Here is a 57323-nt window from a genome sequence, read left to right as displayed (position 1 = left end):
AGGGCCGGCTGCAAACGCAGCCGGCCCTTTTGATTTGGTATAAAAGCGAAAAACTCTGTCACCTTCATAACCTGCTTGGGTAAGCCAGGCGAAAGTACAGAGTTTTTTTCAGTATCGCTTACAAAGCAGCCAGGCTACTTTGCGTTGTGTTCAGCTTTCACGTTGATGTTATGCTCGGCAATATAAGTCAGCTTCTCATCAGCTTTCTTTTCTTCACTTAGAATCATCTGAAGCTGGTCCAGCACCTCCTGCATACCTAGCTGCTTCGCATAGGTACAAACGGTGCCATAGCCCGCAATCTCGTAATGCTCCACACGCTGGGCCATTGCAATTAGTGCAGCGTCCATAACGTTCTTATCCGCACGAGTGCTGATCATCTCTTCGCTTTCTTTGATGATTCCCTCCATTGCCTTACACTTCTCGCCTGTTGCCTTTTCATCCAACATACCGAATACTTTGTCAAGGCGCTCAATTTGCGTTTCTGTTTCACGCATGTGGTCCTGAAGCGCCCGCTTCAGCTCACCTGATGATGCAGCGTCTACCATTTTAGGCATTGCCTTCATGATCTGATGCTCTGCATTATACAAGTCTTTAAGTTCGTGGATAAATAGGTCTTTTAAATTATTAAGTTTCATAGCTTGGAAAGGTTACGCGTTTAAAATGTAATCATTATTTACTTGTGGCTATCTATACGACAGGGTTATCGGCGGGTTTAATAAAATATTAATTTAATTAGGTGAATATACTCTATTTTTCAGTGTAGTGCTACAGTATATAATATATAACATATTATATTAACTTGCTCTGTTGCTACTATAGTAGTATCTTCACATAGTTTCATTGCCAAACTGGAGTTGCTTCAGCTTATTATTGAAACGATTTCAAATAAAATTTGTAGTCCTATTAAGACTCTGTAACGATTGCCCCTCAATGGTGGTAAACGTTTTACGTAATAATATTTCTTAAAGCACCTGAAAAAGAATAGACCAAAAGTGAACACACCAAAAGGAAAACTGATAGCAGTTGGAGGAAATGAGGACAAAGGCACTTATCCAAACCCTAAATCTAAAAAGAAATATTACCTGGACTTTTTCGAACTAGGTATTTTAAAACGATTCTTACAGGAGATACCTAACAAAAGCCCCCATATAGAGGTGATTACCTCCGCCTCCATGATTCCATTTGAGGTAGGTGAAAGATATGCAAGTGCTTTTGGAATTTTAGGCTGTGAGTGTGCTAACATGATGCACATTAGAGAAGAAGAGGATGCGCATCTACCTGAATACATCGAAAGAATAAGAAAAGCAGATGGTGTGATGTTCAGTGGCGGGGACCAGTCCAGGATCACACGCATGTTCAGAGATACAGAGATACTTGACATACTGAAGCACCGGTACCAGAACGAAGAATTCGTGATTGCCGGAACCAGCGCAGGTGCAATGGCCATGTCTAAAACGATGATCAAAGGCGGCTCAGCACCTGAGTCCCTCCTGCGTGGTTCTGTAAAAATCGGGGAAGGGCTGAATTTTATTGATGAAGTTATTATTGACACCCACTTTGTTACCCGCGGCCGTTTTGGAAGGCTGATGGAAGCTGTCGTGACTCACCCTAAAACGGTAGGGATTGGCCTAGGCGAAGATACGGGCATTCTTATAACAGAAGGCCATATAGTAGAAACGATAGGTTCTAATCTGGTCGTAATTGCAGACAGCCACGAAGTAGGCTATACCAACATAGATGAAGTAGAGAAAGGAAGACCAGTAGCTATTGAGCATCTTGTTATGCATGTACTGGCAAAGGGTAACATCTATGACATTGAGGAGCGCCTTTTCTTTAAAGACGAGCAGGCGCTGAAGCAGGCCCGGCTTCAGGAAAGGTAAAAGGCGCTAATTCGCCTTGTTCCATTCCTTATATATTCCTACAAAAGGTTGCTCACCATTTTTCATACATGCCCGGTACATTCCTTCAGAATTAAAAGGAAGCGCTATGTCTCCTGCTGTGTTCACAGCTATTAAACCACCTTCTCCTCCGAAGGCAACTAATTTCTGCATCACAACCTCATCACATGCTTCCTGTAGACTGTAGCCTTTGTACTCGATCAGACAGGAGACATCATAAGCTACCACGGCACGCATAAAGTACTCTCCATGGCCCGTACAGCTCACAGCACAAGTTTTGTTGTTAGCATAGTTACCTGAGCCAATGATAGGAGTATCTCCTATCCTGTTGTAGCGCTTGTTTGTCATTCCTCCTGTAGAGGTGGCAGCGGCCAGGTTCCCGTCTTTATCCAGAGCAACAGCGCCTACGGTTCCGAACTTCTCGTCCACATTTTCTGTGTGGTCCAGCATAAAGATGTTTGAGTCACGTACTTCTGCCCATTGATTATACCGGAAGGCATCAAAAAAATACTTCTCCGGGGCAAACTCCAGCCCATGGTTTATAGCAAACTCTTCCGCTCCATATCCGCTGAGCATCACGTGGTCAGATAATTCCATTACCGCCCGGGCTAACTTAACAGGATTTTTGATGCTGCGCACACCTGCAGCGGCTCCTGCCCCTAAGGTTTTACCACACATGATGGAGGCATCCATTTCATGCTTCCCCTCCTTTGTGAAAACGGAACCTTTCCCGGCATTAAACAAGGGTGTATCCTCCAGGTATAGCACGGCTACCTCCACGGCATCTACTGCAGTCCCTCCTTTCTCTAAAACACGGTACCCCGCCTCTACAGCCTCTTCCAAAGCCGCACGATAAGCACGGTCCTGCTCCGTTGTAAGAGAATCTCTGGTAATGGTACCAGCCCCGCCGTGTATAGCTATCGATATATTTTTCATGTCTTTAGGTGCTTGCTTGAATCTTTAGAATTGTCTACGCCTTAGCTTAAACAGCTGTTTTTATTTAATGCAGAACCTGTGTTTTTTGTACGAATTAGTAGCTTTAAAAGGACCTAAATCAGATTTAAAATAGTTATCTTTGTTCTTATCGTTATAACTAAATAGTAAAAGAAGAATTATGTCGTTTGATATCCAAGGAAAGCTTTACGAGGTATTTGAAGAGCAGCAAATCAGTGATAAATTTAAGAAGCGTGAATTTGTCCTGGAGATTCCTGATGGCTCCTATACCCAGTATGTGAAGTTTCAGTTAACGCAGGACAAATGTAGCCTGCTGGACTCCTATAAAAACGGTGACGAAGTAAAAGTTACTTTTAACTTAACTGGTAAACCGTTTACCAAAAACGGACAAACTATGTATTTTACGAACCTGCAGGCCTGGAGAATGGAACCAGCGACGGCTAACAACTTTGGTGGTCCGGCAGACGCTCCCCAGCAGCAGGATGCGCCATCTTTCTACAGCAGCGATGCAGATAACGATTTGCCTTTCTAAGCAATCAAATAGTCTATCATAGTAAAAGCGAGCCTGTGCTCGCTTTTTTTATGCCCGTCCTACAGGTCCGGGCATATCTTTGTGCCTCATCCTGGCGTAATGATGACTATCAGCACCCTAACTTGTCAGAGCTTATTGCCACCCACATGCACTACGAACAATACAACCCACTCGAAGAGCTGCAACGCATGATCCTCAGAGGCGAAAATGATACCGTCGATTTTAAACAACGGGTAACACAGCCGCAGAAAATTGCCAGAACGTTAGTTTCATTTGCCAACACCCGTGGCGGCGTATTACTTGTTGGGGTAAAAGACAGTGGCTATATCTGTGGTGTTGACCCTGAAGAAGAAAAGCATACCTTAAACCTGGCAGCAGAACATTACTGTAGCCCTCCCGTGACAATACATTATGATGAAGTGGAAAGCGACCATCGTACCGTATTACTTGTAACAGTACCTGAAAGCAAGTTAAAGCCACATTTTGCAAAGGTGAAGGAGGATGACTGGCGTGGCTATGTGCGTGTGAAAGACACTACCGTACAGACAAGTAAAATGGTGAACAAGGTATTGGAGCAGGAGCCTGAACATTTTGAGCAAATACCACTGGACAAACATGAAAACGCAGTACTTGATTTCCTAAAAGACCATCCCAGAATCACCTTAAAGCAGTATATGAAGCTTGCTAACCTCTCCCATCGCAGGGCTTACCGCACATTGGTAAAGTTAGTCATCCATGGGTACATACGCCTTCACGATAAAGAGAAAGAAGAGTACTATACGCTTAGCTGATTTTTAAGCAATTCACTTTTTGCCGACCAGGTTTCCGCCGGAGTACAATTCGGTATGGCTAAAATTTCCTTTCTCATCATAAACCTCCCACTCACCTGTCCAATAATAGCGGTCTATGGTGTAGGTACGCGCCATCACAGCCTTCCCTTTTCTGGCTAACGCACCGTTCTCGTGGTACTTCTCAACCTTAATCATTTCAGACTTTCGGCTGTACTTTTCTTTCATATAAAGAGTCCCATCAGGATAATAATACTTCCAGGTACCCACCTCTCTCCCATGCCTGAACCTGCCGTTTCTAATCAGCACATCATCTTTTCCAAAGTATACCTTCCAGCGGCCATGGTATTTCCCCTCTTTGTCAAAACGGTTGATCTTAAAGAAAAGAAACCCTTTCTTTTTTTGCGCAATGGAGAACAGCGGGAGGATTAAAAAGAAGGAAAAAAGCAAATAACGTTTCATAGTTTTGTTTTGGGTCGGTAGAGTCTGATCTGTTGTATCGGAAGCTAATATAAAAAATATTTCCCATACAACTAAGTTTTTAGTTATATATTTTTTATCCTTAATGTTTTACTAATCAAGGCTCTACTAAATTGATTTAAATTGATATGTTAATTTTTTCATGTCCTGAACTGGATAGGACCATGAAATTAATGGCCGCAGCCGGGATTTTAACGTAAAATCATGTAGACACTCCTGTAAAACAGGAACTCTTAAGCACCCATAATCCTGTAAACAAACGGTTTCACCCTAAACCCAAAGCCTATGGCCACCCTATCCCCTAAAGCCAAAGCATCAGACATGGCAAAGCCATCAAAAAACGGCAGCCAACCCAAAACTTCTAAAGCACCCAAAAAGAAAAACCAGGACACCAACCAGAAAAAGATCTTTGTACTGGACACTTCTGTTATTCTTTACGACCACAGCGCCATCCAAAACTTTCAGGAACACGATGTTGCCATACCTATCACCGTGCTGGAGGAGTTGGATAATTTTAAAAAAGGTAACGACATCAAAAACTTTGAGGCGCGGGAGTTCATACGCTTTATAGATAAACTATCAGCAGAGCATAAACTGCAGGACTGGCTGCCTTTGAACGGTAAGAACAAAGGCTACTTCCGGGTACTGATGAATGATTCTACAGAAATGCTCGATGCTGTTCAGATATTTGGTGACAAAAACGATCACAGGATTCTAAACTCAGCACTTAAGCTACAACAGGAGAAGCCTGATCACAAGATAGTCTTAGTTACAAAGGACATAAACCTTCGCCTGAAAGCACGGGCCCTGAACCTCGTTGCAGAAGATTATGAAACTGGAAAAATTCAGGATGTGGCGGGACTTTATACAGGCAACGACACCATAGAAGATGTAGCACCTAATATCATTAACGAACTTTACGAGAAAAGCCAGTGTGATGTAGGCCAGGTATTAAAGGCTCCACCTGCAGATAACCATTTCTATATCCTCAAAAGTTTTAAAAGCTCCATCCTTTCCTTTTACAACACCGCTGAGAAGCAGTTAGAACGTGTAGACAAGCTTACTGCTTTCGGAATCAAACCACGTAACGCAGAACAGGCTTTTGCTTTACACGCGCTCTTAAACCCACAGATAAAGTTAGTTTCTGTGCAAGGTGTGGCCGGTACAGGAAAGACGTTGTTAGCTCTGGCCTCTGCCATTGAGCAGCGAAGAGAATACAAACAGATTTACCTGGCACGCCCTGTTGTGCCACTGAGCAACAAAGATATCGGGTATTTGCCAGGAGATATCAAGTCAAAGCTGAACCCATACATGGAGCCGCTCTGGGATAACCTGAAGTACATACAGAATCAGTTCTCAGAAACCAGCAAGGAATACCAGAAACTTAGAGACATGGTAGATCTGGAGAAGCTGGTAATTACACCCCTTGCCTATATCCGCGGAAGGAGTTTGTCTAACATTTTCTTTATTGTAGATGAGGCGCAAAATCTGACCCCACACGAAGTAAAGACAATTATTTCACGGGCCGGCGAAAACACAAAGATTGTTTTCACAGGTGATATTTACCAGATTGATACACCATACCTGGACTCGCAGAGTAACGGCCTGTCCTACTTAATTGACCGGGCTAGGAATCATCCACTTTACGCGCACATCACGCTACTAAAAGGAGAGCGCTCTGAATTAGCGAACCTTGCAAATGAGTTGCTATAGCAATACCTAACCAGCATTTGAATACTTTCTTAACAGGCAGGCATACTGCTGGCGATGGTTGTAAAGTAGATATACATGAAGGCCGAAAACCAGCAGTCCTGCCACTATATTTCTTTGATCTGCAAAAAGATGAAAGAGGAGAATGTTAGTTGTGATTGGCACCAAAAGCAGGCAGGAAATCACTTCCCATCGTTTTACTAAAATGAGCAGGCCGCAAAATATTTCCACCACAGCTATTGTTTGGATCATATAGCCACTGGAAATAATAGCTGCCATTAAGGCTGCACCTGAAGGATCTTGCTCAGGTACGGGAATAAACAGGAACAATTTATTCAGACCAAAGACAAACATGGTCAAGCCAAATAAAAACCTGGCGCTTGGATAGAGAAGCTTTTTCATAGTAGCACTCATTGAACATTCGTTTAATAAAAAGACAAAAAAAATTAACTGTACCTCGTCAGCAAAGCTTGCTGAGCAAGTTCAAACTCAAAGCTGTTGTCAAATAAATAATGAAAGACTACACCTTCTAAAGAAGCATTCAGCAAAACTGCTTCAGCACGGGCCTTATCCCCCAAAGATGATCGGAGCCGAGCCTCCAGGCGATCTAACACCTGCTTTTGTACCCTGTTGATTCTTTCACCGAGAATAGCCAAAGTAGATTGCTGCATCCTGATAAGATAGATCAACCTCCACAGCTGCTTTTTCTCCTGCATAATACGGAAGTTGTGGAGCAGATAAGTCTTTACCTGACCATCGTCCGGAAGATCACGAAAGGTTGCCTGTACATCCTTCAACCCCTCTTCAAACACCCGTACCAGTAATTCTTCTTTATTTTTAAAATAGTTGTAAAGAAGCCCGGGAGAAACACCAGCCTCTTTAGCGATCATGCGTACAGAACTACTTTCATAACCAAACTGGCTAAAAATCTTTACTGCAGCCTCAAAAATACGCTCTTCAGCTAAATCTCTTGCCTCTTGCCTCTGTGACATAAACTCATTAAACAGTTGTTCAAATATATAAAAAAAGTTTAAATGATATTGCCTTTTATTTTTGATTAGTGTGATTAAATAAATTGAATCTACTTCAGGTTGAGGTAAGGTGAGTTTCAAAAAATTAACACTACAAGTATAAGAACAGAAAGCGTTCTGTTCCTTACGCTTCAAAGAGCCTGGGCTAACTTTCTCCGGCCAGGTTTCTTAGGGTTTGACTCTTCAAAGGTAGATTTCAGTCTTAGCAGCCCCTCTTCCAGTTCATTTTCTTTTTTATACTTCAGCCACAGGCCTTTTAGCCTTTCGAAAGGATTATCTTCGATGCGTGCCTTTTGGCTCCAGTAAATAACTGTGTTTCCTTCCGCTGCAGTTAAAAGAAAAGCTCCTTCAATCGTTAACGCATTGCTGGTATCTCTTTCCGTATAAATTATCTTTTCATTTGCGGTGGCTTCCACCAGTTCGACCTCCCCGTTACCTACTCCGTCACCGCTCCATTGCATCTTGGCACCTACACCAGACATAGGCCCACTGAATAACCTGATCATGGTTGGGTCTACTGACTTGTTCACAGGACTCCACTTTTCCCACTCAGTCGGGTTACTTAGCAACGAATATACCTGCGCTGGCTTTGCGTCTAGCACAACAGACCGTTCCAACAGCAAGTGAGTTGGTAACAGAAAGGAAATGCCAAGTGTAACCACAATCACAACAGCAACAGACAACAGCACTTTCATTAACAGGCGCATATCTTTAAAATAAGCTTTAAAATCAGGCTTGTATTATTAGCAGGATAAAGTGCACCAATTTAAAGGACCTTTGGGTTATGAAACAAGAGGTTGAAGCTATTTATTTTTGATAGTATTTTTGCTTCCAGAACAGCATTATAACAAAAGACAGCCTAGTAGCCGAATTTACCGTAGAGTTAGATATTGAGACTAAAATATATAAATGACATGATAAACGATTGGATACATAAAGGACTTCTGTTCTCACAAAATCCTTTTTTTAAAAAATTTATGGGAAAAGCAGGTGGCCTGCTCACAAAGCCTGTAAAACTGGGTCTACTACTTACTACAGCCTACAGCAAATTAGTAGATGCTGAAAGTAAAGAAAGTGGCTTTCAGCAGTTGAAAGGTGCTGGCTTAACGTTGATCCGGCTTATAAAAGCTTACATCAATGGTGATTATCGTAATGTTTCCAGAAAATCGCTGATTGTTGGTGTGGCTGTAATTTTATACCTGGTAACACCATTGGATATTATACCTGATTTTATTCCAGGTATAGGTCTGTTAGACGATTTAAGCCTGATGGCCTGGTTCATCAACTCTTTCCAAACAGAAATAAGCAAATTTAAAAATTGGGAAGCTGACCAGCACTTTGACCATTACCGCATCGGGTCTTTTTAATTTACGAATGATTTAAAAATAAACCCGGAAAGGATTTTTAGGCTGCTTCTAAAATTAGGGGCAGCCTAATTTTTAACCTTAGTTTCACCTCCCTATCCTGGCCCTGTTATTGCTTTGTCTTAAGCAAAATTGCGTAACTTCAGGCGCTAATTAATCTTTCAATTAACTAATCCATGATCAGCAAACGCATAATTTCCTTTTTTGCGGCTGCATGCATTAGCTTAGGTATCACTACTGCCCGTCCTGATGAGGGAATGTGGTTGCCTATGCTTTTAAAGCAGCTTAATGAGTCGGAGATGCAGCAAAAGGGCATGAAGCTCACTGCCGAAGACATTTATAGTATAAACCAGTCCAGCCTTAAGGACGCCATCGTATCGTTTGGGGGCTTCTGCACCGGCGAAATGATCTCACCGGAAGGTCTGTTGCTAACAAACCACCACTGCGGCTATGGGCAGATACAGCAGCACAGTACTGTGGAGAATGATTACCTGACCAACGGCTTCTGGGCTATGAACCGGGATCAGGAGAAGCCAAACCCGGGTCTTACTGCCACTTTCATTGTTCGCATGGAAGATGTTACCAGCCAGATTATGAATGGTACAGCTAGTGCTAAAACGGAGGCTGAACGTGAAGCGATTATTCAGCGCAACATGGCAAAGGTTCGTAAAGAGGCAACAGCCAACACACATTACGATGCGGTTATCAAGCCGTATTTCTATGGAAACGAATACTATATGTACATTACAGAAACGTTCCGTGATGTGCGATTGGTAGGTGCTCCGCCGTCATCAATTGGTAAATTCGGTGGTGACACAGATAACTGGATGTGGCCACGCCACACCGGTGACTTCTCCTTGTTCCGTGTTTATGCCGGACCAAACAATGAGCCAGCTGATTACTCGCCGGACAATAAGCCTTACAAGCCAAAACACCACCTGACTATTTCTTTGAAAGGAGCACAGGAAGGTGATTTCACCATGGTTTTTGGTTTCCCTGGCCGTACCAACGAGTACCTGACATCACAGGCTGTACAGGAAATTTACGAGGTATCAAACCCTGCCAAGATCAACATCCGCGAAACAAAGCTGAACATCCTGGACAAGGATATGAAAGCTTCTGATGCGGTGCGTATTCAGTATGCAGCCAAGTATGCCAGCATTGCCAATTACTGGAAGAAATGGATCGGCGAGAACCGTGGAATCCGCAAGGCCAATGCCATTGAAGAAAAGCAGAAACTGGAGAAGCAGTTTGCCTCCTGGGTAGCCGCTGACCCTGCCCGAAAGGCAAAGTATGGCACTGTACTGGCTGACTTCGAGAAGAACTACAAGGCGCTGGATGGCATCACCATCTCCCGCGACTACATTACCGAAGCAGCCTATGGCGTGGAGATCGTGAAGTTTGCGAACACGTTTACTAAACTTCAGGAAATGCTGGAGGCAAAAGCGCCTAAGAATGAAATTGATGCGCAGATAGCGCGGCTGGAAAAAACTATACCTTCTTTTTACAAAGATTATAATGCACCAAGTGATAAGAAAGTATTCGCAGCTCTCCTGAGCCTGTACTACAATAACATCGACGTTAAGTTGCACCCGGAGGTATTTAAAATGGTCCGCAGCAAGTATAAAGGAGACTTTAACAAGTATGCGGATGAGTTATTCAGCAAATCTGTGTTCACATCGGAGGCTGGTGTAACCAAAGCACTGGCAGATATCAAAGGTGGTAAGAAAGATGTTCTTAAGGATGACCCTGCTTTACAATTAGCTGCCAGCATCTCTGATTACTACAGGGTAAACGTAATGCCGACTTACAATGAGGTTAATGATAACCTTAACCTGCTGTACAGAACTTATGTGGCAGGTCTGCGTGAGATGCAGAGCGATAAGAAGTTCTACCCGGATGCTAACTCAACACTGCGTGTAGCTTATGGTAAAGTAGAGCCTTATGAGCCGGTAGACGGTGTGCAGTATAAACACTATACTACTTTAGAAGGTATCATCGAAAAAGCTGAATCTGGTGCGGCCGAAGATTATGCTATTCCTGCCCGACTGAAGGAACTGTATGAGAATAAGGACTATGGCCGCTACGGTGTGAACGGTGAACTGCCGGTGGCATTTATCGCCTCCAACCATACAACAGGTGGTAACTCCGGCTCCCCGGTTATCAATGCCAACGGGCAGCTGATTGGCACTAACTTCGACCGTAACTGGGAAGGCACCATGAGCGACATCGTTTACAACCCCGACCAGGTGCGTAACATTGCCGTGGATGTGCGTTACATGCTGTTCATAGTTGATAAGTTTGCGGGAGCAGGTCACCTGGTAGAGGAAATGACACTTGTTACTGACAACACTTCCGGCTTACCACAGGTTGATGCACGCCTTAAAAAAGCGGATGTATCTAACAAAGAAGGTAAAAAGCAGAAAAATAGAAAGAAAGACAAAACCACAGCTGTAGCTAACTAAGCGAAGGTTATACCCTTTCGTAAAACAAACACCCCACCTCACTTTAGGTGGGGTGTTTGTTTTTATAGTATATTCATGAGCAAGCAAACTGTTTGAATTGCAGGATCGAACTTACAGGTTTATTTTTAAAGCTACAGTGTGTAACAAAGTTTGTAATTTCGGACTTGGCTTAGCCTGGAAATGTATAGTAGAGGCCTCTTGTACAAATAATGAATCTAATGATCTTAAAGAAGATAGAAAAGCACTCTTTGATACTCCAAAGGAGGATAGGACAAGAAAAAGAGTTAAAGAATATGTCCAGCTACAAAAATCCGCTTTTAAAGGTGGTAGTTGATTCATTTCTTAAAGTCAAAGAATCCAGGTTTTCTAGAGCGGATGAAAAAGCCTTTAAGGCATGTGAGGCTTATCGGAATAAATTACTTCAGGATGATACTCTGATTACTTACGAAATTTTTGGGCTGGATAAAACGGCTCTTGTCAAAGACATCTGTAAACATGCCGCTTCTAGCGAAAAGTGGTGCCAATTCTTGTATTTTATCGCTAAAGAAACAGATGAACCTGCCATTTTGGAAATAGGAACGAACCTTGGTGTTTCCGGATCCTATACGCTGGAAGCAATCAAAGATAAAACAGGCAGCAAGTTTATTACCATGGAGGGTCTTCCTCAACTTTGTGAAATTTCATCAAAGCAATTTTCCTCTATTGTTTCCCCTGATAAATTCGAAGTGTTGCAAGGCCTGTATGATTTTACATTTCCGATTCTTTTAAAGAAAGATATTAAATTCAACCTGTTGTTCATTGATGGTAACCATCAAAAAGATCCAACATTGGAATACTTTGAAGAGTTGAAGAAAAAAGTAGCATCATCAGCAATCTTCATCTTTGATGATATCAACTGGAGCGAGGGCATGAAAGAAGCCTGGGATATTATCAAAAAGGACAATAACGTAAACTATTCCATTGATCTATATGAACAAGGGATTGTGATAATAGACAAAGAAGATCCGGTGAAGAATATCAACTTCCAACTACACCTTGCTTATTAATAGGCTATAAACTTTATGAAAAAAACCTCTCTCCTACTTAAGAGCATTTTACTCTCCTCTCTGCTTGCCACTGGGCAGTTTGCAGGTGCTCAATCCTATAAAAAGGTACACAAAGATGCTATTGTAGTTGACACGCACAATGATGTACTTATATCTATCATGGAGGGAATGGACATAAGTAAAGACCTTAGGGGAAAGACTCATTCGGATTTGGCACGCTTCAAACAGGGTGGCGTAGACGCACAGTTCTTTTCTGTCTGGAGTGACGAGACAGGCGATTACGCTTTTGCAGTGAAACAAATCGATACCCTGAAAGCTGTGGTAGCACGAAACGAGAAACAGATGATGCTGGCTACGACCTATGAGGAGATACTGGAAGCGGTAAAACAGAAAAAACTGGCTGTGCTTATGGGTGTGGAAGGAGGACATATGATCGACAGTGATCTCGATAAGCTGGATAACCTGTACAAGAAGGGAGTACGCTACATGACGCTCACCTGGAACAATTCTACTCCCTGGGCATCATCGGCAGCCGACGAAGCAGGAGGTACTGTTCCAAACCCGCAGGAAGGCCTGAACGATTTTGGGAAACAGGTAGTGAAACGAATGAATGCGTTGGGCATGATGGTTGACCTGAGCCATGTGGGTGAGAAAACTTTCTGGGACGCCATGGCTACTACAAGCAAACCTGTTCTTGTATCGCACAGCAATGTGTACAAACTTGCTCCTGTGCCACGTAATTTAAAAGACGAACAGATAAAAGCAGTAGCAGAAAACGGAGGTGTTATCCAGCTTAACTTCTACTCCGGCTTCCTTGATCTCTCATTTAGCAAGCGTCAGGAACAGTTCATGACAAAGCATAAGCCAGAGATTGACTCCTTAAGAGCAGAAGGCTGGTCAGGCGCTAGAATTACAGAAAGAATGAAGACCCGATATCCAAAAGAAGTTCAGGACCTGCGCCCTCCCCTTTCTGTACTACTGAACCACCTTGATTATATAGTAAATCTGGTGGGAGTTGAGCATGTAGGGTTAGGATCGGATTTCGATGGGGTTACATCCCTTCCACAGCAAATAGATGGAGTAGAAGATTTTCCGGTTATAACAAAGGAGCTCCTGGCACGTGGCTACAGCAAAGAAGATGTTAAAAAAATTCTGGGGGAAAATACGCTACGTGTATTCAAAGCGAACACAACAAAAGAAGGGTACAAAGACTAGAAATAAACAGTGGGCTCACCCGGATATGTTACTCCAGGTGAGCCCACTGCAGTATTAATGCTCATGGCCTTCGCCATGTACTTCCTTGCCTTCAGGCGTTACGAGATACCACTCAGCGCCGAAACCCATAACATCCTGCCCTGTTGTCTGGCCTGCACCCGCATCCTTCACATAGTAGTAGAGCGGCCATCCATTATATGTAACCTGCATGCCGCCATCTTTACGTTGGATAGTTCCAATCATGGAGGCATCCACACCTTCACCTGCAGCCGGATTGCCTTGTGCCATATAAGGAGGCCAGGCCTGTGCGCAGGCATCATAACAGTTACTGTTCATGGCTGAGTCTGCCTTGAACATATACAGGCTTCTACCACTCGCATCAGTGAGATATGTACCGAGCCCTTCTGCCGTTCTTGTTTCCAGGCGTGCAGAGGTAGTAGCCTGGTCCATCCCAGAATCATTTACCATTTCTGTACTCTCTGTGGTTTCCACACCCTCTACTGTGCTGGCATCAGTACTCTCTCCCCCGGCACAAGCGGAAAGTACACTGCAGAAAAGTACTCCATAGAAAATTCTCTTACTGGAGCTTAGAAGCATCATTCCCAATTTATGTGTAGTTGCTTTCATAGTTATACATTTAGGTTATTGAACAATCTCTATAGAGTATACTTCAACAAAGCCTTTGTTGTTTACTATCAATCAGTTACACCAATAAATTTTTACTGTTGCCCTTTGCCCCTCATTTGCTTCTCCATTGCATCCCACATTTCCTGCGGAATCTGATCAAAGCTGTTAAACTCTCCGGCCCCGTGCAGCCACTCTCCACCATCTATGGTCACTACCTCTCCGTTTACAAAGGAAGCATAATCTGAGACCAGATAGGCAGCAAGGTTCGCAAGCTCCTGGTGTTCTCCGAAGCGACCTACGGGAATACGTTTGATGGGGTCCAGTTTATCTGCAAGTTGCTTCGGGAATAAACGAGTCCAGGCTCCCTCTGTTGGAAAAGGGCCCGGCGCGATAGCATTGGAACGGATGCCATATTTTGCCCACTCCGATGCAAGTGAGCGTGTCATGGCTAACACACCTGCCTTGGCACAGGCCGAAGGCACTACATAACCGGAACCAGTCCAGGCATAAGTAGTAACAATATTCAAGATGGTTCCTTCCTGCTTCTGCTCGATCCAGTGCTTTCCTAAGGCAAGCGTGCAGTTGTAGCTCCCCTTTAAAACTATGTCGGTTATTACATCAAAGGCCTTATGACTTAAACGCTCAGTAGGACTGACAAAATTGCCTGCCGCATTGTTTACCAGCACGTCCACCCGACCCAGGCGCTTTAAAGTAGTCTCCAGCATGGCCTCTATTTCATTGTACTTCCGTACATCACAGGCGATGGGTAACACCGTGCCTCCTGTTTCTTCTTCCAGCTCTTTTGCCGCCTGCTCCAGCACATCCATTTTCCGGCTACAGATCACGGCATTGGCACCGAGCTCAAGGAAATATTTTACCATGGAACGGCCTAATCCCGTACCACCACCAGTTACAATTATAACTTTATCTTTAAGAGCTCCCTCTTTTAACATTGGTTCTGCTTTGATCATACGTATAGTAGTTTGTGATTAGGTGAGGCTTAACTTTACGGCCCCCTAATAATAAAGATAAGTATATAGATGATTTATATATAATATGGAGAGCACCTTTTACAAAAATATTACTTGAAGCCATGAACACCGAAGAAATAAAAAAAGAGCTGATGCAGGCCAGTGAAGGTTTGCAGATGCTGAGTGAGACAGATGAAACGTTTGAGTTTTATTATCACGAGAAACCGGATAAGCCTTTTGATGAGGAGACGGTAGTGGAATGGGATGGTAAACCCGGCGGCACAAAGGTGCAGGTACTAACGCTGGAAGAGTTCTTCCGCAACATGACCAATCCACATCCTGATGCAGACCAGGTACAAAAGCAAAATGCTGCACGCTTCAAACAACTACAGGCAAAACTAAAGGAGCTTTTGAAGGACGTAAAGGCTTATAAGGTAAGTGACATGACAATGCCTGTATATCTTATCGGTCAAACGGAGAACGGAGACTATGCAGGTCTTAAAACACTTGTTGTGGAAACATGAAAAAAGCGGACCTTAAAACAGGTCCGCCTTTCCAAATCAGCTAAACTTTGTATTAATTGGTTGGTCCGCTATCAACACGCGCCTCAATAACGCTCTGCACTGATGAGGAGACGTTAGAAAGAATATTGTAACCGGTCTTCGCCTCTATGGCATCCACAGTAGTGCGGTATGTACCCCAGCTGCTGCTGATAGAAGTAGAGTTTGGTGTGTCCACAGCAATTACCCTGGTGCTGCTGGTAACGCGGCTAGCATCGCCTGTGCCAACAGGAAGTACCACAATTACCTTCCAGATACGGTTCGGAACAGTTACCTTACCTCCTGCAAGCGTAGTTTTATATCCTGCTGAGCCAGTGCCACCAGTTCCATAACTACCCATGATCACATACAATTCATTGCCCTGGCTCACCAGCGTGCGGCAGTAGTTCTCCAGGTTTGCCCATGTCTGCTGGTTGTTGTTTGGTGCCTGCGGGATCATATTCGACATCAGGAAGGTAGCAGAGTTATCTGTTACAGTTAAGGTACGGTCTGCTGAGGGGCAATTGTGACCACGGTCAAAGCCGCTTCCTGTATAGTCACTGGGAGTTACTTTATAAAAATTGCTTGGTAAGGAATTATCAGCCCGGAAATCATCCTGGCGGGGAGTGCTTCCAAGCCAGGCGCTGCTCAGGTGCCAGCTTACCCAGTTTGGGGTGCCCCGGTAACTGTTGTACGACATGGAAAACTGTGCTTTGTTGACTAGATAATTAGCGTAGCTCGTACCAGCGCCACTAGGGTTACCCAACGCCATGTTGCCATCTTTTGTAGCCGTTGCGTTAGCAACCTCAGTAATGCTTGCTATTGGCTGCGTAGCACCATCAGGTTTTATAGTATCCTTAGAACAGGAAACAAGCATCCATCCTACCACGGACAGATACATCATGCGTTGTAATTGTTTTAACATGGACATATAGGGTTTTATATATACTTCAAATATGCCAAGTGTCTGGGAGATTTATGTTATCTAAGAATTAAATTTTACGCGTTTTAAAAGAATCTTTAAACAACTATAAACCAGAAGGTTTAAGTGCTACTAATCCGCGTTATAAATTAACATTTGGTTTGTTAAAGATGGTCTTGTGCCAGCTTCTCTGCAGCTATGATCCCGCTCAGGCATACACCCGGTATTCCCTGACCAGGATACACCGTGTCGCCGCAGACATACGCCCCATTATGGTCCAGCCTTGCATCCTTCATCTGCCAGGGCTTTAAATCTCTGTATTGGGGATAGCCTCCTACAGCGCCGAAAGCTCTTTTGGTCCAGAATATCCAGGCACCCGGTGTGGCAGATTGGTTGTAAATAATACTCTCTTTGTTGATCAGCCCTTTGCTATCCAGCACCTCTATAATAGCTGCTTCTATTACACTTTTTTCTTGGATAAGGCTTTCTTCCGGATGTGGCACGTGAGTACTGACCGAGGCAACTATTTCACCAGCACCGGCTCTACTTCTATCTTCCGGATGACTATAGCTCAGAAAAATGCTTTTGCTGCCAATCACCGGAAGTCCTTCGGGAACATGTACCTGGTGATGCAGTACCTTTGGAGGAGGCATCTTCTGCAAGACCAATCCCATCGTGAAAGCACCGTTCAGCTTTTCTGAAGGTAGCACATACTTTTGCAGCTTGTTTTTCAAGCCCCCATCCTCAAAAATCTCCAGCGTATTGTTCAAAGGAATTCCGCTGATCACAAACCTGCTCCTGAAAACCGCCTTGTTCGTGGCTATTTCGTAGCCAATTGTTGCCGCCTTTATCCTTTGTACATGGTGCCCGAATTTAACCTCTGAACCGCCCCTCCTGATGTATTCCACAACCGGATTCACGAGGTTGATCAATCCGCCATCTATATAGTAGTTACCGAACAAAGTATAGCATAAGGCTGTAGCTCCGAATAATTCGTTTACCTCATGCAGGTAATTCTGTGCCGTAATTAACAATTGCTCATTCACAAATTGTGTAAATAGCTTGTTATGCAGCAAATCGTACTTTCGCAGCACATCCTCCATGGTCCGAAAAGCACCTGGTATAAGCTTTAGCTGCCCAGTCCGGACTCGCACAGCTGAGAATAACAGGTCTTCTGTATTGGAAAAAGGAAAGCTCCGCTGCTGCAAAGAGGTTCTCCAAACCTGTTTGCTGATCTGATAGCAGTGCTCCCAAAAAGGGCGTTGATTTTTTTCTCCAAACGCATTTTCAGCCTCCTTTATCCATTTATCCAGATCCCCATAGCGGGTAACTGTTCTCCCGTTCGGTAAATGAACCTGCATAGATGGTTCTAACCTTCTGGAAGGTATGTCTGTTCCGGTTTCATCTAACAGATAACGCAGAGGCATGTGGTGATCCAGTCCTACTAAAGTCGTGGCACCGGTTTCAAAGTAGTAGCCTTTTCGTTTAAAAGAGGAAGAACACCCACCCGGGTATTTTGCCTGTTCCAGTACGCATACTTTCAGCCCTTTTTTAACGAGTAAAGCGGCCGCAGTTAAAGAGCCAAAACCTGAGCCTACCAAAACAACATCATACTCCATCAATTGCCTAGTTTGTTACTGTAGGAATTAAACTACTGTTAGGTTAAACCGTTACAGCTTATATTTGTTAAAACATCAGAAACTACAGCATCCGAGGTATGGGAGAACTACAAAAGATCAGCATCTTAGGCTGTGGCTGGCTTGGTCTGCCACTTGCCGAACAGCTTGTAAGCGCAGGTTATACTGTGAAAGGCTCTACTACTTCTCCCGGAAAACTAGAACTTCTACAGGCAAAAAATATACAGCCATTCCTGATTAACCTGCAGGATGAAAATCTTGAGAAACAAACCTTAGCCGATTTTCTGGATTCAGATTTACTCGTACTGAACATCCCTCCAAAGCTTCGCTCAGATGGCGGAGAAAGCTACCTCCATCAGATGCATATTTTACTTAAAGCACTTCTCGATTCACCTGTTAACCGGCTTCTCTTTGTATCATCCACGTCTGTTTACCAAGACCTTAACAGAACAGTAACTGAAGAAGATATACATTTTACGAAGGAAGCGGACTCTGACAACATGCTCCTGAAAGCTGAAGACATGTTTACTGAGCGGGAGGAATGGATTACAACCATAGTCCGTTTCGGGGGACTTGTAGGTGGGAGCCGACAGCCGGGGAAATTTTTAGCTGGTAAAAAGAACCTGCCCAATGGTGATGCTCCTGTAAACCTAATACACCTGGATGATTGTATCGCCATCCTTCAGCGGATTATAGAGGAACAAGAATGGGGAAAGACTTATAATGCCTGCGCCGATAAGCATCCTATGCGGAAAGTATTTTTTACAAAAGCAGCCGAAAGCCTTGGACTTACTCCTCCTGAGTTTAATGATATGGAGGAAACGCACTTTAAACTGATCAGTAACAAAAAACTGAAAGACGATCTGTCCTACCTGTTTATCCATCCCGACCCTATGCTGTTCTTTTAGTATCTTTGCTGTTGGGTGATAAAGCCTTTGAAGTCTAAGTATTCTATCATACCTGCTTCAAAGGAGTTATACCCTTGCAAGAGTAATACACAAAAAATGAAAGTAGTAGTTATAGGCGGTGGTGCAGCCGGCTTTTTTGGAGCGATTACCTGTGCACAGGCAAATCCGGAGGCCCATGTACTGCTGCTGGAGAAATCTAACAAGTTACTGGCAAAGGTAAGGGTTTCCGGTGGTGGCCGTTGTAATGTTACCCATCATTGTTTTATACCTACCGTGTTCTCCCAGAACTATCCCCGTGGTGCAAAGCAGCTGAAAGAAGCCTTTAAAAAGTTCGGTGCCTCAGAAACAATAGCGTGGTTCCGAAAGCGGGGCGTGGAACTGAAAGCAGAATCTGACGGCAGGATGTTCCCTATTACGGACAATTCCGAGACAATTATTGATTGCCTGATGCAGGAAGCCCGGCGCACCGGCGTACTGATCCGCACTGGTTCCGGTGTTGAAAGAGTTAAAAAAGACAGCAGCAAAAACGAAGGATTTATACTTCAGTTAAGCAATGGAGAAAGTATAGAGGCAGATAAGGTCCTAATTAGTACCGGTGGTAACCCTAAGGCAACAGGATACAACTGGCTACGGGAACTAGGGCATACCATTCAGGAACCTGTCCCCTCCCTTTTTACATTTAATGTACCGGAATCTGCCCTCAAAGAACTGCAGGGAATCTCTGTTCCAAACGCAAGGGTAAGAATTGCGGGTCAGAAACTGGAGTATGAAGGGCCATTACTTATTACGCATTGGGGCTACAGCGGCCCTGCAGTGCTGAAGTTATCAGCCTGGGGTGCAAGGCATTTCCATGAGCAAAACTATGACTTCACTGCTCTCATCAACTGGGTGCCAGAACATACTGAAGAGTCACTCCGAGAGCATCTGCAGAGCTACAGAATGGCACATCCTAAAAAGGTTGTGAGCACCAATCCCCTGTTTGGTTTACCACAGCGCCTGTGGAAAGCCCTGACCATACTAGCGGATATTCCGGAACAGATAATCTGGGCTGAGTTACCAGGTAAAAACACCAACAAGCTTGTGGAGGCTTTACATCGGGGTCCTTTTGAGGTGAAAGGCAAAACTACTTTCAAAGAAGAATTTGTCACCTGCGGAGGTGTTGAACTTAGCCAGGTAAATATGAAAACCATGGAAAGCAGGGTGCAGCCAGGGGTATACTTTGCTGGTGAAGTACTTGATATTGATGGCATTACAGGAGGTTTCAATTTCCAGGCGGCCTGGACTACAGGCTACCTGGCAGGAATCTCCATGGCATTAGAAAGGGACATGGGCTAATCACCTGGTCAGGCAACAATTTTTTATCTATCGCAGTACATTTGCATATAGAAATAAAAAATTGTAAAACTATGGAAATCAATAAAGAAGTTTATTCAACTGTACACCATCTTATTGAGCGATGCAAAGATGGTGCAAAAGGGTATAAAACAGCATCGGAAGATGTAGAAGACGCAGACCTTAAAGACCTTTTCAAAAAATATGCAGTTCAGCGGGATAGCATGATCACTGAACTTCAGGATCAACTCCATAGAATGGGTAAAACAGATCCGGAGTCAAGCTCTATAGAAGGTACAATTCACCGTGCCTGGATCGATCTTAAATCAGCTTTGTCATCTAAAGACCGTGTACGTGTTTTGGAAGAAGTGGAGCGTGGAGAGGATTATGCTGTAGAAGCTTACCGCGATGCCCTGAAAAAGGATTTGCCAGGCGAGTTGAAAGCAATCGTACAGCAGCAGTATGATGACGTAAAAAGTGCTCACGACCACGTCCGTTCTTTACGTGACACTGCTAAAGGCAAGTAAAAAAACTGTTTGAATGATAAACTTAAAAAGGAGCTACGGCTCCTTTTTTTGATTTGCACTACTGCTGCTCCATTTATATCATACTTTAAAAAGAGGCTATGTCTATTAAAGATCAATTTCTGGAAGAAGTGCAGGAAGAGCTAAGGAAAGGTCCTGCCTTACAACAAAGCTTAACACCGGAAGATCTGGAAAAACTGCCGCCCCTGATGAAGAATTACCTGCAACAAAGCGGGCATCTGGGAAAACCTTTAGCTACAAACTGCTTCATTCTGTACGACCATGCTGCAATAAAGCTAAAACCAGACCGGGATTGGCTAAAACTGGACTGCCAGCAATTTAACTCTTCCCTAACAACAACCCGTATAGCATTAATGCGCAGCAAGCTGTTTAAGATTATTCCTTTTTCGGGAAAGGACAAATACCAGAATAACCAGGGCAACATGCTGATACAATTGGCTGGTTTTACAGTAAGTGATGCCAATGGCCCTGAAATGAACAAAGCTGCACTCGTTACTTATCTGTCCGAATCTGTACTTTTACCCTCTGCTATCCTTGACCCAAACATCAAATGGCAGGAAGTTGAATCAAGAACTTTAAGAGGTACTATAAACCATGCTGGTATTTCCGTTAGCGGCCTGTTTCTTTTTAACGACCAAAATGAGATTTATGAGTTTCAGACTGAGGATAGGTATTATGCGAGTAACAGCAGGAGCTACAAACGCACTAGATGGTCTGCCTTCTTGCGTGACTATAAAATTGTGAGTGGCTATAGAATCCCGACAACACTTTCAGCTGTATGGCATTTGCCAGAGGGAGATTACGAGTATTTTAAAGGCACTTTAAAAGAAATCAAATATGGAATTGATAGCCTGCCCGATATTACCCGAGGGCTATAAAAAGCAAGAAGGGTGAGATCCGTCTGATCTCACCCTTCTATATCTAACTGCGTAAACAGTCAGCTTAATCTTCCAACCTTTTTATGATACTCTTTTTACGCCTCCATTTAAAGGATGGTTACAAAAGAGACAAAATATTTTTTTCTTTTCTTGAATGGGCATAAAATCAAATAGGCTGACGTTTCAAGTCAGCCTATTCTAACAATTTCAAAGCTTTTTACACTTTAAAGCTGTATAATATAGTTTACGCCACTGAAGGGCGAAGGTTACAGGTCTTAAGAAAAAAATTAGAATCTTCTCTTTCTGAATCCGCCTCTGTCGCCACCACGGTCACCGCCGCGATCACCTCTGTCACGATCTCCGCCACGGCCGCCTCTGTCGCCTCCGCGACCTCCTCTGTCACCGCCACGGTCTCTGTCTCTGAATGAGCCACCGCCGCCGCTACGGCGTCTTTCGCCACCAGAGCGTCCGGCAAAGCCGAAATCGTCACCACCACCTGAGCGTTCTTTGTCCTTGGTGCCTTTCTTGTCAGATTTCTCTACAACCACCATACGGCCATCAACTTCAATGCGGCCAACTCTCTCCAGAATTTCTGCAGTGTATTCGGAAGGCACTTCCACAAAGCTAAACTTGTCGTACAGGTCAATGTCTCCAACCCTTGTAGCAGGAATGCTGGCGTTCTGGCTTAACAGGTCAATGATATCACGTGGGTGTACTCTGTCTTTCTTACCAATGGTAATAAACAGGCGATCCATACCCTCTGGCGTGGCTCGCATACCTTTTTCAGCTTCGGCGCCTTTCTCCTTCACTTTCTGCTCCTTCATGCTCATTTTAAGCAATGCAGCAGCTACATCAAGTGGAGTATATCCTTCTGTCTCGTTTACAAAACGCTCAATTCGGGTTACCTGCTTGGCAAGAGGGCCTTTCTCCAGTACTTCTTTCACCTTATCAAAGAAAAGGGTAGTACGGATTTCGTTCACATCTTCTAATGTAGGCACCTGGTGTAAAACGATCTTCGCTTTTGTATAGCGCATGATGTCTTTCAGTTTGAACCCGTCAGTGCGGCCTCCTACAAAAGAGAAGGCTTTGCCAGACTTACCGGCACGGCCTGTACGACCAATACGGTGTACATAAGACTCTTCATCCTGTGGAAGGTCGTAGTTGATTACAGCCTCTACGTTTTCAACGTCAAGACCACGGGCTGCCACGTCAGTAGCTACCAGAATCTCCAGTGTTCCGTTACGGAACTTCTGCATTACATTAGAGCGCTGGTTCTGGTTCAGGTCACCGTGGAGTGCATCGGCAAAATAGCCACGAGCCTGCAGGTTAGAAACCAGCTCATCCACCATACGCTTGGTATTACAGAAGATGATCACTGACTTCAGGTTGTACATGTCCAGCAAACGGGATAGTACTTCCTGCTTCATGCTGCTGCGTACCTCAAAGTATACCTGGTCAATGTTCGTTACCGTCAGCTCCTGGTGCACTACCTTTACCAACACAGGGTCAGTCTGGTAACGCTTGGTCATTTCCATGATCGGCTTCGACATAGTTGCCGAGAAGAAGATAGTCTGGCGATCTTCCGGGATGCGCTCCAATACATACTCAATATCCTCACGGAAGCCCATGTCAAGCATTTCGTCCGCTTCGTCAAGTATGATCTTTTTCACGTTATCCAACACCAGCGTACCACGCTCAATATGGTCCATAACACGACCTGGCGTACCAATCACAATCTGCACGCCCTGCTTTAAAGCACGCAGCTGACGATCGTACGGCTGGCCGCCATAAATAGGAACCACACTGATACCTGTTTTATACTTTGCCAGCTTCTGGATTTCACCGGAAACCTGGATAGCCAGTTCGCGTGTAGGGCAAAGGATCAATGCCTGTACGCTTCTGTCTGAAGGATCGATGCTTTCAATGGTAGGAATACCAAAGGCAGCTGTTTTACCAGTACCCGTCTGGGCCTGGCCTATGATGTCTTTTCCTTCTAATACAACTGGAATTGCTGCTGTCTGGATGGGAGAGGCCTCTTCAAAGCCCATGTCTGCGATTGCTCGCTGAACTTCCGGCGATAGCGGAAGCTCTTCAAATTTGATCTTGTTCATCTAATTACTTAATAACTTTTATTATGACACATCTGGAGGCAGTCTGCTTATTCAACCTTACTCTACGAGAGAGCGCGACACGACAAACTAAAAACAACTAGGGCCAACAGATGGTGCATCCAGTTATACAGTAAATCAGACTTATCCAAATCGGCCGCAAAGATACGGATAATAAATGGCATTAGCTATTTAAACTAAAAATGGGCGATTCTACATTCTCTTACAGCTGCTCACCCCTAAAAAACGCACGTTTACTTGAAAAACAGTTATATTATACTTTACTAACATTTATTTTATAACTTTAACATTATAATTAAATTTTTTATTGAAATAGGTAACTTAAAGATTGTTTACACGTTAAAAGCATCAATTCACCCTTAAAATTGGTGGGTTTACCAAATTGATCTGAATATTCTGATTGTTTAATGTTTACCCACGTAATAGACACCATAAGCCACCAGAACCTAAAAACAAAAACTTTTAAACCCTTATGACAGCAAAACAAAGACAAAAGCCGCTCCGTATCCCCACTTTATAATTTCCGTGTGCCGATCCCCATTTACCTAAGCCTATGAGAAACAGACAACACAGGTATTGTCATTCTATACCTGTATCTGAATAGCTAGTTAAAGAATCCTTAAACCCTTTAGTCCATTTTATTATGTTACACTTTTCCAAAATTTCAACTCAAGGCAAAGATTTTAACCTGATCGCTTCTGGTGCTTTGGCATTCAAAATCCACAACAAGATATTGAAAGATGAAGCTTTTCAGCAGGGAACAAAGATCCAACGCAACATGCTGCTGGGAAGCCCTTCAGCCCGTGCTGCATCCCCTAATCAGAAAAAAGTGTTCTTCGTGGTTATTTCAGACCTCGACAGAACAAATGTAGAGGCACTGTGCCAGATGATTAAGAAGGAACGCGCCAATGGCAGCTACGCAGTTTGCCAGGTGATACCTATGTACTACAATGAGCCCTCTTTTAAAGCGCTGAAAATGCTGCGGCAGAACTTCGATGAGGTTATGGAGCTAAGCAAGTTTAACCTGGGCAGCAGCAAAGCCCTAATGAGTGCGGAACAGCAGCATTGTGTTATTACAGACTATTCCGTATCTATGGCCCGTATCATGTACCATGTATGCGTGAATGATTTTGCATCAAACCATAAAGTAGAGACAAGAGCAGAAGAAGCTGTTTATGCCTAGTTTGCCATTCTGAAAGATATAAGAAGAAAGCCACAACCGGGAGCGGAATTGTGGCTTTCTTCTTTTTATATACATGGCACTTACACTCTTACACTTTATTTTATATTACCGGTTGCGGAGTGGCATCTCTTCAGTGTATCTTTAAGTAAAGTTATTCCTGCTTATGCCATCCGTTTTTAAAATATACTCTTCTTCCGCTGGTTCGGGCAAGACCTATCACCTGACCAAAGAATACCTGAAACTGGCGCTCCACACCTCTAATCCAGACTACTATCGTTCCATCCTGGCCATTACCTTCACGAATGATGCTGCCGCAGAAATGAAGGAACGTATACTGGCTGCCCTACGAAGCTTTAACGATGGGAGCCTTGCTGACAAGGAGAAAGCAAAAAGCGAGGCACTGCTGGAGAGTATTGCCGCAGAGTTGCAGGAAGAATATCCTGTAGAAATGCTTAGTAAAGAAGAGGTGCGAAAACGTGCGGCAAATCTCTTTCGTCAGATTCTCTACAACTACTCAGACTTTAGTGTTAGCACCATCGATAGTTTTGTAAACAAGATTGTGCAGGCCTTTACGCATGAACTTAACATCCCGCACAATTTCGAAGTGGACCTGGATTCCAACACCTTGCTGAACACCGCTGTGTCCCTGTTGCTGGACAAAGTAACGGACGCCAAGGATGACCTGCTGTCCCAAACGCTTGAGCACTACGCACTGGAGAAGGCCCGGGAAGGCAAGAGCTGGACGATGCTCCCCGAGGACCTCATGGACTTTTCCAAAAACCTGTTGAACGAGCAGGTGTACGAAGCAATAACTGACTTGCAAAAGCTAAGCCTGGAGGATTTTAAGCTTATACGAGAGCAGCTGTTTGAGGCAAAGCAGAAGATAGAAGAAGCAGTAAGGGAACCAGGGGAACAGGCCATGCAGCTTATAGCCGCCTCCGACCTCTCCCCTTCCGACTTTTATCAGGGAAACCGTGGCATCTGGAGTTATTTTAACAAATGGACACAAAAGGAAGTCGACCTCAACTATGGCAACAGTAATGCACAGAAAACGATTGAGGAAGATAAATGGTATGCCGGGAAAGCCAGTGCCTACACTAAGAGCCAGATAGACAGCATTAAAGACCAGCTAACTACACTATACTATCACGTTGAGGAAATCAAGGAATCTTACGCCAGCACCTATTCGCTGATTCAGCAGATCGTGCCGCACCTTTATAAGGTGTCGCTTCTCAACGAGCTGGAGAAATGCCTGCAGGAGATAAAGCGTGACCGTAATACGGTTCATATCTCAGAATTTAACAAACGTATCATTGATATTGTGCTGCAGGAGCCGGTTCCCTTTATTTATGAACGATTGGGCGAGAAGTATAACCATATCCTGATAGATGAGTTTCAGGACACCTCTGTATTGCAGTGGAACAACCTGCTTCCACTGGTAGACAATGCCCTTGCCTCCGGCCATTTCAGCATGGTAGTGGGCGATGCGAAACAGGCCATCTACAGGTGGCGTGGTGGCGAGATGGAACAGATTCTGCACCTTTATAAGCAGAGTACGAAGCAGCTGTACGAAAACCGCCGTCACGGGCCACTGATTAAGGAAAGATATGAATCTGTGGATCAGGCCCTGCAACCGGAGAACCTGCAAACAAACTACCGTAGCCGCTCAGAAATCATTGACTTCAACAATGAGATCTTTACCTTCATCAGCGAGGGCCATAAGCAATTCAGCATGTTTACGTCTATCTACGATGAAAAATTTACACAGCAGGTACCAACCGGCAGCGACAAGAGCGGCGGACACATACAGATCATGTTTACACATGATGAAGATGAAAATTACAAGTATGATCTGAACAACTGCTCCAGAACGGAAGAACTTTACTTTGGCTACACACAACCAAAGGTTACAACCTACGATGAAAGTACCCTGAATATGGTGCTGCAAATCGTTACACATGCCATTGAAGAGGGCTATGAACTGAAGGACATGGCCATTCTCTGCCGTACAAATATAAAGAGTAAGCTAATTGCCAATTTCCTGAAAGAGAGGAAATTTGATATTATCTCGCAGGATTCCCTTTCACTGCAGTTTGCAGAGGTGATTAACCTGATCATTGCTATGTTCCGGGTCTTTAACAGACCAAATGACACCCTTGCTAAATCAGAGGCATTATACCTGGTATGTAAAGTAGCCTTAGAAACGATACCGGACGTTGGCATGACCCAAACCATAGCCCAGATAGCCAACGAAGATGAAAACCAGTCCTTCTTCGACCAGCTACGCGTTTTTGGTTTTGATGTGCGGGAACGGGAAACTGGTAACCTCTCCATTTATGAACTAACGGAAAAGCTGATTCGCATTTTTAACCTTCTGGGTAAAAACAACGAGAGCGAATATCTTTTCCGGTTCCTGGATCTGGTTTTGGAATACAGCTTAAAGCACAGCAACAACCTTAGTAACTTTTTAGGATACTGGGATGTGCAAAAGGAGAAGTTAAGTATAAATACGCCCAAAGACCGAAATGCCATCACAATTACCAGTATACATAAATCCAAAGGGCTTGCGTATCCTATCGTTATTATTCCTTTTGCCGACTGGAGCACTGAACCGAAGAGAGGTTCGCTGATGTGGAGCCAGTTATCAGATGATATTTCTGTAACAGGAAAGCTTCGAAGCGTTGCAGTTAACATAAGTTCTAAACTAGAGAATACTACCCTTACCCAGCAGTACAGCAACGAAATCGAAAAAACGTTTATCGAGAATCTGAATATGCTGTATGTTGCCCTTACCCGCCCCATAGACAGGCTCTACCTGATAGGAAACGCTAAGGACTTACTAGATGAACGCAAAGCTCCGAAACAGGATGGGCAGGTAAAGAATGTAAGTCATTTGCTGTACCGCTACCTGGCGCACAAAGAGATGTGGGAGTTTGGTAAACACTGTTACCAGTTATCAAAAGGTAAACCACAGTTGCAGCATACAGCCATGGATCTAAACCATACGTACCCCTTGGATCATCTGGTGGTAACGGACTGGGAGAAGCGCCTTAAAATTAAACAGCACGCCAACAACGTATTCGATTTTGAAACCCAGACAAAGCAGCGCCAGCTTAACAGGAAGTTGCACTATGCACTAGCACGGATCGTATTCGCTCAGGAACTGGAAAAAGTGCTGCGGCAAATGATTTATGAGGGTATTATCAGTGAACGGGATAAGTCCGATCTGCGGACAAGACTACAGGAAGTCCTAAATCAGCCTGAGCTTTCAAGGTATTTTTCTGAGAAAGTAACAGTGGAGCACGAGAAGGAGGTATTGGATGCCAGGGCTTATTTGTACAAACCAGATCGTATCGTTTTCGAGGGTGACAGTGTTGTGCTAATCGAATTCAAAACACCTCCTCCGGAACCGGAACACCGCAACAAACTGGATCATTATGCAGTACGATTCAGACAACTGGGCTTTAAGAAGGTTAGGTGCATCCTGTATTATTTTGACACGCAACAGGTGCTATCCTGGTCTTACGGAAGTAAGCCAGCCGAGCAGTTAGGGCTTACTTTTTAACCTGTGTAAACGAGTAGTTACTTATTCGCTTGAGCGGGTGTGATGTCCAATCAATCGTAAACTCAGAAAAAATCAGCTGATCAGGATCAGAAGTATCCGCTGTGTGTAGTGAAATGCAAAATTATAAGAATATAAAAGTTGACCTCAGCAACTGCGATAATGAACCTATACATATAATAGGGAGAATTCAGCCACACGGCTTTATGATCATACTTGACAGACTTACTTCAGAGGTTATACAGGTAAGTGAAAACATTGGCAATTTTCTAAAAATTAACCCTTCTGATCTGCCTGGCAAACCTATTTCCGCCCTTACCACACCGGAAGAGCACAAGCTATTAATGAAGCAGCTGACAGAACAGGCAACAGTTAGCCCGCAAATAATCCAACTACAGGAAAAGCAGTTTTTTGGCTTTATACACGAGTCAGAGAAAAATCTGGTTCTGGAGTTTGAACCTATGGAGTATACGGCAAGCGAAAAAAGGCTACAAAGCACACTCAGCTTCTCACAGTTTCATTCTGAACTTAATATGCTGTCCTGCTTTGAAGATCAGACAAACCTGCTTGTCAGCTATATACAGCGTACGTTAGAGTATGACCGGGTAATGCTTTATGTTTTCGACCAGGATTGGCACGGCGAAGTAATTGCAGAGAAGACCAGACCAGGCATTCATTCTTACCTGCACCACCACTTTCCGTCTACTGATATTCCGGCACAGGCAAGGGACTTACTCTTGAAAAAGTGTGTGAGGCAGATAGTTAATGTTCAGGCAACTGCTGTAGACATCATTCCCTACTTCAATCCAAAAACCAATGCTCCAACCAACATCATACTTTCGGAGCTACGAAACCCATCGGAGATACACCTGGAGTACCTAAAAAACATGGAAGTAGGTGCCACACTTTCAGTATCTATCATAGTGCAAGGAAAGCTATGGGGTATCATTGCCTGCCATCACCAATCTGCCAGATTTATAAATTTCTGGAAACGCCAGATCTGTCATGTGGCAGCCTTAACTTTTTCCAATGCAGTTTTAGCTAACCAAGAGAAAGTTGACCAGCAGGTCATGGACCTGTACAGGCAGGCAGAAAAACAGTTGATCCATCAAATTTCCACCACTGCTGATGTGGCAAATGGTTTGTTTCATAATTCACATAATTTACTCTCCTTAACCGAGGGTCATGGTGCAGCAATGTTCTTGGAAGGACAATGGAGCACACTAGGCCAGACACCCGAGGAAAGCCAGCTAATGGAAATAATTAGCTGGTTATGTGAAGAGAGTTTTGAACAAGTAAAGGCAACCCGACAACTCTCTGAGAACTTGCCTGCAGCCAGTGTTTATCAAAAAGTTGCCAGTGGTTTATTGGCTATTGAACTTTCCAGATATAACAAAGAATTCATCCTTTTCTTTAAGCCTGAAATTAAGGAAACAAGAATTTGGGCGGGAAATCCTGAAAAACCATTGCCCGGAACGGATGCCAGAATTCATCCAAGAGAGTCATTTCAAAACTGGGAGGAAATTATTCAGGGCAAGTCCCATCCCTGGTCATTAAATGAGATAACCATAGCACAGGTCCTTCAGAAAGACCTGCTTGCGTTGCTCATGAAAAAACAGGCTGCCAGGCTCAAGGAACTGAATGAGGAACTGAATGAGTCAGGTAGGGAACTACAACTAAAAAATAAAAAGCTTGAGGATTTTGCCCAGATTATTGCACACAATCTCCGATCTCCTTTAAGCAATATTCGCGGATTATTTGCCCTATACCGGGCCGAGCCGAGTCAGGAAACAAGTGAGGAGGTAATGGCAAGAATGAGCAGGATGATTGATAATATGTCCTCTACAATTGATGACTTGAACCTTGTTTTACGATCAGCCATTAAACAGGATACTCCACAGGAACTTGTGCAGATATCTGATCTAATTGATAAGGAGAAGGAAAACCTGCAGGCATCCCTCCTTGCTACGGACGCCATCATTGAAACAGATCTGAAAGTTAAAGAGTTGTTCGTTCCAAAAGTATACCTGGAAAGTATACTGCACAACCTCCTGTCCAACGCTTTAAAGTATAGCGCAGAAGACAGAAAACCCTTCGTAAGGATTTCCTCGTGGGCACAAGATCATAGCATTTGTTTAGCTGTTTCAGACAATGGCTTAGGTATCAACCTTGAAAAGGTGGGCTCTAAACTTTACGGACTTTACAATACTTTTCATAACAACAAAGACTCAAAAGGGATAGGCCTGTACTTGACTAAAACCCAGGTTGAACTTATAGGTGGAAAGATTGAGGTAAAAAGTGAGGTCAACCAAGGCACCACCTTCACCATAACGTTTCCTAAGTCGGTTAGTAAGGAATAAACTTTAAACCTGCTTCACTTGGTTTACTTTCTGTTTTACATTCAGTGAAATAGTAGCAAAATCAACTTAACTCTTAGTATCTTGGCTTTTACTGATTAGAACCTCTAATCCTGTTTTTCTAATACATCCCTTCTGTTAGAAAGGATATTTACTGAGCATCCATGGAACAAAGATTAACAATCATAACAATAGGCGTAAAAAACCTGCAACGCTCACGCGACTTTTACCTGAACGTTTTTGGCTGGAAGCCTACTGAAAGCAGTACAGAAGGCGTTGTGTTCTTTCAACTGAACGGAATACAGCTAGCGCTTTTCCCTCAGGAATCCTTAGCAGATGATGCAGGTGTAGACCCGCAGGGCAATGGCTTCAGAAGATATTCGCTGGCGCACAATGTAAGGTCAGAGCAGGAAGTCGATGAACTGGTGGCGCAATTAGAAGCGAAAGGTGCTCAGGTGGTAAAGCGCCCTGAAAAGGTCTTCTGGGGAGGTTATAGCAGCTACATTGCTGATCCGGATGATAACCTCTGGGAAATTGCCTACAATCCATTTCTGGCACTGGATGATCTTGGAAATGCAAAGATGCCTTCAATTCACTAAGTAACCCTGAAATAGTAAGCCTTTTCGCAAAGAATAAATTTTAGTAATCACCCATTCACACCCACGTGCAAACCTTCCTTGAACTAACGGCCAAATACATTTTCGAAAAGTATAAAGAGAACATCAGCGATCTGTGCATTGTGCTACCATCCAGGCGCGCAAGCTTCTTCTTTAAAACTGCTTTGGCACAGGCTGCCCCAGAACCCATATGGTCTCCGGAGGTTTATGCTATGGAAGATTTTATTTGCCGGTTGGCCAAAATGGATGTGGTGGAGCCAATTAATCTCCAGCTGGAGCTCTACGACCTCATGCGCGAACAGGACCCTAAACTCGACTTCGACCAGTTTGTGACCTGGGCCGGCACCTTGTTAGATGACTTTAGCAGGATGGACCAGAACCTGGTGGATACAGGGAAGCTGTTTGAGTACCTCACCGAGGCGAAAGCGTTGGAACGATGGGACCCAAAGTACCTTGGCAAAGAACTCTCCCCTACCCTCAAGAAATACTTTAGCCTATGGGAGAACATTGAAAAAACATATCACAACCTGCAGAAGCGCCTCCTTGAAAACAAGCAGGCCTTTACGGGAATGGCTTTCCGCCGGGTGGCAAGCAACATCGAGAAGATAGCTATAGAAACCGACTGCCACCAATTCATCTTCATAGGCCTGAACAGCCTGACAGTTTCCGAGGAGAAGATCATCAAGACGCTGCTCAAGCATGACAAGGCAGAGGTTCTTTTTGATAGCGACGAATTTTACATGGAGGAAGGAACGCCAAACAGAGCCGGCAGCTATCTCAGAAAGTATAAAAGCACCTGGAAGCTTCCGGAATGGCGTTGGCAACAGAACCTGCTTCTCACCGATGAAAAAGAAATAAATGTGATTGGTGTTGCAAATGCAAGTATGCAGGGGAAGCTGGCGGGGCAGTTGTTACAGGAGATCCGGGAGCAGGACAAGCACGCGCAAATAGCCATTGTACTGCCCGATGAGACACTGTTGCTCCCCGTGTTGCATTCCATTCCGGATGAGGTTCCAAGCTATAATGTAACAATGGGCCTCAGCTTCAAGGGTACCCCCCTGTTCAACCTCATAGACCTGCTGTTCGAGGTTCACCTTACTGGAGTAACCCAACTTCAGGACACCGGCTATAAAGTACACCAGTACCACCACCTGTCCATATCAAAACTGCTTACCCACCCTTTCATCCGAAGGTATGAGCTTCACCTGAACGACAATCCTGCCGAGGCAAAATATCATGGCATGATACAGGCAGTGCTGGAAAAAATGGTGAACGAAAACAAGGTACTGCTCCGCGCAGAGGAACTACTGGAGTTAGGGCAGCATCATCCCTTGTTTGAAACGCTTTTCCGCACCTGGCGCGACTGCGATGATATTATTGTGGCCATGTACAGGCTGATTGAGCTATTGCGCGAAGTATACAGCCATGGTCACAACACCATTGAAACAGAATACCTGTACATTTTCTATACCCTTGTAAAGCGTCTGGACACTATTTTTGATTGTCGTGAGCAGAAGATATCGGTACGCAGCTTCAAGAAGTTTCTATATGAACTAATTGGGCATACCCGCCTTCCTTTTAGCGGAGAGCCCATCTCAGACGTGCAAATTATGGGTATGCTGGAGACTCGTGCCCTTGATTTTGAGAACCTGATCATCCTTTCCGTAAATGAAAACGTGCTGCCAGCACCAAAACGGCATGAATCACTGATGCCTTTTGATGTTCTAAAACAGTTTGGCTTACCGACTTATGCCGAGAACGAAGGTGCTATGGCCTACAACTTTTACCGGCTTCTGCAGCGGGCCAGGCGGGTAAACCTGCTTTACGTACTACCCTCTGACACCTATGGCTCTGGTGAGAAAAGCCGCTTTATCCTTCAGCTACAAAACGACCTGGCCCTGCGCAACCCAAATATTAAGTTTCGTGAAATGACCGCTGCCGTTGAACAGGAGCAAACGCGCAAGTACAATGAAGATATACTCATTCAGAAGGATGAAAACACAATTGCCCAGATAAAGAAGGAACTGGAGCGGGGCCTATACCCTTCTCACCTGAACACCTACATTAACTGCTCATTGCAGTACTACTTCAGCCGTATTGCAAAAATGCAGGAGATGGAAGAGGTAGAAGAGCAATTGGGAGCAGATAAGTTTGGCACCATTGTGCACCAGGTACTGGAAGATTTCTTTAAACCTTTTGCACAGGACGGTCATCCTATAGAGCAAAATCATGTAACACAGATGCTGCAGGAGCTGCCTGGTAAAGTAAAGAGCGAGTTCCGCAAAGTAACACGCGGTGCAAAACCAGAGCGGGGAATGAATTACCTGTTGTACAAAGTTGCGGTGCAGGTTTTGGAGAAATACCTGGAGAACCTTAAAGATTCAGAGGAGCTGCCGTTGTACGTACTCCGCCTCGAAGAAACACTGGCTACAACTTTACCTGTGAAGTTGGGTGATGAAGTTATCAATGTCCGTATTGCGGGTAAAGCTGACCGTATTGACCTGACAGGGCATCAACTACGGGTGATTGATTATAAAACAGGAAAAGTAGAGCAAAATCAGCTGCGCGTAAAGCCGGAAGATGTTGAACTACATTTTACCACCGATCCAAAGTATGATAAAGCCCGTCAGCTCTGGCTCTACGAATACATTCTGCAACGTGTACTGGAGGAAACACCAGACACCATTCTTCGCAACGGCAAGCACATAGACCGCCAAAGAATCGTTCCTAAGTCCGGCATCCTTTCCTTTCGTAACCTTGACGCTGGCGTATTGTCATCTGAATTCAATTTTGAGCAGGGTATGGAAAAAAACTTTATTGATGCTTCAGAGCAACTACTATCCGAGATCGTACTCCGCATGCTCGACCCTGAGGAGCCAATCCGCAAAACAAACGACCTGGATGTGTGTCAGTGGTGTGCATACCGTGGTATATGTGCCAGGTAGCCAACTATATAATTTTTTTATATATATTCGTTGAATAATTTTAGCTGCAGGCAACCTTTTAGTTGAAGCAGGACTCTAGTAAGTAACAAGCATCAACTCGTTGTATGAAAGCAAAAGGTATACTTCAGGTTTTTTTCTTCTTTATCCTGTCAGTTGCTCTTTTTTCCTGCCGAAAGGATGAGGATGTGGAGCCAATTGAGGAATATATGCCGCTTCAAGTAGGTAACCATTGGATTTACCACGTATCCGACTATGATTCGGAAGGAAATGTTGTTGGCAATAGTTCTTTTACGAGGGCCGTGGTAAAAGACACAGTTATAAATGGAGGAAAATGGTATATCCTGAACGATGGTAACATTGTGCAAAACAACAGAGACGGGTACGTTTACTTCAATAGGTTTAACAGAGCGGGGGATCAGGCGGTAATACTTTATCAGAATGCGGCTACAGGTGGCATAGGATATATGTATGAGTATCCAAACTACAAGCTGTGGCTTCTGACCACGAGAACCTATGAAACTACACCGTTAGTCACACAACTTGGTAATTTCCCGAGTTATGTCTTTACCATAGAGCGTCAGTACATACAGCCAAACTCTCCTACTACAAATTCTACCTGGCAAAAGGATTATATTTCCCCAGGTCTGGGCATGGTTAGATCAGATCGATTCTATGCTGGCTCAGCAGACGTTCTGTTTCGGCGCTATGAATTAATCAGCTACCTGGTACAGTAATTTACTTTTTTCCTTGTAATTAGCCACTTTTTAAAGTGCTACTCCTTTGAGAACCTCATGTTTTATAAAGGGGAAAATTCATAAAAAATTTGCTAACATGCTTCTGTTACTTTCACAGGTCCGGCATTTTTAGTATTATCGCCTGGAAGATGTTTGGTGTTGAAAAAACTTAGGCTGTGCGATTTTTTTTATTGATTTTAATTTTACTTGTTACAACAACACAGGCTTTTAGCCAGAGTACTCTTTTAAAGGTTATTGCAAAACAGGGTGATGGGGTTTATACCCTGCTGCGCCGACATGGAATAAGCTTTTCACACTTTGACTCCTTCATTAAATTAAACAAGGACAATTTGGGTGCAGACAACAGTTTATATGCTGGTCGCACTTACCTCCTTCCTGCCCCCTCAGGTCCCAAAGAGCCCGTACATACCTCCCCGGCAACTCATACCCCGGAAGAATCTGCCAATGTGCTTCATGTTCCGCTTTTTGGTGATAAACATGCACGAGTAGAAATCAAGGATCAAAAGTTAAAAGGGGCAGTCTACTATCTCGTGAGCGGGCATGGTGGTCCAGACCCCGGAGCAGTCGGGAAATACGGGCCTTACCAGTTAGCAGAAGATGAATATGCTTATGACGTAACCATACGCCTGGCCCGCCGGTTGATGGAACACGGTGCCACTGTGCACATGATCATACAGGATGAAAATGACGGGATCAGAGATGACAGTATACTAGAACTAGACAGGGATGAGGTGAACTATTCAGGAGACCCAATATCCCTTAGCCAGGTAACCAGGCTACGCCAGCGTACGGATGCCATCAACAGTCTGTATGCCAAGAATAAGGGCGCTTACCAGCGCATGCTTTCCATCCATGTAGACAGCCGCAGTAGGGGCCAGAATATTGATGTTTTCTTTTACCACCATGAGAATAGCAGCGCAGGCCAGAAGCTGGCAGAAAACATACATCAGACGTTTACCTCAAATTACAACCGTTACCAGCCCAACCGCGATTACTTCGGCAGTGTTTCCCACCGAAGCAGCTTGTATGTTGTGAAGTACAGTTATCCTCCAACAGTCTTTATCGAATTAGGTAATATCCGAAATAACCTGGACCAAAGACGCTTTGTAATACCTAATAATCGTCAGGCGCTCGCAAACTGGATTTGTGAAGGCATTCTGCTTGATTATCAAAGCAACAAATAAGATTTTACCCTACTATAAAATACTCCCGCTGCTACTCCCCCTGATCCCTGATGTGCAGCTACAGCAGGATCAGGAGATCGGTGCAATTTCACCTTAATTTCTGTCTTGGTGCCTACACCACTTAAGAACATCATAATACCCTCTTAGGCTATTAGTTTACCATTTTTTATAACCTATAAGCAGGTAGGTCGTTAAGAAGGGGAGATGCACCCAATGCATTTTTATGCAATTTTTTTTTAACCTTAAGACTATAAAACTATGAAACGTATCTTTTTACTTTCAGCATTCTTATCATTATTTTATTTTAATGCTTCTGCACAGATTGTAGATGAAATAACAGAACGCAGACCACAAACAACAGCCCCTGTTGCCGGCGAGGCCATTCAGGAAGGTAACTGGCTGATAGGTGCCAGTATTGCTAATATCGGCCACAACTTTAAGTCAGAGACATTCACCCTAGACATAAATCCGCGGGCAGGTTATTTTCTTAGTGATAACCTGGCCATCGGTACTCAGGTCCAGCTAGGGCTTTCAATTTATGATGGTGGGGAAGAATTTCGCTACGGATTAGTACCTTTTGCCCGTTATTATTTTCCTGAGGGAGCCGCACCAACACACAGATGGTTTGGTGAAGTTGTTGTTGGTTTTGCCGGTAGTTCCGAAGAAGATAGTGACGGTGATGCCATATTCTCAAGAGTTTATGGCGTAAGCGCTGGTTATGCTCACTTCGTTGCATCGAATGTGGCACTGGAGGGTATGCTTAACCTGATCAGAAGTAGTGCAAACATTGATGTTGGTGGCTCTGAAACGGGGCTTTCTTTAAGTCTTGGCCTGCAGATCTATCTACCAGGCAGATAGCCGATAAAGTAAATATTAAGCAATTACAAAATGAGCCACTAAGAACAACTTAGTGGCTCATTTTGTATAGTAAAAAAGGCAGCATCATTTAAATAACTGACGCATATCACTGTTCCTGCTTTCTTACGGTCATACCTTCAGCCTCCCAAACGCAACATAAATTATGAATCCCACAACTTCTCCAATACAGGTTCAGTTTTTAGGAGGAGCCGGTACTGTAACCGGCTCAAAAATACTGATTAAGACAGAAAAGCACCAGGTGCTGATTGATTGCGGTCTATTTCAAGGATTAAAAAAGCTACGCCTGCTCAACTGGCATAAGCCGCCACTTGAGCTTGATAAACTGGATGCAGTTATACTTACACATGGTCACCTGGACCACTGCGGTTACCTTCCCGTGCTGGTGAAGTATGGCTACAGCGGCCCTATTTACGCTACAGAACCAACACGTGATGTAACAGAGATCATTTTACGTGACAGCGCCAGAATTCAGGAGGAAGATGCCCAGCAGGCAAACAGGTCTGGCTATACTGTACACCACCCGGCAAAGCCTCTTTATACAGAAAGAGAAGTTGAACACACTTTGCCACTTTTCAGGACCCATGCTGACGGAGAGTGGGTAATCATTAATGAAGACTTCAAGTTCTGCTTCAGGAACAGCGGTCACATACTTGGTTCTGCCCTGGTCGAGCTTAAATGCCAGGGCAAGAAAATTGTTTTCTCAGGTGATCTTGGCAGACGTAAACCCATTATCATGCATCCTCCTTATTTGGTGAAAGAGGCTGATTTTGTGGTAATGGAATCTACTTATGGCGATAGGTTACATGCCAATACTTCTGTGTATGAGGAGCTGAAAGAGGTAGTGCTACATACTGTTGAAAAAGGAGGTGTTTTAGTGATACCAAGTTTTGCAGTGGAACGTGCACAAGAGCTCCTGCTGCTGCTAAACACACTTAAAGAGGAAAGAAGCATTCCGCAGATACCTATTTTCCTCGACTCTCCCATGGGTATAAATGTCACGAACCTTTACCTGCATCACCGGAACTGGCATAACCTGACCGATTCAGAATGCGAGACGATGATGCGTAATGTTCATGTTATCCGGGAGTTTGAGCAAACCCTTCATGTGCTGGACCAGCATGGAAGCAAGATAGTGATAGCAGGAAGCGGCATGGTAACTGGTGGACGCGTTTTATACTACCTCGAGAAACTCCTGGGGGATAAGAAAAACACGGTGTTGCTTGCAGGGTACCAGGCACCTGGTACACGTGGTAACCTCATGCGAAATGGCTCCGGCGAGATAAAGATTCACGGCGCTTACTATAAAGTTATGGCAGAGGTGCGCCAGATAAATACCCTTTCTGCACATGGCGACCAGGCAGACCTGCTGTGGTGGCTGAGCCACTTCAAAGAAGCGCCGGCACAAGTGTTTCTGAACCATGGAGAAGCACAGGCAAGCGAGAACCTGCGCCTTAAGATCGTAGATAAATTAGGTTTCGATGTAACCGTTGCAGAAATGAACAAGACATACCTGCTCTAGACATTCTTTAGGCGCAGCACTATTTTCAAAAACACCTTTGCTTATTCCTTTACAAATAACCGCTTGTCAAACTCAAAGGGAATTGCATCTACTACAGTCACTTTGTTAAAGTCCGGGTGCCTGGGATTGATTAGGTAATTATAATTACCCTGTACGGTGGCAGATGGCACTTTAAAAACAAGTACTTCCTCCTCAAGCACAAAATTGTCTCCTATTTCCTGTGTGGCATTGGAATGCGGGAAAGAGCTCCAGCCTTCTGGCAGATCAGCAATCCTTAGTTCCTTTATAGAGGCATCATCCGGAATCTGAATCCGAACGAGGTAATAATCAAAGGGAACAATTCCCAAGGGCATGTGTACGGCAATTTCCACCGTACTTAAAGCAATTGATTCACTGGTATAGAGAATAGCAACACCCTTGCTGTTCCAACGGCCGCCAGCCATTTCAGCACCACGACCAGACAAATCATTTCGGAATTTCTTTCTGCTAAGCCGGTAAACGATCATGCCAGCACACCGTGTTCTATCCTGATCAGTTCATCCTTCAGCAAACCAATACCAAAAGTGTTATCCAGCAGTTCTTTAGGCTTAATGCCTCCAAGAGCCACATTTTTTGCTTCAAGCCAGGCGTCAAAGTTGGCCTTGTCGCCAAATACCTCCACACCTTTGTTATAAACAAGCGTGATCTCCAGAATCTTCTCAGAATGGAGCGGATCAAACTTGCGCTTCTCTTTCTTATACCGCTGAAAAGTGCGTTCGGATAAATGCAAAAAGCCTGACCATTCTGTGGTGCTGAACGGACTTTTATCAGCTATGCTCTGGAACAATGCATATTTTATCCCCTCCCGCACCGTGCTGATAAGCATGAACACGTCACTGTCGTCAATCAATTTATAACTAAGTGTGTCACCTATTTTTAATGCCTGTCCCATATGATTCTGGTTTATCGTATCAAATATACGAAAGTTGTCATTAAATAAACGTCAATTGTCTTTAATAAGTTTGAAAGAAGTAACAATGAGAATTAAAGTACTACTTCATCAATAGACTGCCTGATCCTACTAATCCACCGGGTCCAGGTGCGAAGGGAAATATACAGAAACACGAAAGTAAGACCACCCATAGCTATTAGCAGTAAAACTCTTTTCAAATCCAGAGGTACACCTGACACAAAAAACACCCACAGCGACACACTCAAAAGAACAAGTGAAGTGAGTGAGAAAACTTTTGCCCGCTGTAACTGCAAAAGATAATGCTGCAGGGAAGTAGCAATACTTCCGGGCTTTACCGGATGCTGCAATGTAAAAAAGCTGTATAAATTACTTGCAAGGTAAAAAACAACTCCCAGCACCAGCGTAACAGAAGCATAGGCAGGCTTTAGGTGGCCGTCAAAAATATCATAAAATGTGATCAGCAAAACAGACATTGCTGCTGCTTCTACAATTAATTTCAGCCTGATTCGACCAAGAACCGGGTGTTTGCTGATCTTTGTCATCTGCTCCAGTTCCTGAGCAGCCAGTGCCTTGCCTTTAGCTGCCTGTTGCCATTCTGTTTTAAGTATGTTAAGATCCATAGCTGAGTTCTTTAATGATTTCCTTTAATTTAGATTTGATCCTGTTTATTCTTACTCCCACATTGTTCTCACTAATGCCCAGTATCTCTGCCATTTCCCGGTAAGACATGTCTTCCAGAAAAAGCGAAACAATCGCCTTCTCCCCATCCTTCAGATGTTTCAGAGCCCGGAACAATTGCTCCTCCTGCCCTTCCTCCTCAGGATAGCCTGCCTCAGTATCCGGCAAGCTATCGGTGTAGCTCACAGGTGGCTTCTGTTTCCGAAAAGATGAAAGCGCTGTATTAAGAGCAACGCGATACATCCAGGTGGTGACGCTGGACTCTTGCCTGAACTGGGGGTAAGATTTCCAGAGCTGGTAAACAATCTCCTGGAACAGGTCCTGCCTGTCCTCCTTCCCGTCACGGTACAGCTTACAGATTTTGTGTATCAGGCCCTGATGCTGTGATATCAAATCAAGAAATACATCTTTCATACAAGTGCTGCTTTTGGGGCATTTATTTTATTAGTTGTTGCCAGCGTCAAAAACTTACATAAAAGGTAAAATTATTTTCTGAAGGCAGACATCCGCTGCAAAGGATTGCACTATTTAAGCTTATCCTGCGTTGTACCCAAAACTCAAAAGAAAAACATGCGAAATTGGATAGTGGCTGTTGGTCTTGTAGTGGGTATAAGTGCCTGTAACTCACAAAATGCAATAACTGAAAATAACCAGAACCCGGATAAGCCCCTGCTCTCTATGGCAGACGTTGTACCTGTAAAGGTGCCAAAAACAAAGGAGCAAAAAACACGGCAGCAAAAATTTCTGAAGGAAAGCAACAAGCGGTTTAAAAGTCCGCAACTGGCAAGCAAGTATTATGTACTGCAGGCACAGCGAAATTTCAATGAGCAAAAGCTGGACTCCGCTACCTACCTGTTTGGCCGGGCCTGGCTGATGGACAGCACCAATACAGACATACTGTGGGGTTACGGCAAAGTATACGGTCAGCAGAAAGAATATGATAAAGCCCTTTTCATACTTTACAAAGCATTAGAGAAAGATAGTAAAAACCCGCGCCTGCTTACAGATGTAGCAACCAGTCACCTGAACCGTTTTTATGAAGCCAACAATCCGCAGGACCTGCTACAGAGTAAAAAGCTATTGGAAGAAGCCGTTAAGTATAGCAAGGAAAAGGCGGATGCTTACTATAAGCTGGCCATCACGAGCTATTACCTTAGTGAGTATAATAAGGCGTGGGAGTACCTACATAAGAGTGTGAAGCAGAAAAAAGACATCGCAGATAAGACTTTCATTGCAGCCTTACTTGACAAGAAGAAGGACCCACAGGGAATTTATGATAGGCCCTCGACTCTTTAGGTTTGCTAATAAAATATCCTTAAACTACTTTTATACTCCTACATGCCCGGCATGCGACTAAACACACCTTAACTAACCATGAAGAGATTATTTTTTGCAGCAGTTGCGCTGCTTATAGCAACTACAGCTGGTTTTGCACAGGAACAACCACAGGAGCAAAGCCTACGGGTGCTCCCCATGTTTGGCAATAAAACAAAAACAGAGGAGCAGCAGCGCAAAGACGAAAAGTTCCTTAGCAGCTGCGACAAAAGCTTTACGAACAGGCAGGAAGCCAGCTCATTTTTCATGGAGCGCGGGTGGGAGTATTATAATGAAGGGCAGGTCGACACCGCCATGTACCGTTTTAATCTTGCTTGGCTGCTAAACCCAAACAACAAGGATACTTATTGGGCTTTTGGCCTGATCAGCTCTGCAAGAGGTAATAACCAGGAGGCCATTGGCTTGTATGAAAGAGCTTTGGCCCTGGAGCCAAAGAACTCTCTTCTGTTAGCTGACATCGCCTCATCTTATTTGGACCTGTATCTGCAGAAGCCAAAGAAAAAGAACCTGAAGAAGGCAGGAAATTACCTTACTGATGCTTTGGCTGCTGACCCCGAAAATGCTTATGCTTTATACAAGTATTCAGTAACAAGGTACCACAACAAAAAATACGCTGAAGCTTGGGAGTACCTGCATAAAAGCCGGGCCCTGGATATGAGACTGATCGATTACACATTCATAGCGGAACTGGTGGAGAAAATGCCAGACCCGCAGGGCTTCTTCAGGTCTTCGGATGTAGTTACAGAAGTAAAATAAAAAAAGCCTCCTGCTAAACCAGGAGGCTTTTTTTATTTGGGCCATGAATGTACAGCAAGTTTCGGGTTGGAAGTGATGGTAGTATTTATGTTTTTTAAGGTATGAACCATTATGAGATTGTAGCAAAGGCAATGGCCTATATCCGGGACAATGTGCAGCGGCAGCCTGACCTGGATGAAATAGCATCATATGTTTGTATGAGCCCCTTTCATTTTCAAAGGGTGTTCACGGAATGGGCAGGCGTTAGCCCCAAGAAGTTTCTGCAGTACCTAACGCTGCAGCACGCCAAAGCTGTTCTTAGAAAAGCCCCAAACCTTACAGAGGCTGCAGAGCAATGTGGTTTATCAGGCAGTAGCCGCCTGCACGACCTGTTCCTGAGCATTGAAGGTATAACCCCTGGCTCTTACAAGCAACAGGGAGAACAAATAGAGGTGCATTACAGTACTGGTACCAGCCCCTTCGGGAATTACTTGGTTGCCTCTACAGCACAGGGTATATGTTACCTGCATTTTTACCAGAATGAAGAGGTTGCGCTACAGGACCTGCAAAAGGCATGGCCAAAAGCGCAGCTAAGGGAGGCGCAGAAAGAGCTGCACATACAGGCAAACAGGTTCCTGAATACAGACCAGAAAGAGCCTCAGAAAATCAGGCTTCACCTGAAAGGCACTTCTTTTCAGCTAAAGGTGTGGGAAGCGCTCTTACGCATTCCGGAAGGCCACCTTACCTCCTACTCCAGCCTGGCACTTGAAATAGGCCAGCCAACTGCCAGCAGAGCAGTGGGAACGGCTATCGGGAGTAATCCTGTCGCATTTTTGATTCCGTGCCACCGTGTAATTAAAAGCATAGGGGGCATTGGAGAATACCGCTGGGGCAGTGAACGAAAAATGGCTATGATCGGGTGGGAAGCATCAAAAACCAAAGCAGGTACAGGTAAAAATGTAGAACCGGAGCAGTTACCCCTTTTCTAAAGATTTTTTAAGTTCCATTTTTCTCCTGCCCATGCATATTTTGCTATATTTGTTTGACACCTGATTGTACACTTTCAGCCAAAGTAAATACCCTTATGAGAAAACACTTACTAAAAGCCTCTGTCATTCTGCTGGCAGGGAGCATGACAATGACGTCCTGTGTAGTTTCTAAAAAGAAATACGACGACCTGTTGGCGCGCAAAAATGCGCTGGAAATAGATAAGTCGAACCTGGAGCGGGAAAAGCTAACCCTGGAGGAGCAAAAAGCGCTGCTGGAAAAAGAGAAAGCAAACCTGCAAGATGAACGTGCACAGCTGGAGCAACAAAAGCTGGAGTACGAGAAGAGCTTGGCACAGGCCCTGAAAGAAGGGAAAACGCTGGGTGAGAACCTGAACATGAGCAAATCCCAGATCGAGCGACTAAATGCCGACCTGAAAGCACGTGAGCAGCGCCTGGCAGAGTTGCAGCGTATCCTTGACGAAAAGGAAAAAGCTGTAGCCAACCTGCGAAACAGAGTGAGCAATGCCTTGCTTGGTTTCAATGATAAGGACTTGACAATCAATGTGCGTAACGGTAAAGTATACGTAAGCCTGGCGGAGCAGCTTCTTTTTAACTCCGGCTCTACCAAAGTAGATCCAAAAGGAGAAGATGCGCTTCGAAAATTGGCTTCCGTACTCAAAGATCAGAAAGATGTAAATGTATTGGTAGAAGGCCATACAGATGATGTGCCGATTGCGAAAGGCACTGTAGGCATGTCTGATAACTGGGACCTCAGCGTATTACGAGCCACTGAAATCACCCGCATACTTACAAATGCCGGTGTAGACCCACAGCGCGTAACACCTTCCGGACGCTCCAAATATGTTCCTCTGGACGAGGCCAAGACGAAAGAAGCCCGCCAGAAGAACCGTCGAACGGAAATTATCCTGACGCCTAAGCTGGATGAGCTATTCCAGATCCTGGAGACGACCTAAGCTTTAGCTAATAAAACAGAAACGCCAGCCTATATTAAGGCTGGCGTTTCTGTTTTATAGTTTCTTCTCTCCTACTGTGTCTGCCGAATTCCGATTAGAAAACATTTCGGGAGTATGTTACTACTGGCATTTTAACTTATGCGCAGCACTTAAACCTGCAGTAAGAGTAAATCTACAATAGGAAGAAGGATCCGGGCACAGAAGTGGCCAGGGAAAAAGCTAAGCCTGCACAGGACTAGGGAGAAACTTTTTGAAGATGGGCAGAAGGAGCAGGTAAAGAACTCCTCCTATAGGCATAGCTATTAATGCCCAGGCGGAAACTGCAGCGAGGTTAGCCTTCCATAAGGAATCCAACGCCTCCAGCCAGTCATTTTTAAACATGGCCACCATCTCTTCTAAAGAAAGCCTCAGTTCCTTTAGGCCAAACATAAAAACCCCCAACCTTACAAAAGGAATAATTAACAGTAACTGGAGTGGCTGAACTAAGTAACTTATGAGAACTGTGGCTGCAATATTCAAACGAAAGCGCGCAGCAATTGCCGTACCCATTACGGTAGTTACTCCTAATGCAGGTACTATACCCACCATAGTTCCCAATGCAACTGTAACTGCTAATTTTTGGGGAGTCATTCCTTGCTTAAGCAGGTTCAGCACAGGCTGTATAATCCTGTGTCTGAAAAAACCTTTGACTACGCTGTAAGCTGACATGTGAGAATTTGTATGGAAGAATTAGCAGGAATGTAATTTACACTATAGACTCTGAGCAGCGGAATTTAGTTGCACCCAAAACGCAGTTGCAGAAAAAATATTTTATTCCTCTCTGAGGCTCCGTATTGATACCCCAATATGAATAAAGTAACCTTTAAAATAAGCTTTTGTTCAGACTTGCAGGTAATTTATGTTTTGCAACAGCAGAATATAAATAATAACTATATTTTTTCATCTCTACATTAAACCATTGTCTCAACTCCGAGTCAATAGAACCATAAAAGATCCTTTCTTATTTTAACCTTAAATGAAGAAACTATTACTTCCCCTGCTCTTGCTTTTAGGCGTCGTTCAGGCTTATGGGCAGAGCTTCACCGTAACCGGAAAAATCCAGAGTAACAGCGACAAAACAGCTTTGCCAGGTGCAAATGTGGTATTGATCAAAGCGGCAGATGCTACGAAAACAGCTACTGTAACCGATGGAGACGGAAACTTCCGTTTTGAACGTGTGACCAATGGACAGTACACCGTAGAGATCAATTACATTGGTTTCCAGAAATTCACCAAAACAGTTCAGGTTCAGGGTGCTCCAGTTAACCTCGGCCCCTTGTCTCTACAGGATGGATCTACAGCCATCAAAGAGGTACAGGTTATTGGCCGTGCACAAATGGCTGAGCAGAAAGGCGATACCTCTCAGTTTAACGCTAAAGCATTTAAAACTGCCCCTGATGCAAGTGCAGAGGACCTGGTAACAAAAATGCCGGGTATTACAGTGCAGGACGGGAAAATACAAGCTCAGGGCGAGGACGTTAAGCAGGTAATGATTGACGGCAAACGCTTTACCGGCGAGGATGTAAGTTCTGCTATCCGAAATATTTCAGCCGAAATGGTAGAAAGCGTGGAGGTTTTTGACGGGCAGAGTGATCGTGCAGCCTTTAGTGGCTTCGATGATGGGAACAGGGTAAAGACGCTGAACTTCAGAACTAAGAAAGAAGCACGACAGGGCTATATGGGGAAAGTTTCTGCCGCTTATGGTACCGATGACAGGTACATGGTAGGAGCCGCTATCAACTACTTTAACAACAACAGAAGAATTACCGTTACCGGCTTAACAAATAACATCAACATGTTCGACTTTTCGGTGGGTGAAACACCGGGAGGAGGCATGAGGGGCCGCAGAGGCTGGGGTGGCGGATCTCCGAATGGCATCATCAACACCAATACCTTCGGCGTGAACTACAATGACATGTGGGGCAAAAAAGTAGAAGTAAGCGGAAATTACAACTACTTCAATCGCGACCTGATCAATAACCAAATTCGTTTCCGGGACTACATTGGCAACGTGGAAGGCTTAGAGTACAAAGAGCAAAGCAGGAACGAAGATGCTGATGAAAGCCACCGTTTCAACTTCAGGTTGCAGTATAACATGAATGAGAACAACAGATTCCTTATCACACCGAGTCTGTCATTTCAGAACACTAATTCCCTGACCCTGCGTGAGGCAAGTACCCTTGATAATTCAGGTATACTTTCTGAGTCAGTGAACAGAAATGTTGCAGAGAGTTCAAGCATCAACTTCAACAACAACATTCTTTATTCTCACCGCTTCGGAACCTCAGGGCGAATTTTGACAGCAAATTTCAACACCAGCTACAGCAATGTGAACGGTGAAACATACTTGCTGGAAAACACAGAAAATTTTGAGAACCCGGAAAGAGACATTAACAGAAACCAGTTCATCAACCTCGAAAGAGAGAATATGTCCTGGTCTGGTAACGTGGATTACTCTCAGCGTTTAGGAGAAAAGTCGCGTTTACAACTCGAGTATAACATTAACAACAGAATCAACGATTCAGACAGAAGGGCTTTTGACTTTGCAGAAAACACCGGCACATACACTGATTTTAATGCGCCTTTCAGCAACACCTTTAAAAGCGATTATATTACACAAAGCGCCGGACCTAGCTACCAGTACAGAAGCGATAAAACAAGGTTTCAGGCAAACTTAAGGTATCAGTACGCCACCCTGCAGGGCGACAGAGAATTTCCGAAGCCATTTTCATTAGAAAGGAATTTTTCTAACCTGCTTCCTTCTGCAGAATATGAGTATAAGTTCTCGAACACGCAGAACCTAAACATCAGCTACCGTACAAATACAAATGAGCCTTCGGTAGATCAGTTGCAGGATGTTCTGGATATTTCAAACCCGCTGCAGCCAAGAGCAGGTAACCCTTCGCTTAACCAGGACTTCCAGAACAGAATGAACCTGCGTTACAGAAGCTTTGATCCGGTAACAAACAGGATGTTCTTTGTAGGCATGTTCGGTACCATGACGCAGGATTACATTGCCAACAGTGTTTATACTACTACAGTGCCGGAGGAATATGCTAACGGCTATCGCTTACAGCCAGGAGCACGTTTAACAATACCAGTTAACATGGACGGTTACTGGAATGTGCGCTCTTTCATGAGCTATGGTCAGCCACTTAATGTTATCAGCTCTAACATTAACTTCCGGGGTTTTGCAGGCTATACTAGAATTCCTGGTAAGATTGATAACCAGATCAACTATGCTAATAATATTAATTTCGGAACGGGCTTGAACATCAGCAGCAATATCAGCGAGAAGGTAGATTTTAACGTTTCTTCCAACTTCAACTACAACATTGTAGAGAACACGCTGCGCACGAATCAGAATAACAACTATTACAACCTGAACTCCAACGTTCGACTTAACTGGATTATGTGGAAAGGCTTGGTATACCGCACAGAGCTAAGCCATCAGTATAATTCCGGTTTAACTGCAGGTGTAGATAACAGCTACCTGCTTTGGAATATGAGCCTGGGTAAAAAGGTATTCAAGAACCAGCAGGGTGAAATTAGCTTAAGCGTAAATGATCTCCTGGAGCAAAATGTAAGTGTCCAGCGTAACATTGCCTCTGACTTTATTGAGGATGTGCAGTCAACGGTGTTACAGCGTTACTTTATGGTTACCTTCAGCTATAACATCCGCAAGTTTAATGGAGGAGCTGCGCCATCTATGGATAATGACCGCAGACGTGAATGGGGAGGAAACCGTGGACATTAAAAGCTTTGTAGCTATTTAAACAAACTTTTAAGGCCTGCTTTAGAGCAGGCCTTTTTTTATCTTCAAAGATCATCTTTAAATGTGACAAAAGTCACTGATTAAGTGCGGGTTACCACTGTACCTTTAGTCTTTTAAAAGCAGGAAGTTGAACCTGCTTTTTTGCCCTGGTAGCCAACCGAATAAGAAGCAGTAGGGCTAATAAAGTAAAAAAAGCACTGAAACACTTTGAATATGAAAAAGAACATGGGAAATGCCGACAGAATTATCAGGGTGATAATTGCGGCCATTATTGCAGTATTGTACTTCACTGGTACAATAACAGGCACTGTAGCCATCATACTATTAGTTGTTGCCGTAGTTTTTGTACTCACAAGTATGGTAGGTTTCTGCCCACTATATGCCCTGTTCGGGTTAAACACCTGCCCTAGAACCACACGTCACCACAATTAAACACTAATAAACCCAGCCCTCTATGATTCAGGACATTATGAGGGTTGGGCTAATAATTATACAGCAACTACTAAGTACCCTTCCTATAGCCTTAGCTTCAGTTAGGTTCAAACTAAGGCTATTTCTTAAACCGTCTGCTAAACTGCATGCTTAGCCCAAAGGAATATGGCTTTAGCCCGAAGGGCTCCCTCTTCTGGTAAGTGGAGGCCAGAAAGTAGTTGAGGTTAGGCATCAGCATCAACTCATACTTATCCAGCACTGCCACATTATATCCCAGCCCTAAGAGTAAATTATAATTAGTTTGTTCTAAAGGATTTTGCTCGGTAGGAAAAACAATGGTCTGGGCTAACTCCCCATCTACATACTCTTTGGTCCGGCCTTTTAGAAGTACATTCACCCCACCGGCCACAGTAAGGTTAAGCCTGCTTTGCGCCCTCTGCAGGAAATAGTAGGTTACCCCCATTCGCATACCCCCGTAAGTGAAAGAACTTTTCAGTTGCCGTTCACTCTCCGACAAAACAGGCTTAACCAGCACTTTCCCATCACTTGATACGCTTTTTAGCAATGTGTCCACCTTACCAGTAGTAAAGGAATAGGAAACGTTCTCCTGCAACTGAACCAGTGATAAATGGGTTTCTAAGAACAGGTTTGGTTTGAGGGACTTGCCTATGTTTACCCCAAACTCAAAACCCAGGCGTTCAGGGTCAAGTTGGTTTCTGGTATTAAGGTTCGTAATATAGATCTCATCTGCTCCTGTAGGAGTAAACGACCTGAAGGCGTAGCGGGAAGCGAAAGTTGATCCAATAAACCACTCTTTCTTTTTTCCTGAAGTGCTTGTGTCTGCTTCAGCTCTGGTTGTCATTTGTGCTGCTCCAACGTTTAGCTTAACTGAATCTAGGGAAGCCAGGAGTACGAACTCTTCACTGGTAACCACAACCGGTTTTACTCCTGGCATTTTATCTATGATGTCATTTTCGTTTTCATCAATCACTTCGGCAGTAGCAACGACAATGGTCTTATTTTCGAACTCAGAATTTTGTGGTTGTTTCTGTACAGGTATGTAGGCTTCTACCCTTCCAGTACCAGGAGTCGCTTCGGAAATCTGCCGCTTCTTTTCAATTCTGTCTGTGGGCTCACTACTCCTGGTTGTTTTATGGGGGTTAGGTAATGCTATACCTGCTTCCGACTTTTTAGAGCTGGAAATACTAAAACCAAGCTTGCTTTCTTTATCGCTTCCAGTGTTCTCCACAGAGGTGGCTACTTCTAGCGGTTCCGTACTGTCTCCTGTTCCTGACAAGTCTGCACCCGTTTTCTCCTTTTCAAGGTAATAGATACCTGTAGTTGCTAAAAGCAACAGCAAGGCAGCAGAGACTACCCACCATTTCCACTGCGGTGGCCTCTTAGGCTGAACCTGGGCTGAGATTTTACTCCAACCATCAGCGGGTGGGGCTTCTTCGAGCCCCAGTAGCTTACGCCTTATTTCTTCCTGTTCCTTATCAGTCAGCATTTTCTGAAATTGAAAGTTTTTGGAGCTTACGCTTTAAATGGCTCTTTGCCTTTGCCAGTTGCGACTTAGATGTGCCTTCTGCTATATTTAGCATCTCGGCAATCTCACGATGATTGTATCCTTCTACCACATAAAGATTAAAAATCAACTTATATCCATCTGGCAGCTGGTTTATTACTTCCAGTAATTCCTGTCCCGATAAACTACTGATGATGTCTTCGTCAGTGGGTGTTTTTTCCTCAACAGCACTATAATCCAGCTGGTCCAGGTATTTACGGTTTTTGTGGTAGTGATTGATTGCTGTATTTACAAAAATCCTCCTCATCCACCCTTCAAAAGAACCCCCATTATAAGCATTAATATTCTGGAAAACCTTTACGAAGGCTTCATGAAAAACGTCCTCTGCTTCAAACCTTGATCTTGTATAACGGGTACACACAGCCATCATACGACCCGAATAGGTTTGATACAGCTTCTCCTGAGAGGAAGCTTTTCCTTTTTTACAACCCTCTATGATCTCTTCCTCCGAACTCACTTCATGCAGGCTTACAAGGTTTCTGTACTTTTACTGCCACTCATCCCAGGAACCACTATCGCCAAAAGCCACAAGTGTAAACCTGCAGCTTTTATACCAGCGGACCTGTTCTCGTCAAAAAGGCTAGTGAACCTCATTTACTTTACCGTTACCTTTACAACTATCTCCTGAAAGGTTGACCGATCTCGGCTAGTGTAAACCTTGTACCTAAAAGAGTCTTGTCCAACAAAATTTTTAGGTGGATAATACATATAAATGGTGTTCTTATAGCTTCCAGAATAATCAATTGTGTTGAAGGTGCCTTTTTCTGGGCTACGAATTTCTGTTCCACCGTATTTGTCGTTGTAGCAAACTATATCGTTCAGGAAGATCCTTATTCCTTTAGGGGTATTTCTGGTAGTTTCCAGAGAATCAGGTGCAAGGCTTGTCACACAGGTGACGGGATCAAACGGCTGCTCTACTATCAGCGTAATCTTCTCGGTTTTACAGAGGTCTTTTGTACAGACGGTATAGGTCAGGCTATCTAAACCAAAATAGTTATTTTTAGGCTTATAGCCCATCGTTCCCGGTCCATCAAAATTCGGAAACAATTCGCCGTTTACAGGTTGTGAGTAGGTTACTACTGCTTCTGTTTTTAGGCTATCGTTTGCTAAAGGGTCAAGCCTAAGTATCCAGCCGTTATTACTGTTAAAAGTATAAATTTCATCCGGGAACAACTTGAAATCATTAAAAGAAGCAGGTACAATGTCCTCTATGGCATCATCGCAACCTGCCATTAGCATGGTACCAATAAACAGCTGCAGAAAAACAGTCTTCAATAAAACTCGCTTCATAACACTTTTGATTTCGGTTCTGCTGGTAAGACAAGATGCTCTTCAGAAGGGTTGCCCGGGTAATCTTATTTAATGATAATTATTTTCAGGCATAAATTTATCTACAATTACAATAAATAGAGTGGGCTAACACGCAGTAATGTTGTTTAATACTCGTAAATTAGGTAAGGTTTCTTGATCTGAGGCATATGTTCATAAAAGAGTTTCCTGATTATAAATGGCTGAAGGAGCGGACAGACAAGACTTACCAGGATCCGCATGAGGAAAAGAGGGGGAAAAAAGCGCCAGATGGCTGGCCTGTTATCATCATGAACGCCAAATCCACCTTCTGTCACCGTCCGGATTTAAAAGGCCCCTTCTCCATCTTTACAAATATCAGTGGTAATTCATTTGTACAGGTGGACAACAAAAGAGTAAATGTTTCAGAGGAAAGTTTCTTCATCAGTAACCGCGCCCAATATTATACCCTCGATATAGAGAGCGATTCGCCGGTTGAAACGTTTAATCTGCACCTTGGGCAGGATGTTTGGGAAAATTACATACATACCTGTGCCACTCCTGACTATAAACAGTTAGATAAACCGGACCACAGTCCTTACAGCTCGCTTTCTGAATTTCCTAACTTACTACAGCAGAAAGACCAGCGCATACATGAGGCACTGAAAAAGCTTTACTCCCTCTCGCTGATGCCGGCTCATACCAGTTTAGAATTTGATGAGCACCTGGCATTGTTGTTTCAGGCCCTGGTATGGCAGAAGCAGGAGTTGTTGCAGGCTATAAACCGGATACCACAGGTTAAGAGAAGCACTAAAGAAGAATTACACAAACGTATCGCTCTGGCTACTGATTTTATCCTTTCTAATCCTACACAGCAGGTAAGCCTGGAAGAGCTGGCCGGACTGGCATGCCTCTCTAAGTTTCATTTCCTGCGCATTTTTACCAGTATTTACCGCACAACTCCACACCAGTTCATACTGAACCAGAAATTACTGCGCAGCCAGAGACTTCTTCGCAAAACAAATTTACCAGTTGGTGAAATTGGGGTAATTTGTGGATTCCCGGAGATAGGATCCTTTAGCCGTGCCTTCTCCAGGTTCAGTGGCTGTTCCCCGGGGTTATACCGCCAGAAAGTAAAATAGCAATTTTTGCTAAACATCCGGAAGCTCCAGGCAATACCTTTGTCAGTATAAAAGATAAAACTATGGAAACTACCTATTTCACTTTCGTTCAGGCTGGCTACATAGCACTTACTGCTATATGCCTGGCCTTCCTGCTTATCGGCATCCGGATAACATTTAACAGAATGGGTTTGCCAGCAGCAGTCGCCAATAAACGGATGGCAATCATTACCGCAGCTCTTACGGTATGGCTGTTGTGTGTGAGTACCTTATCCCTTATGGGAGTATTCTCTGATTTCAAAAGTCTGCCACCAAAGATGTTCCTTGCCATTATCATCCCCTTAATTGTGATTCTTTGGCTAACATTCAGTTCAGCTACCAAAAGATTCTTTGCAGCCGTACCTCCGGGCTGGATGATGGCTTTCCAGGTATTCAGGGTTCCTGTAGAGCTGTTTCTGTGGCTGCAATTTCTGGATGGGCTAACTCCGGTTCAGATGACGTTTGAGGGTTTTAACTGGGATGTTCTTACAGGTATAACAGCTCCGGTTTTTGCCTATCTCTGTTACGGACAGGGCAGACACCTCCGGGGGCTGGCAATCATCTGGAACCTGGCAGGGCTGGTATTGGTGATCAATATTGTAGTCATCTCCATCCTTTCTGCACCGGTACCTTTCCGCACCTTTTATAACGAACCTGCCAATACCGTGGTGACCCAGTTCCCTGTGATCCTGCTACCTGCGGTTCTTGTACCCCTTGCCTATGGAATGCACCTGTTCTCTTTAAGAAAAGCATTGATGGAAAAGAAAGTGTCGCGCACTGACTTGAAGTCACCTTCGTTGGCCTAACCAATTGCTCTTTAGATAAAGGTAATTAACCGGAATCCCTTTCACCGAACCCAAGGGCATGTTTTATCTTACCCAGCGTAAGCGCATGCTCTTCTGTACCTTCTGTTCCGAGTAAAAAAGACCAGGAGCGTAAACTGTCTGTGTGATCGCAGTAGATCTTAAACATTCCGAGGTAGGGAACAGCGACAAACATGCCGGGTATCCCCCAGATCATGCCACCCAGAATAATACTCAGGATTGTAAAAAGGGGGTTAATATTGACTTTGCCGCCCGTGATATTAGGGGTAAGGATGTTATTTTCAGTGAACTGAACAAGCAGGAAGAAACCCAGAACTGCCAGTGCCTTGTTTGGATCGCCCTGGATGGCAAAAGTATAAAGCAAAGGGATGGCCCCACCAATTAAGGTCCCGAAATAGGGTATAAAGTTCATGAAAGCAGATAAGATTCCAAGCAGTATGGCATATTCCACCCCTATCAGTAGCAGACCTGTAGAATTAATCACACAAAGTATGAGGATCACAATCACCACGCCTGCCATATAATGCTTGGTTACATCCGAAATCTCATCTATAATCTGCTTTGCCCTTGTGTGTTTATAAGAAGGCAGCTGACGGTAAATAAAGTTCTCCATCTTGTTGCGGTAGTAGAGAGCCAGGAAAATATACACCGGCATCAGGCCGAATTTCACGAGCGTGTCCGTGGTCGCTTTAAGCAGGTTCTTCAAGAAGTTACCACTGAACTCCAGCGCATCATTTACCTGCGTGCGCAACCAGTGCTCATTGTCGGGGCTGCTGCCCCCTACTTTCTTATCTATTGTTTGCTGCAGGCGGTCCAGGTTGTTGAGTACCTTTTCCTGCATACCCGGGAAGTCCGTTATGAAAACTGACAACTGCTTGTAAAGAAGGATAAGCACGCCCACAAAAAAAGCCATCGCCAGGATAACTGTTAAGAAATTTGCCAGGATCCTGGGAAACCCCCATTCCTCCATCTTCTTTTCAACCGGGTATAACAGGTAGGCAAATAAAACAGCTATAAAGACAGGATACAGAAACTCTCTGGCTTCTACCAATACATAAACCAGCAAAATGCCAAATAACAGGATGAGGGTTAACTTCTGTAAAGTTTCAATCTTTTTGCTCATATTTCCTTCTACTGTGTCTACACCCCTTTGAGTTATAAAACCTGGCTTTCCGATTTAATGGTGTGAAGCCTCCTTCTGAACACATTCCCTAAAAATTACGAAAAACAACTAACAGCAGGGTTAAGCAATTAATAACCTACCTTTACACCGGAAATACAAAATCATATGACTGCATTCAAAGACCTGAACCTATCTTCTGCCCTTCAAAAAAGCCTGGAGGAGCTAGGCTACACTACCCCTACCCCAATCCAGATAAGTGCTATCCCGTTGCTGCTACAGGGGCAGGATGTGGCAGGCCAGGCAGAAACAGGCAGCGGTAAAACGGCAGCTTTCGGACTACCGATCCTGCAAGGCGTTGATACATCTTTGCAGCAGGTACAGGCACTGGTGATCGTGCCCACCCGCGAGCTGGCTGTACAGGTACGGCAGGAGCTTAAGAAGTATGGCAAGTACATGGAGAACCTGAAGATAAGCGCATTCTATGGTGGTCACTCCTTCTCCCAGGAGCGTGCTTCCCTGGCACATCCCCCCCAGGTTTTAGTTGGTACCCCCGGCAGGCTTACAGACCACCTGAACCGCAAAACAGTAGACATGGGTATGGTAAAACAGCTGGTGCTGGACGAAGCCGACAAACTGCTGGAAATGGGCTTTGAAGAAGAAATAGACCAGGTGCTTGCTGCTATGCCACGTAAAAGGCAGACCATCCTTTTCTCTGCCACCATGCCTGATGATGTGAAGGAACTGATCTCTAACTCACTGAAGAACCCTCAGTTCGTCAAAGCCTCAGCCAACGCCATTCCGGACCAGGTTAAATTGGTCGGCATAAAAGTAGAACACCATGACAGGAAGGAAGTTATTGTAAACCTGCTGAAAAGTGTGGATCCTGCCGGCACGGTTGTGTTCACCAACACCCGGATTGCAGCAGATGAACTGGCTGCCTTGCTACAGGAACAGGGCATCGCAGTAAAGGCCCTGCATGGAGGTATGGAGCAGGTAGACCGTGACAAAACAATGACACTGTTCAGAAACAAGACCACCCAGGTGCTGGTCGCCACTGATGTGGCAGCGCGAGGACTGGACATTGCGGCTTTACAAAACATCATCCACTATGAACTCCCGATAGATGCCGCCGCATACCTGCACCGCAGCGGACGAACAGGCCGGGCCGGGAAGAGCGGAACAGTATATACGCTGGCCACACCCCGCGATGAAAAGCAGCTCCGCGAATGGGAGCAGGTGCGAATGGATGAATGGTTAAGCGCCAGCACCCTAAAAGAGAAAGCACCAAAAGCTGCTGTACCGGCTGCGTCATCCTTTGCCACGCTGCATATTAGCGGGGGACGAAAAGACAAGATCAGTCCCAGGGACATTGTAGGAGCACTCATAGCAGAAGCAGGCTTGAAGGTTGACCAGATAGGTAAAATCGAGGTTCAAGACAGGATGAGCTTTGTGGCCGTGCCGCATGCGCAAAGTAAAAGTATTGCAGAGAAGCTTAGCGAGGGAAAGATAAAAGGGCGCAAGTATAAGGTGAATCTGGTCAGGTAAATTTTTTTTCCTTTTTTTTACCTGGTAGGACATAGTTGGCAAATCATTTGCTTTTTCATAGTAAAATTAATTTAGACTGGGGAACCACCCTTCCTAAAAATAAGTTTGTCAAACTATGAGAACATTGTGTTTTGCTATCTTTTTTTGCGTATCTATTGCCAATTTTCCAGCCAGTGCTCAGTATAAAGATGCTGCTGCGCAAGCCATAGAAAACATAGAGGCAAAATATCGGCAATTAAGTACCGAAGCTGATTTCGTAAAAGTGAATGGAGTACCCGTGGCACAAAATACTCGCTTCATTCAACCAGAGGATCAGGTGGTAGAAGATTACAGTAAATTACGCCAGATCGCCTTGGTTCGACATGGGGAGCCGGACCTGGAGAAAACAGGAAAGTTCTCTTTTGATGAGGCCAGGCAGTACCTGCAAAACTATGACAGCGTAGGAATCCTGGTGCCAGACAAGCCCTTTCTGGCTATTGACAAACCGGATGAAGTCTCTATTTTCTCCAGCTCCATCAACCGTGCCCGTGCCACTGCCAGCTACTTGTTTGGCGAGGATACCATGATCACTGTTTCGCCGGAATTCAGAGAATTTGAGAGAACGTTAGGCAAACGTACTTTGAAAATGCGCATGCCTATTAAATTCTGGACTACAACAGCACGGATCAAGTGGATGTTGGGGATAGACCGTCAGGGAATTGAAACCTTTGCTGATGCAAAAGAGAGGGCTCGCAAGGCAGCTCAACAATTGGCTTCAGCCACAGAAGAGAATCCGAAAGCTGTACTAGTGGCGCATGGCTTCCTGAATCGTTATATCAAACAGGACCTCGAGAAAATGGGATGGCGCGTGGTTCGTGATGGAGGAAGCGGTTATTTTGGAACCACAATCCTTGTTAAAATTGATGAAAAGGCTAACGA

General features: G+C 44.3%; 52 protein-coding genes. 32 read left to right on the top strand and 20 right to left on the bottom strand.

What is annotated here, in order from left to right; all coding sequences use genetic code 11:
• Window positions 1-134 precede the first annotated feature (134 nt).
• Complete coding sequence (locus tag ACFSRY_RS17165) at window positions 135-635, bottom strand: YciE/YciF ferroxidase family protein (RefSeq protein WP_377510673.1); 501 nt, start codon at window positions 633-635, stop codon at window positions 135-137.
• A 357-nt stretch (window positions 636-992) separates the two neighbouring features.
• On the opposite strand from ACFSRY_RS17165, the gene ACFSRY_RS17160 reads away from it, so the two are divergent.
• Window positions 993-1880, top strand: coding sequence for a cyanophycinase (locus tag ACFSRY_RS17160; RefSeq protein WP_377510670.1), 888 nt, complete (start codon window positions 993-995; stop codon window positions 1878-1880).
• 6 nt (window positions 1881-1886) lie between these two features.
• On the opposite strand, the gene ACFSRY_RS17155 is transcribed toward ACFSRY_RS17160, so the two are convergent.
• On the bottom strand, window positions 1887-2834 hold the full coding sequence (locus ACFSRY_RS17155) for an isoaspartyl peptidase/L-asparaginase family protein (protein ID WP_377510667.1): 948 nt from the start codon (window positions 2832-2834) through the stop codon (window positions 1887-1889).
• Between the two features lie 178 nt (window positions 2835-3012).
• Between ACFSRY_RS17155 and ACFSRY_RS17150 the strand changes: the two genes are divergently transcribed.
• The gene (locus ACFSRY_RS17150) at window positions 3013-3384 is read left to right on the top strand and encodes a DUF3127 domain-containing protein (protein WP_377510664.1); all 372 of its coding nucleotides are present in this window, start codon (window positions 3013-3015) and stop codon (window positions 3382-3384) included.
• A 50-nt stretch (window positions 3385-3434) separates the two neighbouring features.
• Entirely contained in the window at window positions 3435-4175 is a 741-nt protein-coding gene (locus ACFSRY_RS17145; RefSeq protein WP_377510661.1) for an RNA-binding domain-containing protein, read from the top strand.
• Between the two features lie 12 nt (window positions 4176-4187).
• Here the strand turns inward: ACFSRY_RS17145 and ACFSRY_RS17140 are convergent, their stop codons facing one another.
• Window positions 4188-4634 carry a hypothetical protein gene (locus ACFSRY_RS17140; RefSeq protein ID WP_377510658.1) on the bottom strand — a complete coding sequence of 149 codons (447 nt, stop codon included), beginning with the start codon at window positions 4632-4634 and terminating at the stop codon, window positions 4188-4190.
• Window positions 4635-4973: 339 nt separating this feature from the next.
• Between ACFSRY_RS17140 and ACFSRY_RS17135 the strand changes: the two genes are divergently transcribed.
• On the top strand, window positions 4974-6365 hold the full coding sequence (locus ACFSRY_RS17135) for a PhoH family protein (RefSeq protein WP_377511229.1): 1392 nt from the start codon (window positions 4974-4976) through the stop codon (window positions 6363-6365).
• A 6-nt stretch (window positions 6366-6371) separates the two neighbouring features.
• Here the strand turns inward: ACFSRY_RS17135 and ACFSRY_RS17130 are convergent, their stop codons facing one another.
• The 3 genes from ACFSRY_RS17130 to ACFSRY_RS17120 all read right to left on the bottom strand — a co-directional run bounded on the left by ACFSRY_RS17130 (window position 6372) and on the right by ACFSRY_RS17120 (window position 8100).
• A complete protein-coding gene (locus ACFSRY_RS17130; protein WP_377510656.1) occupies window positions 6372-6764 on the bottom strand; it encodes a hypothetical protein in 393 nt (130 codons plus the stop codon).
• A 44-nt stretch (window positions 6765-6808) separates the two neighbouring features.
• Window positions 6809-7354 (bottom strand): TetR/AcrR family transcriptional regulator, encoded by a 546-nt coding sequence (locus tag ACFSRY_RS17125; protein ID WP_377510653.1) that lies wholly within the window; start codon window positions 7352-7354, stop codon window positions 6809-6811.
• Between the two features lie 170 nt (window positions 7355-7524).
• The gene (locus ACFSRY_RS17120; RefSeq protein ID WP_377510650.1) at window positions 7525-8100 is read right to left on the bottom strand and encodes an SRPBCC family protein; all 576 of its coding nucleotides are present in this window, start codon (window positions 8098-8100) and stop codon (window positions 7525-7527) included.
• Window positions 8101-8370: 270 nt separating this feature from the next.
• Between ACFSRY_RS17120 and ACFSRY_RS17115 the strand changes: the two genes are divergently transcribed.
• From ACFSRY_RS17115 to ACFSRY_RS17100, 4 genes are all read left to right on the top strand, one after another.
• Entirely contained in the window at window positions 8371-8760 is a 390-nt protein-coding gene (locus tag ACFSRY_RS17115) for a YkvA family protein (protein WP_377510647.1), read from the top strand.
• Between the two features lie 173 nt (window positions 8761-8933).
• Complete coding sequence (locus ACFSRY_RS17110) at window positions 8934-11222, top strand: S46 family peptidase (protein WP_377510644.1); 2289 nt, start codon at window positions 8934-8936, stop codon at window positions 11220-11222.
• Window positions 11223-11431: 209 nt separating this feature from the next.
• On the top strand, window positions 11432-12268 hold the full coding sequence (locus tag ACFSRY_RS17105; RefSeq protein WP_377510641.1) for an O-methyltransferase: 837 nt from the start codon (window positions 11432-11434) through the stop codon (window positions 12266-12268).
• Window positions 12269-12283: 15 nt separating this feature from the next.
• Window positions 12284-13483 carry a dipeptidase gene (locus tag ACFSRY_RS17100; protein WP_377510638.1) on the top strand — a complete coding sequence of 400 codons (1200 nt, stop codon included), beginning with the start codon at window positions 12284-12286 and terminating at the stop codon, window positions 13481-13483.
• A gap of 54 nt (window positions 13484-13537) precedes the next feature.
• On the opposite strand, the gene ACFSRY_RS17095 is transcribed toward ACFSRY_RS17100, so the two are convergent.
• Window positions 13538-14110: a COG4315 family predicted lipoprotein gene (locus tag ACFSRY_RS17095; RefSeq protein ID WP_377510635.1), complete on the bottom strand. Its 573-nt coding sequence runs from the start codon at window positions 14108-14110 to the stop codon at window positions 13538-13540.
• 92 nt (window positions 14111-14202) lie between these two features.
• Window positions 14203-15081, bottom strand: a complete 879-nt coding sequence (locus ACFSRY_RS17090; RefSeq protein ID WP_377510632.1) for an SDR family oxidoreductase — start codon at window positions 15079-15081, stop codon at window positions 14203-14205.
• Window positions 15082-15203: 122 nt separating this feature from the next.
• Here ACFSRY_RS17090 and ACFSRY_RS17085 point away from each other — a divergent pair, with 122 nt between their 5' ends.
• Entirely contained in the window at window positions 15204-15605 is a 402-nt protein-coding gene (locus tag ACFSRY_RS17085; RefSeq protein WP_377510629.1) for a nuclease A inhibitor family protein, read from the top strand.
• A gap of 52 nt (window positions 15606-15657) precedes the next feature.
• On the opposite strand, the gene ACFSRY_RS17080 is transcribed toward ACFSRY_RS17085, so the two are convergent.
• A complete protein-coding gene (locus tag ACFSRY_RS17080) occupies window positions 15658-16545 on the bottom strand; it encodes a DNA/RNA non-specific endonuclease (RefSeq protein WP_377510626.1) in 888 nt (295 codons plus the stop codon).
• Between the two features lie 161 nt (window positions 16546-16706).
• Complete coding sequence (locus ACFSRY_RS17075; protein ID WP_377510623.1) at window positions 16707-18161, bottom strand: phytoene desaturase family protein; 1455 nt, start codon at window positions 18159-18161, stop codon at window positions 16707-16709.
• 98 nt (window positions 18162-18259) lie between these two features.
• Here ACFSRY_RS17075 and ACFSRY_RS17070 point away from each other — a divergent pair, with 98 nt between their 5' ends.
• From ACFSRY_RS17070 to ACFSRY_RS17055, 4 genes are all read left to right on the top strand, one after another.
• The gene (locus ACFSRY_RS17070; protein WP_377510620.1) at window positions 18260-19087 is read left to right on the top strand and encodes an SDR family oxidoreductase; all 828 of its coding nucleotides are present in this window, start codon (window positions 18260-18262) and stop codon (window positions 19085-19087) included.
• Window positions 19088-19183: 96 nt separating this feature from the next.
• Window positions 19184-20422, top strand: coding sequence for a BaiN/RdsA family NAD(P)/FAD-dependent oxidoreductase (locus tag ACFSRY_RS17065; RefSeq protein ID WP_377510617.1), 1239 nt, complete (start codon window positions 19184-19186; stop codon window positions 20420-20422).
• A 71-nt stretch (window positions 20423-20493) separates the two neighbouring features.
• A complete protein-coding gene (locus tag ACFSRY_RS17060; protein ID WP_377510614.1) occupies window positions 20494-20946 on the top strand; it encodes a ferritin-like domain-containing protein in 453 nt (150 codons plus the stop codon).
• Between the two features lie 98 nt (window positions 20947-21044).
• Complete coding sequence (locus tag ACFSRY_RS17055) at window positions 21045-21842, top strand: DUF6544 family protein (RefSeq protein WP_377510611.1); 798 nt, start codon at window positions 21045-21047, stop codon at window positions 21840-21842.
• Window positions 21843-22129: 287 nt separating this feature from the next.
• On the opposite strand, the gene ACFSRY_RS17050 is transcribed toward ACFSRY_RS17055, so the two are convergent.
• Window positions 22130-23953, bottom strand: a complete 1824-nt coding sequence (locus ACFSRY_RS17050; RefSeq protein WP_377510608.1) for a DEAD/DEAH box helicase — start codon at window positions 23951-23953, stop codon at window positions 22130-22132.
• Window positions 23954-24614: 661 nt separating this feature from the next.
• On the opposite strand from ACFSRY_RS17050, the gene ACFSRY_RS17045 reads away from it, so the two are divergent.
• The 9 genes from ACFSRY_RS17045 to ACFSRY_RS17005 all read left to right on the top strand — a co-directional run bounded on the left by ACFSRY_RS17045 (window position 24615) and on the right by ACFSRY_RS17005 (window position 38972).
• Entirely contained in the window at window positions 24615-25154 is a 540-nt protein-coding gene (locus ACFSRY_RS17045) for a hypothetical protein (protein ID WP_377510605.1), read from the top strand.
• 163 nt (window positions 25155-25317) lie between these two features.
• Window positions 25318-28719 carry a UvrD-helicase domain-containing protein gene (locus tag ACFSRY_RS17040; protein WP_377510602.1) on the top strand — a complete coding sequence of 1134 codons (3402 nt, stop codon included), beginning with the start codon at window positions 25318-25320 and terminating at the stop codon, window positions 28717-28719.
• Window positions 28720-28832: 113 nt separating this feature from the next.
• Window positions 28833-31076 carry an ATP-binding protein gene (locus ACFSRY_RS17035; RefSeq protein WP_377510599.1) on the top strand — a complete coding sequence of 748 codons (2244 nt, stop codon included), beginning with the start codon at window positions 28833-28835 and terminating at the stop codon, window positions 31074-31076.
• 161 nt (window positions 31077-31237) lie between these two features.
• On the top strand, window positions 31238-31672 hold the full coding sequence (locus tag ACFSRY_RS17030) for a VOC family protein (RefSeq protein ID WP_377510596.1): 435 nt from the start codon (window positions 31238-31240) through the stop codon (window positions 31670-31672).
• Between the two features lie 65 nt (window positions 31673-31737).
• Window positions 31738-34635 carry a PD-(D/E)XK nuclease family protein gene (locus ACFSRY_RS17025; RefSeq protein ID WP_377510593.1) on the top strand — a complete coding sequence of 966 codons (2898 nt, stop codon included), beginning with the start codon at window positions 31738-31740 and terminating at the stop codon, window positions 34633-34635.
• 104 nt (window positions 34636-34739) lie between these two features.
• Window positions 34740-35369 (top strand): hypothetical protein, encoded by a 630-nt coding sequence (locus ACFSRY_RS17020; protein ID WP_377510590.1) that lies wholly within the window; start codon window positions 34740-34742, stop codon window positions 35367-35369.
• 176 nt (window positions 35370-35545) lie between these two features.
• Window positions 35546-36574, top strand: a complete 1029-nt coding sequence (locus ACFSRY_RS17015) for an N-acetylmuramoyl-L-alanine amidase family protein (RefSeq protein WP_377510587.1) — start codon at window positions 35546-35548, stop codon at window positions 36572-36574.
• A 258-nt stretch (window positions 36575-36832) separates the two neighbouring features.
• On the top strand, window positions 36833-37432 hold the full coding sequence (locus ACFSRY_RS17010) for a hypothetical protein (RefSeq protein WP_377510584.1): 600 nt from the start codon (window positions 36833-36835) through the stop codon (window positions 37430-37432).
• A 163-nt stretch (window positions 37433-37595) separates the two neighbouring features.
• Window positions 37596-38972, top strand: a complete 1377-nt coding sequence (locus ACFSRY_RS17005) for an MBL fold metallo-hydrolase RNA specificity domain-containing protein (protein WP_377510581.1) — start codon at window positions 37596-37598, stop codon at window positions 38970-38972.
• Window positions 38973-39013: 41 nt separating this feature from the next.
• On the opposite strand, the gene ACFSRY_RS17000 is transcribed toward ACFSRY_RS17005, so the two are convergent.
• The 4 genes from ACFSRY_RS17000 to ACFSRY_RS16985 form a co-directional block, all read right to left on the bottom strand.
• Window positions 39014-39478, bottom strand: a complete 465-nt coding sequence (locus tag ACFSRY_RS17000) for an RES family NAD+ phosphorylase (RefSeq protein ID WP_377510578.1) — start codon at window positions 39476-39478, stop codon at window positions 39014-39016.
• Entirely contained in the window at window positions 39475-39903 is a 429-nt protein-coding gene (gene parS / locus ACFSRY_RS16995; protein ID WP_377510575.1) for a type II RES/Xre toxin-antitoxin system antitoxin, read from the bottom strand. The genes ACFSRY_RS17000 and parS overlap by 4 nt, the downstream gene beginning before the upstream one ends.
• A 92-nt stretch (window positions 39904-39995) precedes the next feature.
• A complete protein-coding gene (locus tag ACFSRY_RS16990) occupies window positions 39996-40544 on the bottom strand; it encodes a hypothetical protein (protein ID WP_377510572.1) in 549 nt (182 codons plus the stop codon).
• Window positions 40534-41016: an RNA polymerase sigma factor gene (locus ACFSRY_RS16985; protein ID WP_377510568.1), complete on the bottom strand. Its 483-nt coding sequence runs from the start codon at window positions 41014-41016 to the stop codon at window positions 40534-40536. The genes ACFSRY_RS16990 and ACFSRY_RS16985 overlap by 11 nt, the downstream gene beginning before the upstream one ends.
• A 156-nt stretch (window positions 41017-41172) precedes the next feature.
• Here ACFSRY_RS16985 and ACFSRY_RS16980 point away from each other — a divergent pair, with 156 nt between their 5' ends.
• The 4 genes from ACFSRY_RS16980 to ACFSRY_RS16965 all read left to right on the top strand — a co-directional run bounded on the left by ACFSRY_RS16980 (window position 41173) and on the right by ACFSRY_RS16965 (window position 44635).
• Window positions 41173-41898, top strand: a complete 726-nt coding sequence (locus ACFSRY_RS16980; protein ID WP_377510565.1) for a tetratricopeptide repeat protein — start codon at window positions 41173-41175, stop codon at window positions 41896-41898.
• A 78-nt stretch (window positions 41899-41976) separates the two neighbouring features.
• Window positions 41977-42693, top strand: coding sequence for a tetratricopeptide repeat protein (locus ACFSRY_RS16975; RefSeq protein WP_377510562.1), 717 nt, complete (start codon window positions 41977-41979; stop codon window positions 42691-42693).
• A 101-nt stretch (window positions 42694-42794) separates the two neighbouring features.
• The gene (locus tag ACFSRY_RS16970) at window positions 42795-43661 is read left to right on the top strand and encodes a methylated-DNA--[protein]-cysteine S-methyltransferase (RefSeq protein WP_377510559.1); all 867 of its coding nucleotides are present in this window, start codon (window positions 42795-42797) and stop codon (window positions 43659-43661) included.
• Between the two features lie 95 nt (window positions 43662-43756).
• Entirely contained in the window at window positions 43757-44635 is an 879-nt protein-coding gene (locus ACFSRY_RS16965) for an OmpA/MotB family protein (protein WP_377510556.1), read from the top strand.
• A 219-nt stretch (window positions 44636-44854) separates the two neighbouring features.
• Here the strand turns inward: ACFSRY_RS16965 and ACFSRY_RS16960 are convergent, their stop codons facing one another.
• Window positions 44855-45343: a DUF2062 domain-containing protein gene (locus ACFSRY_RS16960; protein WP_377510553.1), complete on the bottom strand. Its 489-nt coding sequence runs from the start codon at window positions 45341-45343 to the stop codon at window positions 44855-44857.
• Window positions 45344-45650: 307 nt separating this feature from the next.
• On the opposite strand from ACFSRY_RS16960, the gene ACFSRY_RS16955 reads away from it, so the two are divergent.
• Window positions 45651-48431 carry an outer membrane beta-barrel protein gene (locus ACFSRY_RS16955; protein ID WP_377510550.1) on the top strand — a complete coding sequence of 927 codons (2781 nt, stop codon included), beginning with the start codon at window positions 45651-45653 and terminating at the stop codon, window positions 48429-48431.
• 231 nt (window positions 48432-48662) lie between these two features.
• Window positions 48663-48881: a YgaP family membrane protein gene (locus ACFSRY_RS16950; RefSeq protein WP_377510547.1), complete on the top strand. Its 219-nt coding sequence runs from the start codon at window positions 48663-48665 to the stop codon at window positions 48879-48881.
• A 118-nt stretch (window positions 48882-48999) separates the two neighbouring features.
• On the opposite strand, the gene ACFSRY_RS16945 is transcribed toward ACFSRY_RS16950, so the two are convergent.
• The 3 genes from ACFSRY_RS16945 to ACFSRY_RS16935 all read right to left on the bottom strand — a co-directional run bounded on the left by ACFSRY_RS16945 (window position 49000) and on the right by ACFSRY_RS16935 (window position 51756).
• Window positions 49000-50388 carry a hypothetical protein gene (locus ACFSRY_RS16945; RefSeq protein ID WP_377510544.1) on the bottom strand — a complete coding sequence of 463 codons (1389 nt, stop codon included), beginning with the start codon at window positions 50386-50388 and terminating at the stop codon, window positions 49000-49002.
• Complete coding sequence (locus tag ACFSRY_RS16940) at window positions 50378-50923, bottom strand: RNA polymerase sigma factor (RefSeq protein ID WP_377510541.1); 546 nt, start codon at window positions 50921-50923, stop codon at window positions 50378-50380. The genes ACFSRY_RS16945 and ACFSRY_RS16940 overlap by 11 nt, the downstream gene beginning before the upstream one ends.
• Before the next feature lie 137 nt (window positions 50924-51060).
• Window positions 51061-51756 (bottom strand): Ig-like domain-containing protein, encoded by a 696-nt coding sequence (locus ACFSRY_RS16935; protein ID WP_377510538.1) that lies wholly within the window; start codon window positions 51754-51756, stop codon window positions 51061-51063.
• Window positions 51757-51944: 188 nt separating this feature from the next.
• On the opposite strand from ACFSRY_RS16935, the gene ACFSRY_RS16930 reads away from it, so the two are divergent.
• Both ACFSRY_RS16930 and ACFSRY_RS16925 read left to right on the top strand, forming a co-directional pair.
• Window positions 51945-52895, top strand: coding sequence for a helix-turn-helix transcriptional regulator (locus ACFSRY_RS16930; protein ID WP_377510535.1), 951 nt, complete (start codon window positions 51945-51947; stop codon window positions 52893-52895).
• A 62-nt stretch (window positions 52896-52957) separates the two neighbouring features.
• A complete protein-coding gene (locus tag ACFSRY_RS16925; RefSeq protein ID WP_377510532.1) occupies window positions 52958-53719 on the top strand; it encodes a hypothetical protein in 762 nt (253 codons plus the stop codon).
• 25 nt (window positions 53720-53744) lie between these two features.
• Here ACFSRY_RS16925 and ACFSRY_RS16920 read toward each other — a convergent pair whose 3' ends face one another.
• Window positions 53745-54860 carry an AI-2E family transporter gene (locus ACFSRY_RS16920; protein WP_377510529.1) on the bottom strand — a complete coding sequence of 372 codons (1116 nt, stop codon included), beginning with the start codon at window positions 54858-54860 and terminating at the stop codon, window positions 53745-53747.
• 165 nt (window positions 54861-55025) lie between these two features.
• On the opposite strand from ACFSRY_RS16920, the gene dbpA reads away from it, so the two are divergent.
• A complete protein-coding gene (dbpA, locus tag ACFSRY_RS16915; RefSeq protein ID WP_377510526.1) occupies window positions 55026-56405 on the top strand; it encodes an ATP-dependent RNA helicase DbpA in 1380 nt (459 codons plus the stop codon).
• A 115-nt stretch (window positions 56406-56520) separates the two neighbouring features.
• Window positions 56521-57323, top strand: an 803-nt coding sequence (locus ACFSRY_RS16910) for a histidine phosphatase family protein (RefSeq protein WP_377510522.1), incomplete at its 3' end; no start/stop codon positions are given.

Origin of the sequence: Pontibacter locisalis, from assembly GCF_042684605.1 — a bacterium.
GTDB lineage: Bacteria > Bacteroidota > Bacteroidia > Cytophagales > Hymenobacteraceae > Pontibacter > Pontibacter locisalis.
This window is presented reverse-complemented; position numbering and strand designations above follow the sequence as displayed.

Coding starts and splice junctions, on each gene's coding strand:
- ACFSRY_RS16945 (WP_377510544.1), bottom strand. CDS start 50,388: ATGCTGACTGATAAGGAACAGGAAGAAATAAGGCGTAAGCTACTGGGG.
- ACFSRY_RS17060 (WP_377510614.1), top strand. CDS start 20,494: ATGGAAATCAATAAAGAAGTTTATTCAACTGTACACCATCTTATTGAG.
- ACFSRY_RS17120 (WP_377510650.1), bottom strand. CDS start 8,100: ATGCGCCTGTTAATGAAAGTGCTGTTGTCTGTTGCTGTTGTGATTGTG.
- ACFSRY_RS16965 (WP_377510556.1), top strand. CDS start 43,757: ATGAGAAAACACTTACTAAAAGCCTCTGTCATTCTGCTGGCAGGGAGC.
- ACFSRY_RS17035 (WP_377510599.1), top strand. CDS start 28,833: ATGCAAAATTATAAGAATATAAAAGTTGACCTCAGCAACTGCGATAAT.
- ACFSRY_RS17135 (WP_377511229.1), top strand. CDS start 4,974: ATGGCAAAGCCATCAAAAAACGGCAGCCAACCCAAAACTTCTAAAGCA.
- ACFSRY_RS16920 (WP_377510529.1), bottom strand. CDS start 54,860: ATGAGCAAAAAGATTGAAACTTTACAGAAGTTAACCCTCATCCTGTTA.
- ACFSRY_RS17090 (WP_377510632.1), bottom strand. CDS start 15,081: ATGATCAAAGCAGAACCAATGTTAAAAGAGGGAGCTCTTAAAGATAAA.
- ACFSRY_RS17095 (WP_377510635.1), bottom strand. CDS start 14,110: ATGAAAGCAACTACACATAAATTGGGAATGATGCTTCTAAGCTCCAGT.
- ACFSRY_RS17000 (WP_377510578.1), bottom strand. CDS start 39,478: ATGATCGTTTACCGGCTTAGCAGAAAGAAATTCCGAAATGATTTGTCT.
- ACFSRY_RS16935 (WP_377510538.1), bottom strand. CDS start 51,756: ATGAAGCGAGTTTTATTGAAGACTGTTTTTCTGCAGCTGTTTATTGGT.
- ACFSRY_RS16975 (WP_377510562.1), top strand. CDS start 41,977: ATGAAGAGATTATTTTTTGCAGCAGTTGCGCTGCTTATAGCAACTACA.
- ACFSRY_RS17115 (WP_377510647.1), top strand. CDS start 8,371: ATGGGAAAAGCAGGTGGCCTGCTCACAAAGCCTGTAAAACTGGGTCTA.
- dbpA (WP_377510526.1), top strand. CDS start 55,026: ATGACTGCATTCAAAGACCTGAACCTATCTTCTGCCCTTCAAAAAAGC.
- ACFSRY_RS16925 (WP_377510532.1), top strand. CDS start 52,958: ATGGAAACTACCTATTTCACTTTCGTTCAGGCTGGCTACATAGCACTT.
- parS (WP_377510575.1), bottom strand. CDS start 39,903: ATGGGACAGGCATTAAAAATAGGTGACACACTTAGTTATAAATTGATT.
- ACFSRY_RS17150 (WP_377510664.1), top strand. CDS start 3,013: ATGTCGTTTGATATCCAAGGAAAGCTTTACGAGGTATTTGAAGAGCAG.
- ACFSRY_RS17125 (WP_377510653.1), bottom strand. CDS start 7,354: ATGTCACAGAGGCAAGAGGCAAGAGATTTAGCTGAAGAGCGTATTTTT.
- ACFSRY_RS17080 (WP_377510626.1), bottom strand. CDS start 16,545: ATGTTAAAACAATTACAACGCATGATGTATCTGTCCGTGGTAGGATGG.
- ACFSRY_RS17155 (WP_377510667.1), bottom strand. CDS start 2,834: ATGAAAAATATATCGATAGCTATACACGGCGGGGCTGGTACCATTACC.
- ACFSRY_RS16985 (WP_377510568.1), bottom strand. CDS start 41,016: ATGAAAGATGTATTTCTTGATTTGATATCACAGCATCAGGGCCTGATA.
- ACFSRY_RS17110 (WP_377510644.1), top strand. CDS start 8,934: ATGATCAGCAAACGCATAATTTCCTTTTTTGCGGCTGCATGCATTAGC.
- ACFSRY_RS17040 (WP_377510602.1), top strand. CDS start 25,318: ATGCCATCCGTTTTTAAAATATACTCTTCTTCCGCTGGTTCGGGCAAG.
- ACFSRY_RS16960 (WP_377510553.1), bottom strand. CDS start 45,343: ATGTCAGCTTACAGCGTAGTCAAAGGTTTTTTCAGACACAGGATTATA.
- ACFSRY_RS17045 (WP_377510605.1), top strand. CDS start 24,615: ATGTTACACTTTTCCAAAATTTCAACTCAAGGCAAAGATTTTAACCTG.
- ACFSRY_RS17050 (WP_377510608.1), bottom strand. CDS start 23,953: ATGAACAAGATCAAATTTGAAGAGCTTCCGCTATCGCCGGAAGTTCAG.
- ACFSRY_RS17130 (WP_377510656.1), bottom strand. CDS start 6,764: ATGAAAAAGCTTCTCTATCCAAGCGCCAGGTTTTTATTTGGCTTGACC.
- ACFSRY_RS17100 (WP_377510638.1), top strand. CDS start 12,284: ATGAAAAAAACCTCTCTCCTACTTAAGAGCATTTTACTCTCCTCTCTG.
- ACFSRY_RS17005 (WP_377510581.1), top strand. CDS start 37,596: ATGAATCCCACAACTTCTCCAATACAGGTTCAGTTTTTAGGAGGAGCC.
- ACFSRY_RS16990 (WP_377510572.1), bottom strand. CDS start 40,544: ATGGATCTTAACATACTTAAAACAGAATGGCAACAGGCAGCTAAAGGC.
- ACFSRY_RS16970 (WP_377510559.1), top strand. CDS start 42,795: ATGAACCATTATGAGATTGTAGCAAAGGCAATGGCCTATATCCGGGAC.
- ACFSRY_RS17030 (WP_377510596.1), top strand. CDS start 31,238: ATGGAACAAAGATTAACAATCATAACAATAGGCGTAAAAAACCTGCAA.
- ACFSRY_RS17085 (WP_377510629.1), top strand. CDS start 15,204: ATGAACACCGAAGAAATAAAAAAAGAGCTGATGCAGGCCAGTGAAGGT.
- ACFSRY_RS17140 (WP_377510658.1), bottom strand. CDS start 4,634: ATGAAACGTTATTTGCTTTTTTCCTTCTTTTTAATCCTCCCGCTGTTC.
- ACFSRY_RS17010 (WP_377510584.1), top strand. CDS start 36,833: ATGAAACGTATCTTTTTACTTTCAGCATTCTTATCATTATTTTATTTT.
- ACFSRY_RS17145 (WP_377510661.1), top strand. CDS start 3,435: ATGCCCGTCCTACAGGTCCGGGCATATCTTTGTGCCTCATCCTGGCGT.
- ACFSRY_RS17065 (WP_377510617.1), top strand. CDS start 19,184: ATGAAAGTAGTAGTTATAGGCGGTGGTGCAGCCGGCTTTTTTGGAGCG.
- ACFSRY_RS16955 (WP_377510550.1), top strand. CDS start 45,651: ATGAAGAAACTATTACTTCCCCTGCTCTTGCTTTTAGGCGTCGTTCAG.
- ACFSRY_RS17075 (WP_377510623.1), bottom strand. CDS start 18,161: ATGGAGTATGATGTTGTTTTGGTAGGCTCAGGTTTTGGCTCTTTAACT.
- ACFSRY_RS17105 (WP_377510641.1), top strand. CDS start 11,432: ATGAATCTAATGATCTTAAAGAAGATAGAAAAGCACTCTTTGATACTC.
- ACFSRY_RS16980 (WP_377510565.1), top strand. CDS start 41,173: ATGCGAAATTGGATAGTGGCTGTTGGTCTTGTAGTGGGTATAAGTGCC.
- ACFSRY_RS17070 (WP_377510620.1), top strand. CDS start 18,260: ATGGGAGAACTACAAAAGATCAGCATCTTAGGCTGTGGCTGGCTTGGT.
- ACFSRY_RS17055 (WP_377510611.1), top strand. CDS start 21,045: ATGTCTATTAAAGATCAATTTCTGGAAGAAGTGCAGGAAGAGCTAAGG.
- ACFSRY_RS17165 (WP_377510673.1), bottom strand. CDS start 635: ATGAAACTTAATAATTTAAAAGACCTATTTATCCACGAACTTAAAGAC.
- ACFSRY_RS17020 (WP_377510590.1), top strand. CDS start 34,740: ATGAAAGCAAAAGGTATACTTCAGGTTTTTTTCTTCTTTATCCTGTCA.
- ACFSRY_RS16950 (WP_377510547.1), top strand. CDS start 48,663: ATGAAAAAGAACATGGGAAATGCCGACAGAATTATCAGGGTGATAATT.
- ACFSRY_RS16930 (WP_377510535.1), top strand. CDS start 51,945: ATGTTCATAAAAGAGTTTCCTGATTATAAATGGCTGAAGGAGCGGACA.